At 55.1% G+C, this 57,303-nt stretch carries 53 protein-coding genes and 1 tRNA gene (2 of these 54 only partly in view); 25 read left to right on the forward strand and 29 right to left on the reverse strand.

The features are described 5' to 3' along the window. A protein-coding gene (msrP, locus tag ACR3EQ_RS20910; RefSeq protein WP_170610982.1) for a protein-methionine-sulfoxide reductase catalytic subunit MsrP crosses the window boundary here: on the reverse strand, positions 1–421 show its start. Its footprint begins 482 nt before the window's first position; only the first 421 of its 903 coding nucleotides appear in the window; its start codon is at positions 419–421; the stop codon falls past the left edge of the window. Positions 422–713: 292 nt separating this feature from the next. Here msrP and ACR3EQ_RS20915 point away from each other — a divergent pair, with 292 nt between their 5' ends. Continuing rightward, positions 714–1,529, forward strand: a complete 816-nt coding sequence (locus ACR3EQ_RS20915) for a cyclase family protein (RefSeq protein ID WP_170610985.1) — start codon at positions 714–716, stop codon at positions 1,527–1,529. A gap of 190 nt (positions 1,530–1,719) precedes the next feature. After that, complete coding sequence (locus tag ACR3EQ_RS20920) at positions 1,720–2,313, forward strand: NAD(P)H-dependent oxidoreductase (RefSeq protein WP_170619370.1); 594 nt, start codon at positions 1,720–1,722, stop codon at positions 2,311–2,313. A gap of 132 nt (positions 2,314–2,445) precedes the next feature. Here the strand turns inward: ACR3EQ_RS20920 and ACR3EQ_RS20925 are convergent, their stop codons facing one another. The 3 genes from ACR3EQ_RS20925 to ACR3EQ_RS20935 all read right to left on the reverse strand — a co-directional run bounded on the left by ACR3EQ_RS20925 (position 2,446) and on the right by ACR3EQ_RS20935 (position 7,655). Continuing rightward, entirely contained in the window at positions 2,446–4,464 is a 2,019-nt protein-coding gene (locus tag ACR3EQ_RS20925; protein ID WP_480491979.1) for an acyltransferase family protein, read from the reverse strand. Between the two features lie 123 nt (positions 4,465–4,587). Beyond that, on the reverse strand, positions 4,588–7,206 hold the full coding sequence (gene clpB, locus ACR3EQ_RS20930) for an ATP-dependent chaperone ClpB (RefSeq protein ID WP_170610993.1): 2,619 nt from the start codon (positions 7,204–7,206) through the stop codon (positions 4,588–4,590). A 128-nt stretch (positions 7,207–7,334) separates the two neighbouring features. Then, positions 7,335–7,655, reverse strand: a complete 321-nt coding sequence (locus tag ACR3EQ_RS20935; RefSeq protein ID WP_480491981.1) for a hypothetical protein — start codon at positions 7,653–7,655, stop codon at positions 7,335–7,337. 149 nt (positions 7,656–7,804) lie between these two features. Between ACR3EQ_RS20935 and pyrF the strand changes: the two genes are divergently transcribed. Together pyrF and ACR3EQ_RS20945 are read left to right on the forward strand one after the other, a co-directional pair. After that, complete coding sequence (gene pyrF / locus ACR3EQ_RS20940) at positions 7,805–8,509, forward strand: orotidine-5'-phosphate decarboxylase (RefSeq protein ID WP_170610999.1); 705 nt, start codon at positions 7,805–7,807, stop codon at positions 8,507–8,509. A gap of 597 nt (positions 8,510–9,106) precedes the next feature. After that, complete coding sequence (locus tag ACR3EQ_RS20945) at positions 9,107–10,360, forward strand: DNA polymerase IV (protein ID WP_170611002.1); 1,254 nt, start codon at positions 9,107–9,109, stop codon at positions 10,358–10,360. A gap of 2 nt (positions 10,361–10,362) precedes the next feature. Here ACR3EQ_RS20945 and ACR3EQ_RS20950 read toward each other — a convergent pair whose 3' ends face one another. Then, positions 10,363–11,223, reverse strand: a complete 861-nt coding sequence (locus ACR3EQ_RS20950; protein ID WP_170611005.1) for an N-formylglutamate amidohydrolase — start codon at positions 11,221–11,223, stop codon at positions 10,363–10,365. A 147-nt stretch (positions 11,224–11,370) separates the two neighbouring features. On the opposite strand from ACR3EQ_RS20950, the gene ACR3EQ_RS20955 reads away from it, so the two are divergent. The 7 genes from ACR3EQ_RS20955 to ACR3EQ_RS20985 all read left to right on the forward strand — a co-directional run bounded on the left by ACR3EQ_RS20955 (position 11,371) and on the right by ACR3EQ_RS20985 (position 16,677). Beyond that, positions 11,371–11,445 (forward strand) — tRNA-Val (locus ACR3EQ_RS20955). A gap of 93 nt (positions 11,446–11,538) precedes the next feature. Next, positions 11,539–11,664 carry a type B 50S ribosomal protein L36 gene (gene ykgO, locus ACR3EQ_RS20960; protein WP_005648635.1) on the forward strand — a complete coding sequence of 42 codons (126 nt, stop codon included), beginning with the start codon at positions 11,539–11,541 and terminating at the stop codon, positions 11,662–11,664. Between the two features lie 113 nt (positions 11,665–11,777). Then, positions 11,778–12,938, forward strand: coding sequence for a sialidase family protein (locus ACR3EQ_RS20965; RefSeq protein ID WP_170611007.1), 1,161 nt, complete (start codon positions 11,778–11,780; stop codon positions 12,936–12,938). Between the two features lie 193 nt (positions 12,939–13,131). Further along, positions 13,132–14,148, forward strand: coding sequence for a Fe(3+) ABC transporter substrate-binding protein (locus ACR3EQ_RS20970; protein WP_170611010.1), 1,017 nt, complete (start codon positions 13,132–13,134; stop codon positions 14,146–14,148). Positions 14,149–14,263: 115 nt separating this feature from the next. Then, positions 14,264–14,818 carry an XRE family transcriptional regulator gene (locus ACR3EQ_RS20975; RefSeq protein ID WP_170611012.1) on the forward strand — a complete coding sequence of 185 codons (555 nt, stop codon included), beginning with the start codon at positions 14,264–14,266 and terminating at the stop codon, positions 14,816–14,818. Beyond that, the gene (locus tag ACR3EQ_RS20980; protein WP_480491984.1) at positions 14,815–15,333 is read left to right on the forward strand and encodes an N-acetyltransferase family protein; all 519 of its coding nucleotides are present in this window, start codon (positions 14,815–14,817) and stop codon (positions 15,331–15,333) included. The genes ACR3EQ_RS20975 and ACR3EQ_RS20980 overlap by 4 nt, the downstream gene beginning before the upstream one ends. Positions 15,334–15,489: 156 nt before the next feature. Further along, entirely contained in the window at positions 15,490–16,677 is a 1,188-nt protein-coding gene (locus ACR3EQ_RS20985; protein ID WP_170817422.1) for an integrase arm-type DNA-binding domain-containing protein, read from the forward strand. 197 nt (positions 16,678–16,874) lie between these two features. Here the strand turns inward: ACR3EQ_RS20985 and ACR3EQ_RS20990 are convergent, their stop codons facing one another. The 8 genes from ACR3EQ_RS20990 to ACR3EQ_RS21025 all read right to left on the reverse strand — a co-directional run bounded on the left by ACR3EQ_RS20990 (position 16,875) and on the right by ACR3EQ_RS21025 (position 24,284). Continuing rightward, positions 16,875–18,392 carry an aldehyde dehydrogenase family protein gene (locus tag ACR3EQ_RS20990; RefSeq protein ID WP_170619811.1) on the reverse strand — a complete coding sequence of 506 codons (1,518 nt, stop codon included), beginning with the start codon at positions 18,390–18,392 and terminating at the stop codon, positions 16,875–16,877. Positions 18,393–18,426: 34 nt separating this feature from the next. Next, complete coding sequence (locus tag ACR3EQ_RS20995; protein WP_170525386.1) at positions 18,427–18,771, reverse strand: cupin domain-containing protein; 345 nt, start codon at positions 18,769–18,771, stop codon at positions 18,427–18,429. Beyond that, positions 18,768–19,133, reverse strand: coding sequence for a cupin domain-containing protein (locus tag ACR3EQ_RS21000; protein WP_170617418.1), 366 nt, complete (start codon positions 19,131–19,133; stop codon positions 18,768–18,770). The genes ACR3EQ_RS20995 and ACR3EQ_RS21000 overlap by 4 nt, the downstream gene beginning before the upstream one ends. Next, positions 19,130–20,416 (reverse strand): nucleotide disphospho-sugar-binding domain-containing protein, encoded by a 1,287-nt coding sequence (locus ACR3EQ_RS21005; RefSeq protein WP_480491987.1) that lies wholly within the window; start codon positions 20,414–20,416, stop codon positions 19,130–19,132. Before ACR3EQ_RS21005 ends, ACR3EQ_RS21000 begins: the two co-directional genes overlap by 4 nt. Positions 20,417–20,440: 24 nt before the next feature. Then, a complete protein-coding gene (locus tag ACR3EQ_RS21010; protein ID WP_480442334.1) occupies positions 20,441–21,454 on the reverse strand; it encodes an ABC transporter ATP-binding protein in 1,014 nt (337 codons plus the stop codon). A gap of 44 nt (positions 21,455–21,498) precedes the next feature. Further along, a complete protein-coding gene (locus ACR3EQ_RS21015) occupies positions 21,499–22,281 on the reverse strand; it encodes an ABC transporter permease (protein ID WP_170617412.1) in 783 nt (260 codons plus the stop codon). Further along, positions 22,281–23,135 carry an ABC transporter permease gene (locus ACR3EQ_RS21020; protein WP_170617410.1) on the reverse strand — a complete coding sequence of 285 codons (855 nt, stop codon included), beginning with the start codon at positions 23,133–23,135 and terminating at the stop codon, positions 22,281–22,283. Before ACR3EQ_RS21020 ends, ACR3EQ_RS21015 begins: the two co-directional genes overlap by 1 nt. Before the next feature lie 78 nt (positions 23,136–23,213). Then, complete coding sequence (locus ACR3EQ_RS21025) at positions 23,214–24,284, reverse strand: polyamine ABC transporter substrate-binding protein (protein ID WP_170617407.1); 1,071 nt, start codon at positions 24,282–24,284, stop codon at positions 23,214–23,216. Between ACR3EQ_RS21025 and ACR3EQ_RS21030 the strand changes: the two genes are divergently transcribed. Next, positions 24,268–25,386 carry an FCD domain-containing protein gene (locus ACR3EQ_RS21030; RefSeq protein ID WP_170617405.1) on the forward strand — a complete coding sequence of 373 codons (1,119 nt, stop codon included), beginning with the start codon at positions 24,268–24,270 and terminating at the stop codon, positions 25,384–25,386. The two genes, ACR3EQ_RS21025 and ACR3EQ_RS21030, sit on opposite strands and share 17 nt — an antisense overlap. A 4-nt stretch (positions 25,387–25,390) precedes the next feature. Next, on the forward strand, positions 25,391–26,683 hold the full coding sequence (locus ACR3EQ_RS21035; RefSeq protein ID WP_480442337.1) for a nucleotide disphospho-sugar-binding domain-containing protein: 1,293 nt from the start codon (positions 25,391–25,393) through the stop codon (positions 26,681–26,683). Between the two features lie 180 nt (positions 26,684–26,863). Here the strand turns inward: ACR3EQ_RS21035 and ACR3EQ_RS21040 are convergent, their stop codons facing one another. After that, a complete protein-coding gene (locus ACR3EQ_RS21040) occupies positions 26,864–28,282 on the reverse strand; it encodes a tannase/feruloyl esterase family alpha/beta hydrolase (RefSeq protein ID WP_480491989.1) in 1,419 nt (472 codons plus the stop codon). A 530-nt stretch (positions 28,283–28,812) separates the two neighbouring features. Between ACR3EQ_RS21040 and ACR3EQ_RS21045 the strand changes: the two genes are divergently transcribed. The 3 genes from ACR3EQ_RS21045 (at position 28,813) to ACR3EQ_RS21055 (ending at position 33,350) form a co-directional block, all read left to right on the forward strand. Then, on the forward strand, positions 28,813–30,282 hold the full coding sequence (locus ACR3EQ_RS21045; RefSeq protein WP_480491991.1) for a tetratricopeptide repeat protein: 1,470 nt from the start codon (positions 28,813–28,815) through the stop codon (positions 30,280–30,282). Positions 30,283–30,565: 283 nt separating this feature from the next. After that, on the forward strand, positions 30,566–31,576 hold the full coding sequence (locus ACR3EQ_RS21050; RefSeq protein WP_480491993.1) for an ABC transporter substrate-binding protein: 1,011 nt from the start codon (positions 30,566–30,568) through the stop codon (positions 31,574–31,576). A gap of 178 nt (positions 31,577–31,754) precedes the next feature. Further along, positions 31,755–33,350: a cache domain-containing protein gene (locus ACR3EQ_RS21055; RefSeq protein WP_480492406.1), complete on the forward strand. Its 1,596-nt coding sequence runs from the start codon at positions 31,755–31,757 to the stop codon at positions 33,348–33,350. Between the two features lie 452 nt (positions 33,351–33,802). Here the strand turns inward: ACR3EQ_RS21055 and ACR3EQ_RS21060 are convergent, their stop codons facing one another. The 4 genes from ACR3EQ_RS21060 to ACR3EQ_RS21075 all read right to left on the reverse strand — a co-directional run bounded on the left by ACR3EQ_RS21060 (position 33,803) and on the right by ACR3EQ_RS21075 (position 37,939). Next, positions 33,803–34,780, reverse strand: a complete 978-nt coding sequence (locus ACR3EQ_RS21060; protein WP_170611056.1) for a 2-dehydropantoate 2-reductase — start codon at positions 34,778–34,780, stop codon at positions 33,803–33,805. Positions 34,781–34,784: 4 nt separating this feature from the next. Continuing rightward, a complete protein-coding gene (locus tag ACR3EQ_RS21065) occupies positions 34,785–36,320 on the reverse strand; it encodes an acyl--CoA ligase (protein WP_480491995.1) in 1,536 nt (511 codons plus the stop codon). Positions 36,321–36,380: 60 nt separating this feature from the next. Then, on the reverse strand, positions 36,381–37,064 hold the full coding sequence (locus ACR3EQ_RS21070) for a fumarylacetoacetate hydrolase family protein (protein WP_170611062.1): 684 nt from the start codon (positions 37,062–37,064) through the stop codon (positions 36,381–36,383). 194 nt (positions 37,065–37,258) lie between these two features. After that, a complete protein-coding gene (locus tag ACR3EQ_RS21075; protein ID WP_170611065.1) occupies positions 37,259–37,939 on the reverse strand; it encodes a FadR/GntR family transcriptional regulator in 681 nt (226 codons plus the stop codon). 141 nt (positions 37,940–38,080) lie between these two features. Between ACR3EQ_RS21075 and ACR3EQ_RS21080 the strand changes: the two genes are divergently transcribed. Genes ACR3EQ_RS21080 through ACR3EQ_RS21100 form a run of 5 tightly spaced genes read left to right on the forward strand, consistent with a single transcriptional unit; the run spans position 38,081 to position 42,823 of the window. Further along, positions 38,081–38,995 carry a fumarylacetoacetate hydrolase family protein gene (locus tag ACR3EQ_RS21080; protein WP_480491997.1) on the forward strand — a complete coding sequence of 305 codons (915 nt, stop codon included), beginning with the start codon at positions 38,081–38,083 and terminating at the stop codon, positions 38,993–38,995. Between the two features lie 58 nt (positions 38,996–39,053). Beyond that, the gene (locus ACR3EQ_RS21085) at positions 39,054–40,082 is read left to right on the forward strand and encodes an ABC transporter substrate-binding protein (protein WP_170383461.1); all 1,029 of its coding nucleotides are present in this window, start codon (positions 39,054–39,056) and stop codon (positions 40,080–40,082) included. Then, positions 40,079–40,888 (forward strand): ABC transporter ATP-binding protein, encoded by an 810-nt coding sequence (locus ACR3EQ_RS21090; protein WP_170336353.1) that lies wholly within the window; start codon positions 40,079–40,081, stop codon positions 40,886–40,888. Before ACR3EQ_RS21085 ends, ACR3EQ_RS21090 begins: the two co-directional genes overlap by 4 nt. Next, on the forward strand, positions 40,885–41,757 hold the full coding sequence (locus tag ACR3EQ_RS21095) for an ABC transporter permease (protein WP_170611069.1): 873 nt from the start codon (positions 40,885–40,887) through the stop codon (positions 41,755–41,757). The genes ACR3EQ_RS21090 and ACR3EQ_RS21095 overlap by 4 nt, the downstream gene beginning before the upstream one ends. Beyond that, on the forward strand, positions 41,747–42,823 hold the full coding sequence (locus ACR3EQ_RS21100; RefSeq protein ID WP_170611072.1) for an Ldh family oxidoreductase: 1,077 nt from the start codon (positions 41,747–41,749) through the stop codon (positions 42,821–42,823). Before ACR3EQ_RS21095 ends, ACR3EQ_RS21100 begins: the two co-directional genes overlap by 11 nt. A gap of 42 nt (positions 42,824–42,865) precedes the next feature. On the opposite strand, the gene ACR3EQ_RS21105 is transcribed toward ACR3EQ_RS21100, so the two are convergent. Both ACR3EQ_RS21105 and ACR3EQ_RS21110 read right to left on the reverse strand, forming a co-directional pair. After that, positions 42,866–43,540, reverse strand: a complete 675-nt coding sequence (locus ACR3EQ_RS21105) for a GntR family transcriptional regulator (protein WP_170611075.1) — start codon at positions 43,538–43,540, stop codon at positions 42,866–42,868. Between the two features lie 9 nt (positions 43,541–43,549). Next, positions 43,550–46,426, reverse strand: a complete 2,877-nt coding sequence (locus ACR3EQ_RS21110) for an FAD-binding and (Fe-S)-binding domain-containing protein (RefSeq protein WP_170815934.1) — start codon at positions 46,424–46,426, stop codon at positions 43,550–43,552. A 134-nt stretch (positions 46,427–46,560) separates the two neighbouring features. On the opposite strand from ACR3EQ_RS21110, the gene ACR3EQ_RS21115 reads away from it, so the two are divergent. Continuing rightward, positions 46,561–47,724, forward strand: coding sequence for a pyridoxal-phosphate-dependent aminotransferase family protein (locus ACR3EQ_RS21115; RefSeq protein ID WP_170494810.1), 1,164 nt, complete (start codon positions 46,561–46,563; stop codon positions 47,722–47,724). Here ACR3EQ_RS21115 and ACR3EQ_RS21120 read toward each other — a convergent pair. From ACR3EQ_RS21120 to ACR3EQ_RS21160, 9 genes are all read right to left on the reverse strand, one after another. Beyond that, positions 47,711–48,796, reverse strand: coding sequence for a cytochrome c peroxidase (locus tag ACR3EQ_RS21120; RefSeq protein WP_170816909.1), 1,086 nt, complete (start codon positions 48,794–48,796; stop codon positions 47,711–47,713). The genes ACR3EQ_RS21115 and ACR3EQ_RS21120 overlap by 14 nt on opposite strands. A gap of 41 nt (positions 48,797–48,837) precedes the next feature. Beyond that, on the reverse strand, positions 48,838–49,215 hold the full coding sequence (locus tag ACR3EQ_RS21125; RefSeq protein WP_170611089.1) for a hypothetical protein: 378 nt from the start codon (positions 49,213–49,215) through the stop codon (positions 48,838–48,840). Beyond that, positions 49,212–50,018 (reverse strand): amidohydrolase family protein, encoded by an 807-nt coding sequence (locus tag ACR3EQ_RS21130; protein ID WP_170611091.1) that lies wholly within the window; start codon positions 50,016–50,018, stop codon positions 49,212–49,214. The genes ACR3EQ_RS21125 and ACR3EQ_RS21130 overlap by 4 nt, the downstream gene beginning before the upstream one ends. Before the next feature lie 21 nt (positions 50,019–50,039). Further along, on the reverse strand, positions 50,040–50,906 hold the full coding sequence (locus ACR3EQ_RS21135; protein ID WP_170611094.1) for a dioxygenase family protein: 867 nt from the start codon (positions 50,904–50,906) through the stop codon (positions 50,040–50,042). A 10-nt stretch (positions 50,907–50,916) separates the two neighbouring features. Next, positions 50,917–52,221: a TRAP transporter large permease gene (locus ACR3EQ_RS21140; protein WP_010437378.1), complete on the reverse strand. Its 1,305-nt coding sequence runs from the start codon at positions 52,219–52,221 to the stop codon at positions 50,917–50,919. After that, the gene (locus ACR3EQ_RS21145; RefSeq protein ID WP_170611098.1) at positions 52,218–52,769 is read right to left on the reverse strand and encodes a TRAP transporter small permease subunit; all 552 of its coding nucleotides are present in this window, start codon (positions 52,767–52,769) and stop codon (positions 52,218–52,220) included. The genes ACR3EQ_RS21140 and ACR3EQ_RS21145 overlap by 4 nt, the downstream gene beginning before the upstream one ends. 30 nt (positions 52,770–52,799) lie before the next feature. Continuing rightward, entirely contained in the window at positions 52,800–53,873 is a 1,074-nt protein-coding gene (locus ACR3EQ_RS21150; RefSeq protein WP_170611101.1) for a C4-dicarboxylate TRAP transporter substrate-binding protein, read from the reverse strand. A gap of 147 nt (positions 53,874–54,020) precedes the next feature. Further along, positions 54,021–54,686 (reverse strand): malonic semialdehyde reductase, encoded by a 666-nt coding sequence (locus ACR3EQ_RS21155; protein WP_170611104.1) that lies wholly within the window; start codon positions 54,684–54,686, stop codon positions 54,021–54,023. Further along, positions 54,683–55,567 carry a fumarylacetoacetate hydrolase family protein gene (locus tag ACR3EQ_RS21160; protein ID WP_480492000.1) on the reverse strand — a complete coding sequence of 295 codons (885 nt, stop codon included), beginning with the start codon at positions 55,565–55,567 and terminating at the stop codon, positions 54,683–54,685. Before ACR3EQ_RS21160 ends, ACR3EQ_RS21155 begins: the two co-directional genes overlap by 4 nt. A gap of 84 nt (positions 55,568–55,651) precedes the next feature. Here ACR3EQ_RS21160 and ACR3EQ_RS21165 point away from each other — a divergent pair, with 84 nt between their 5' ends. The 3 genes from ACR3EQ_RS21165 to ACR3EQ_RS21175 form a co-directional block, all read left to right on the forward strand. After that, positions 55,652–56,014 carry a YciI family protein gene (locus ACR3EQ_RS21165; RefSeq protein WP_170611109.1) on the forward strand — a complete coding sequence of 121 codons (363 nt, stop codon included), beginning with the start codon at positions 55,652–55,654 and terminating at the stop codon, positions 56,012–56,014. 66 nt (positions 56,015–56,080) lie between these two features. Beyond that, positions 56,081–56,746 carry a GntR family transcriptional regulator gene (locus ACR3EQ_RS21170; RefSeq protein ID WP_170611112.1) on the forward strand — a complete coding sequence of 222 codons (666 nt, stop codon included), beginning with the start codon at positions 56,081–56,083 and terminating at the stop codon, positions 56,744–56,746. Position 56,747: 1 nt separating this feature from the next. Then, a protein-coding gene (locus ACR3EQ_RS21175) for a malonyl-CoA decarboxylase (RefSeq protein ID WP_170611115.1) crosses the window boundary here: on the forward strand, positions 56,748–57,303 show its start. 743 nt of this gene lie beyond the right edge of the window; the window shows 556 of its 1,299 coding nt (coding positions 1–556); its start codon is at positions 56,748–56,750; its stop codon lies off the right edge, out of view.

Consider the following 57,303-nt stretch of genomic DNA (forward strand, 5'->3'; position numbering starts at 1 on the left):
CTGCCATGGCCAGCAGATCAGCCAGCTCGAACCCGTTCCAGGGGATAACCATTGACCACGCCTCGACGCAACGGAAACGGTAGATACGCTCCTCTACCGTCATTTCTGACATGATCTCCTTGAAGTCGTATTCGCCGGGGCGATCAACCAGACCATCTATCTTCACGCTCCATGGTTCGGTTTTCAGCGAAGCGGCATACTTTGCCGGGTCATCCTTGCCCGTGCCGAACTCATAGTAGTTGTTGTATGAGGTGATCTCTTCCCACGTGTTGGGCTCAAGCGTGTTCTGTGCAGCTGCAGGCTTTGTCATCGCTGTCAATCCGACACCGGCCAGACCGGCCATGACCTGCCGCCGGTTCAGAAACGCCGACTTCGGGGTGACGTCTGCATGTGTCAGTGTGTTTCTCCAGCGATACGCCATTTGGGTCTCCATAATCCGTATTTCCCGGGCTCGGGATCGCCCGCTCATACCACATTGTCACCGCTATATACGCTCCAATCTGATGACATTCTCGCAAGCTGACGCAGCTGTTACCCGTGTTACAGGGTGGATGGGCGGCCAAGATCCACAACGCTTTCATCTGGGCGCAATTTGATCGGCCCGTTGAAAAGCCTTCTCTTTACAAAGCAAATGCCGAGCGCGCAGTCTGTATCATGCTGTCAGATGCGAAATTGTCGCCTATGGAAATGACAGCCTGAAAGGGAGAGGACTAATGTGTGACATCTGCGTAGTTAACGCGGTCAAGGACCGCATGCTGTCAAGACGGGGATTCTTCAAGGCCGCGGCAGCCTCTGGCGCGGCAATTGCCGCAACGGGCGCGACCGCGCCTGCCGCTCTGGCCCTTGGGCATGGCAAGGTCGAAGATATGACCCATACACTAAGTGCTGATTTCCCAACCTGGGGAGGTGACCCCGGTTTTGCCGGTGATCAGGTTTTCAATTTTGGGGAACACGGGTTTAACCTTTTCAATCTTACAATCAACGAGCATACCGGCACGCATATCGACGCCCCACTGCATTTTTCCGCGGATGGCCTGTCTGTTGATGAAATACCGGTGACGGATCTTGTTGCCCCGCTCTGCGTGGTCGACATCGCAGCACGGGCCGCCGAAGATGCCGACACGCTGCTTACCCCGGACGATCTGAAAGCGTGGATTGCAGCCAACGGCGACATTCCTGACGGAGCCTGCGTGGCAATGCATTCAGGTTGGGCGGGCAAGACAGCCACCGATGAGTTCCGCAATTTTGACGGCGAGGCCCAGCATTACCCAGGCTTTCACGTTGAAGCCGCGCAGATGCTGATGGAGGAGACCGGCGCACGCTCGATTGCGGTAGACACTTTGTCGTTGGACCACGGGATGTCGGCGGACTTTGCAACTCATTACGCCTGGCTTCCTTCCGGACGTTTCGGAATTGAATGCCTTGCCGGGCTTGATCTGGTACCTGCTTCGGGTGCGACCCTCGTCATAGGCGCGCCAAAACATGCAGGCGGGACAGGAGGACCCGCACGAATTTTTGCACTGATCTGACGACACCGGGACGATCAATAAAGGGCTCGCCGCGATGGTGAGCCCTTGCTGCTTGGGCAATTGCTTCAGCGAGACCTAAGCAGCCAATCGATTGAAGCCGCCTGAACCAAACATGTTTTGTCTTGACCTAAACCTACCTTGAGCAATCAGGGTGCATTCGAAGACCGGATAGCTATAGAAGGATTCGCATGTGCATGTCCTGACAATTCTTGATCATCCAGATCCCAACTCATTCACCGTCGCTGCGGCGCGGAGTTTTATGGAAGGTGCGACAGCGGCCGGTCACACCACCGAGCTTGGCGACCTGCATGCAGAAGGTTTTGATCCGCGCTGGTCCATGGCCGATGTAGAAGGAAATCTGGCCTCCGACGCGCTGTCAGACGTTGTTGCCGAGCAGTCGCGAATTGCGCGCGCCGACACAATCTGTCTGGCTTTTCCCCTGTTTTGGTGGGGAATGCCGTCCATGATGAAAGGCTGGGTTGATCGCGTATGGACCTGGGGGTGGGCGTATGACCAATTGAATGATCCAGAGAAATCGCTCCAGAGGCCTCGCACCGGAGTACTGTTGGTACCGGCAGGGGCCCGATCCGACGAAATGGAAAGCGCCGGGTATCTTCAGGCGCTGGAAACAAGCTGGATGCAGGGTACCTTTGGGTATTTTGGGTTTTCACCACGCAAGCTTGTTATTCTTCACGGGTCGACCGGGTCGGAATCCCGGCGAAAGGCTCTGCTGGAAAAGTGCTACACTATCGGCCAGACCTTGCCCGCGCCTGAGAACCACTAGGATAAATATCAGCTCGTGGTATGGCTTGTTTGAACTCAATTGCGACAGCCGGAGCAATTTGATCGCCGCCCAAACCCGATCAGAATTTCAGACAAGATTGTTTGAATAGCCTGATAAACACTTACTTAAACGTCAGTGCATATTCTCTTTCAAATGCTCCACCATCAAGCTGGCAGAACTGGTTGCGGCTTCCAGAGACGAATGGGAATGCTCATCGCGGTAGAGTACGATCCCATCCTCACCAAAGTAGTTACAAACCGGCCCTGGGCAATAAAAGTCGAACAGGTCCACAAAGATCGCAGTTTCGTTTTCCTCAAGCGTTGACAGTTCGGTGCGGACCCCGCCAACCCGTTTGAGAGTTTGCTCGCGCGTCAGGTAGTGGCATGGACCGCCATTGGGCGCAAACCACTGGGCAACTGCCACCTCGGGTGTGCACCGAGCCTCGCGGACAAGAGGCAAAGGACCAACAATTGCGAGCGAGATATCTTGTTCATTCAATTCACGGGCAAACCGCTGAATACCTTCCAAGTAACGCTGCAGAACCACGTCATCCTTCCCGCCTGAGCCGTACGAAAGCCCGCCAAGATCGCTAAGCATCAGAACCACATCCCCGGCACGAAGTTCACGCACCAATTCAGGCACTGCGTCTTCCCAATAGTGTTGATTGGCTTCTTTCCATGGTCCATTGTAACCAAGCTCAGGCACTGGCTGTGCGCCCCAACTGGAGGTTAACAGAACCGCCCAGTCTTCGGTTTCCGAAATCTCTCGAAATGCACCGCCAAAGGCGACTGAGAACGAGTTTCCGACTACCAGTATGCGCTTTTCAGCCGTTTCCCAAGAACCGAAGACGCAGCCTTCAATTGGAATGGACCTCCCGACCTCGGTTGCGTCTCTGATAATACAAGGCCTTCCCTGCCAGACAGAACCATCATTTGCCTTCAACGGCGCCTCGAGGGTCGCCGGACCTCGTTGAGCAAGCGCCGGAGACACGCCGGAGTACAGGTTCCGGCTCACATCTTCTGACAAGACCCAAATGGCAATCAACGTTGTGACCAGCGCGGAGGACCCAACCAGGTAACCCGGCATTCTGGCTGCGGTCCACTTGGAATGGCGCAGAGGATTCTCGACAAACCGGTAGGACAGCGTAGCGGCCCCAAACATCACGAGAACAAAAAACGGTGCAGTGATCGCGGTAAGCCCGATCGTCCATTTGGCCAGAACGGCAACTGGCCAATGCCACAGGTACAGCGAGTATGAGATCTTACCGACCCAGCGAAGCGGCGTATTCGAAAGCGCCTTCGAGAAGGTTCCGGTCCGGACGGGGAACAGCAACAAGGTCGCCGACAAGACAACGGCAATGACCGTTGCAAAGTTGCGATTCAGGTCGACCTGTAAGGCAAACAAGATCAGCAACAGCCCCAGACAAACCGGAACGATCAGAGAGTTAAAACGCTGCGGTCGCCAATGTCTGATCAGCACGGCAATGGCCACACCCAGTCCCAGTTCCCAGGCCCGGAAGTAGATCATGTAAAAGGTGCCCACCGGATCCGTCTTTGCATACATCATGTACGCACCAAGCGACGCCAAGCAAAACACCGCCAATACCGTGATTGATATCAGGTTCACCCTGCGCGGCAAAGCTGCTGACAGCGACAACCACGCAGCAAGTGGAAAGAGTATGTAGAATTGTTCTTCAACACCAAGGGACCAGGTGTGTGTGAACAGGTTGAGATCCAGCAACCTGCCGAAATAGTCAAATTTCTGATTATAAAAGAAAAAATTTGAAAGCCCGACAGACGCCCAAAATGCGGTTTCTGTGTTGTCCTCCATGTCCTGAATAAAGAACGAACCCACTAGTGAGGACAGCAGAAGACACACAAACAAAGCCGGCGCCAGCCGCTTGAAGCGGCGCGCAAAGAAATGAGAAGCATTGGGCCAGAACTTCGTCCAATCCCAATCGATGACGGATCGGGCGATGACAAATCCGGAAATCACGAAAAAGACATCGACACCCAGGAATCCGTAAGGAAGAAGATCGAGGCCGAGATGATCAATCAATACAGCCAGAACAGCAACGCCGCGAAGACCTTCAATATCTCCGCGAAACTTGGATGGCTCCCCGCCGGGGCCATGGATTTCTGTCTGTTGCATGCTGGTTATCCGAGATTGCCCTGCGTGATTGCCGTGAGTGAGCGATATGCGGTTTACCAGACTTTTAGTCAAAAAGACAAATAACCGCCAATATGGCGGTTATTTATCAGTTCAAATGTCAGATCAGTGCACCACGGCATCATCCGGGCGGGGCCGTTCCGACGTTCCCAGCCGGTCACCGATGATCAGGCCATCGGCCCCTGCCGTCACCGGAACAGTCTCGCCATCCTTGATCTCACCAGCCAGCAGGGCTTCGGCGAGCGGGTTCTGCAGTGCACGTTGGATCACGCGCTTGAGCGGGCGCGCACCGAAGACCGGATCGTAGCCTTCGTTCGCCAGCCATTCCTTCGCACCATCGTCCAAAGCCAGCTCGATCTTGCGGGCAGCCAGACGTTTTTGCAGGCGCGCCATCTGGATATCGACGATGCCATCCATATCGGCCCGCTTGAGGCGGTCGAAGATGATGGTCTCATCCAGACGGTTCAGGAACTCGGGTCGGAAATGCGCCCGGACTGCATCCATCACGTCACGCCGCGCCTGCGCGCTGTCCGCGCCCTCGGGCAACTGGCTCAGGGCCTGCGACCCAAGGTTCGACGTCAGGATAATCAGCGTCTGCTTGAAGTCTACCGTGCGGCCCTGACCATCGGTCAGGACGCCATCGTCCAGAACCTGCAACAACACGTTGAAGACATCCGGGTGCGCTTTTTCGACTTCATCGAACAGCACGACCTGATAAGGCCTGCGCCGCACGGCTTCGGTCAGCACACCACCTTCGTCATAACCGACATAGCCCGGAGGGGCACCGATCAGACGGGCGACCGCGTGTTTCTCCATGAACTCGGACATGTCGATGCGCACCATCGCGTTGTCATCGTCGAACAGGAAGTTCGCCACGGCCTTGGTCAGTTCGGTCTTACCCACACCGGTCGGGCCGAGGAACAGGAACGAGCCCAGTGGGCGGCCTTCGTCATTCAGACCGGCACGGGCCCGGCGAACGGCGTTGGCCACGGCAGTGACCGCCGCATCCTGACCGATCACGCGGGAATGCAGATCATCTTCCATCCGCAGCAGCTTCTCACGCTCGCCCTCCAGCATTTTCGAGGTCGGGATACCGGTCCAGCGCTCGACCACCGAAGCGATCTGTTCTGGGCGCACCGTTTCCTCGGCCATCATCTCGCTGCTTTCGGCGTTCTCGGCCTCGGTCAACTTCTTTTCAAGCTCGGGGATGACGCCGTAAGACAGCTCACCCGCTTTGGCGAGGTTGCCTTCGCGCTTGGCGATCTCCAAGTCAGCCCGCGCTTTGTCGAGTTGTTCTTTCAGATCCCGCGCGCCTGCCAGCTTGTCGCGTTCTGCCTGCCACTGGGCGGTCATCTCAGCGGATTTCTCCTGCAGGTCGGCCAGGTCCTTTTGCAAGGTTTCCAGACGATCCTTGGAGGCCGCATCATCCTCAAGCTTCAGCGCCTCTTCCTCGATCTGCATCTGCAGAATCTGGCGATCCAGCTGATCGAGCTCCTCGGGCTTGGAATCCACCTCCATCCGCAGACGCGACGCCGCCTCATCGACAAGGTCGATGGCCTTATCGGGCAGGAAGCGGTCGGTGATATAGCGATGCGACAAAGTCGCCGCCGAGACCAGCGCCGAGTCCGAGATGCGCACGCCATGGTGCAGCTCGTATTTCTCCTTGATGCCGCGCAGAATGCTGATCGTGTCCTCGACCGACGGCTCCTGCACCATCACAGGCTGAAACCGGCGCGCAAGGGCCGCGTCTTTTTCGACGTACTTGCGGTATTCGTCCAGCGTGGTCGCACCGATACAATGCAACTCACCCCGGGCAAGCGCGGGCTTGATCAGGTTGGCGGCATCCATCGCGCCTTCGGATTTACCCGCACCGACCAGCGTGTGCATCTCATCGATGAACAGGATGATCTCACCAGCGGCCTCGGTCACCTCGGTCAGAACCGCCTTGAGACGTTCCTCGAACTCACCGCGATACTTCGCACCGGCAATCAGCGCGCCCATGTCGAGCGCCAGCAGTTTCTTGTCCTTCAGCGATTCCGGCACATCACCATTGATAATGCGCAGGGCCATGCCCTCGGCAATCGCGGTTTTACCGACACCGGGCTCCCCGATCAGAACCGGGTTGTTCTTGGTGCGACGCGACAGAACCTGCATCGAGCGGCGTATTTCCTCATCCCGCCCGATGATCGGGTCGATCTTGCCCTCAGCGGCCGCCTCGGTCAGGTCGCGCGCGTATTTCTTGAGCGCGTCATAGCCCTCTTCAGCCGACGCGGTGTCAGCGGTGCGCCCCTTGCGGATATCGTTGATTGCCTCATTCAGCTTTTGGGCGGATACGGCACCGGCTTCCAACGCCTCTTTGGCCTTGGATTTCACCATGCACAGCGCCATCAGAACACGCTCAACCGGCACAAAGCTGTCGCCTGCTTTGGTGGCGAGCTTCTCGGCCTCGGCCAACACCTTGGCAGTCTGGCCGTCCATGTAAATCTGGTTCGCGTCGCCGCTGACTTTTGGAATCTTGCCCATTGCGGTGTCCAGCGCCTCGACCACACGGCCTGGCGCGCCACCCGCGCGCGTGATCAGATTGCTTGCCAGCCCCTGATCATCATCCATCAATGCTTTGAGTATATGTGTGGGCTCCAACCTCTGATGCCCTTCGCGCAGCGCAATGGTCTGCGCGGCCTGCACGAATCCCCGTGCCCGCTCGGTGAACTTATTCAAGTCCATATTATTCTCCTTTTCTCAAGCGCCCTGAATGTGATGCGCCCGCTTGGCGGCACGCTTCGGTCTGGGCCTCACATTCAATTTGGGAAATGTCTTCACGGCTTCAAGGGGCCAGGTTTCAATATTCGGCCTTATCCCCGCGGTATTGAGTAAACCGTGTAGCCGCCGGTCTCAGCCATTTGCCTGGCTTCGTACATGTCCAAAAGCGATTGCGCCGCATCGCTGCCCGTCGGGCACGACACCAGATCGGCGGTATGATCCAAAAATTCGACGGTAAATGCGGTCTCGCCTGTGAGCTGGCACCAGTCATCCTCTGATCGATATCCACGCACCAGCAGCAGATCATCACTGGTCGGGGCCGGGGCAGCGCCTGTGTCAGGTGTATTGACGCGCGGCGCCTCATCACACGCGAAAAGCGCCAGGGCCGCCCCAAGCAAAATCAGTTTCTTCATATCGCGGTTCCCTATTCATTATCACGAATTGGCAGGATCATAGCACAGAGTTGAATCCGCTAAGTGATTTGCATCACCCGGTTATCATGCATGGACAGAGCGTACCGAACCCGTTAGGACGCAGACGTTTGCCAAATAGGAGCCTGCCCATGTCCGATGACCGCCTGATCGTTGCCCTTGATGTTCCAAATGCCCTGCAAGGGCTGGCCATGGCCGAGCGGCTGGGCGACAGCGTTTCGTTCTACAAGATCGGGTTGGGAATGCTGACCGGAGGCGGATTGGCCCTGGCCAATGAGCTGAAGCAGGACCACGGCAAACGCATCTTTCTGGACATGAAGCTGTTCGACATCGGCAACACGGTGGAAAACGCAGTCCGCGGGTTGGCGCAATTTGATCTGGATTTCCTGACCGTGCATGGCGATCCGCACGTGGTTCGTGCGGCCAAAGAAGGGGCGGCAGGCAAAGACCTCAGGATTTTGGCGGTAACGATCCTGACTTCGCTGAACCGGGATGACCTGGATGCCAGCTTGCTGAAAGACGGAACAGTGCAGGAACTGGTCGTTGAACGTGCCGCGCGCGCGCTGGAAGCCGGGGCCGACGGGGTCATTGCAAGTCCGCAGGAAGCAGCCCTGATCCGCGCCCTGCCCCAGGCCGAAGGTCGGCTGATAGTCACACCTGGTGTCCGCCCTGCAGGGGCCGCTTTGGGCGACCAGAAACGCGTGGCCACACCTGCCAGCGCCATCGGCGACGGGGCCGATCATATCGTGGTTGGCCGTCCGATTTATCAAGCTGACGACCCAAAAGCAGCAGCCGAGGCCGTTTTGGCAGAGCTAAATTCTTTGACCAGAACCTAATCTGGCATGGATGATTGACGTAGCCGATACAGCCAAATCGGCTCGCAACGCCTTGACCTTAGGTCAATTTTGTTGACAGCCGCGCCAAATCGTCCCTGTGCCTGAAAACACACATGAAAAACACAAGTTCACAACGCAGGCTCTCAGCTCTGTCGTAATTGTAAGTTTTGCGCGATTCTGTAGGGGTATACTCCCCAACGGGCCATTTCTTCCTGAGGTCCGTTACCTCCCCCCGCGCAAGTGCGGGGGGTCTTCTTTGGCAAAATCCAGGTCTCCCATCACTGCGCGACGCCCGACAAGAGGTCCCGCAATCAGTGGCGTTTACCGGATGCGCAACCACTTCAAAAATCTCTCCTATGGCGCAATCCGCAAGGACATCATGGCCTTCGCGCCGACGCGGCGAAGATCTCAGGAACCCGTTTGAGGAATACTCCGTAAGTCGTTTTGCTGAATCACCACCGATTCTGGTTCAGAAAACAGCACCGCCTTTTGCCGTGTCGAAATCCATGTGCCGCTTTTGCTTTGTTCTGAACCACGTTAGAATTTAGCGGATTGCTCGGGCGAACCAAGCCCGCGCCGGGCCGGGAAGTGACTGAAATGCCTGCTCTCTGTCAGGATTGCCTTACACAAATGGAAGCCGGAAGCAGGTGCCCGTCCTGCGGCAGCCCGCGCGTCAAATCGCATCCGGAGCTTTTTGAGCTGAACATCGCGCACATGGACTGCGATGCCTTCTATGCCTCGGTCGAAAAAAGGGACAATCCAGAACTCGCAGATAAGCCGGTTATCATTGGCGGCGGCAAACGCGGGGTCGTGTCCACCGCCTGCTATGTGGCACGCATTCGGGGCGTGCGATCGGCCATGCCGATGTTCAAGGCATTGCAGCTGTGCCCCGACGCGGTGGTCATCAAACCGCGCATGTCGGTTTATGCGGACGTGTCACGTCAGATCCGGTCGATGATGGATGAACTGACCCCGATTGTGGAGCCATTGTCGCTGGATGAAGCCTTTATGGACCTGTCTGGAACCTATCGCCTGCACGGCGCCCCACCAGCGGTGATGCTGGCGCGGTTGGTCAAGCGCATGAAAGATGAGCTGGGCCTGACCGGGTCAATCGGACTAAGTCACAACAAGTTTCTGGCCAAGGTTGCATCCGACCTTGATAAACCACGCGGATTTTCAGTGATCGGCAAGGCCGAGACTGCAGAATTCCTGCACAACAAGCCCGTGCGGCTGATCTGGGGCATTGGCCCTGCGGCCCAGGACTCTCTGGATCGGGCTGGTATTCGCAGTTTTGCCGATTTGTTGCGTTGGGATCAGGAGGCTTTGACCGCACGGTTCGGGTCGATGGGTTATCGGCTGTGGCACCTGGCGCGCGGGCAGGACAAGCGCCGCGTTTCCGGCAATGAGCCGATGAAATCAATCAGCAATGAAACGACTTTCTTCGAGGATACGGCCAGTATCGACATTCTGGACGGGCATTTGTGGCGTATGTCCGAGAAAGTGGCCGACAGGGCCAAGGCCAAGGGGTTGGCGGGACGGGTCGTTACACTGAAACTCAAGAAGGCCAATCACAAGATCATCACACGGCGCGTTTCCCTGCGCGACGCGACTCAGATCGCCGACCGCATCTATCGAACGGCGCGTGGGCTTTTTGATCAGGTCGGAGATCAGGGACCATATCGCCTGCTTGGTTGCGGATTGTCGGATCTGTGCCCCGAGCACCAGGCCGATATTTCGGGCGACCTGCTGGACCCCGGTGCGGCAAAGCGGTCACAGGCAGAGCGGGCCACAGATGAAATCCGACGACGTTTTGGATCTGAGGCGATCGTGAAAGGGCGCGCGTTGCGCTAGGGCTATTCGGCAGCCAGACGGGCCGGTTCGGCGCCGATGCAGGCAATCTCTGAGATCACATCGCGCAGTATGGCGCGGAATTCATCGAAATTTTCGCTGGGCTCAATGGTGTCTTCGTTCATATAAAGCGACCGGTCGATTTCAATCTGAACCGCATGTTGATGACGCACGGGGCGACCATAGGTCTGGGTCACGTAAGCACCGGCAAACGGGGCATTGCGCGCTACATTCAACCCGGCAGATTCAAAGGCAGCTTCGATTCGATCGACGACCTCACCAGTCGCTGATGCCCCAAACCGGTCGCCCAGAACAATTTCCGGCCGTTTGGACTGTGCATTGCTGGCCATGGCGACGGCTTCATGTGGCATCGAATGGCAATCGATCAAAATAGCCTGCCCAAATGCCTCGTGCGATTCTGACAAAAGGGACTTCAGGCGTGCGTGATACGGGCGCCAGCATGTGTCGATCCGCAGGCGCGCTTCGTCCATCGTCAGTTTCCCGCGATAGATGGCCCGACCGTTGGCAACGACGCGCGGAATCACACCCAACCCGGACGCAACACGCGGGTTGTGACCATGTCTGCGCGCGCCTTCGATCAGGGCCGGATCCAGTTCATCGGCACTGCGATTCAGATCTAGGTATGCGCGCGGCATTGCAGCCGATATCAGCGGCGCACCAAATTCGGATGCCGGGGCAAACAGCTGATCGACAAAAGCATCCTCCGAGGATCGAATCACGCTTGGGCTTAACACTGTCTTCTTGAGCAGGGACTCAGGGTAGACGCGCCCGCTGTGTGGAGAGGAAAACACCACGCATGACGTACGCTTGACGGGCAATTCCAGTATATAGGCTGCGTTCGACATGGTGACTCCTTGTTCGCACTCAACATAGACCGGAAAATAGTTCTTCCAAACCCCTTGAACCCCTTTGCGACTCCTTTTATAGACCCCGCTACCGGCGCGGGGTTCCGCGCCCCATTTCGTTATGGGGCACATCTCGCAAAGGTAAGTGGGCGGTTAGCTCAGCGGTAGAGCACTTCGTTGACATCGAAGGGGTCACAAGTTCGATCCTTGTACCGCCCACCATCGTTTTCACTGCTTCGGGTCTGACCCGGGGCACCCGCTAACCCAGGCGCTGGCCACGTCTCTGATGAAGGCGCCGCAGATTGGAGACAGACCATGAAGGTCAAGAACTCGCTCCGCTCGCTCAAGAACCGGCACCGTGACTGCCGTGTTGTGCGTCGCAAAGGCCGCGTCTACGTGATCAACAAGACGCAGCGCAAGTTCAAAGCTCGCCAGGGCTAAGAACTGCATTGAACCGCTAAAAGAAACCGCGCCGTTGAGCGCGGTTTTTTTGTTGTCTGCATTAGTCCCCACAACATGGTACGCTTGCCTCATTTGATCGGAGCGCGAATTCCATGAGAGGACAAGGCGTCGACATATTGGTCGGAACGACCAAAGGAACATTCATCATCACCAGCGACCACGACAGGTCGAATTGGAAAGTTTCAGGCCCGCATTGCGATGGCTGGCCGATAAACCATGTGATCGGCGACGCAGAAACGGGCTTGCTTTGGGCGGGTGGCGGCAGCGATTGGCACGGTGCGGGCATCTGGCGGTCTGAAGACGGTGGAGAAACTTGGGAAGTGACAAGGCTTACCACCGGTCAGAGGGACGAATGGGCCAGCAATGACCCTGCTGTCGCCAAGATGGTCGGCTGGACCGGTGAACCTATGCCTTTCACCGACGCATTTTCACAAATCTGGTCGCTGAGCTACGGGCACGGCACGTTGTATGCAGGCGCCAAACCAGCGCGTTTGCTGACCAGCCATGACAACGGGCGGACGTGGGAGAGTGTCGAAGGCCTTACCAACCATCCTTCAGCGCCGGACTGGAATCCAGGGGGCGCCGGTTTGGTATTGCACACAATCCTGACAGACCCGGGTGAAAGCCAAAAACTCTGGGTCGGCATCTCAGCGGCGGGGGTCTTTGCGTCAGAAGACGGGGGCAAGAATTGGGAACGGCGCAACCGCCTGTCCAACGCGGAAAGCTGTGATCACCACAATCATCCCGCGGCCCCAAGAGATGGTGAGACAGGCCATTGCGTGCACAACATGGTGAGGGCCCCGAAGACCACGGACTTGTTGTACCAACAGAATCACCACGGGGTCTGGCGCTCGGCCGACGGGGGGCGCAGTTGGGAGGATATTACCGAGGGCCTTCCATCGACTTTCGGGTTTCCAATTCACGTTCATCCGCGAGATCCCGGCACGATCTGGACTTTACCCCTGAACGGCGACAGCATCGGCCGCTATCCACCCGACGCAGCAGCAGCGGTTTGGAAATCCACTGACGGCGGCGCGACATGGCAAGATCAACGGCACGGGCTGCCGCAGGAAAGCTGCTATTTTACGGTACTGCGTCAGGCTATGGCCGGAGACAGCCGAGATCCCGCAGGGGTATATTTTGGAACAAACAGTGGGTCTGTTTTTGCGACCGGTGATGAAGGGGACACCTGGAACGAAGTGGCCCGACATTTGCCGACCATTCTCTCAGTTGAGGTTCTGGACCACGAATAGATCATTCGTGGCGACGAGGTACTGATCTATTCACGGCCAGCGGCTCGAATGGTCATGAAGAGTGCGAAGATACAAGCTGCGCCATTTTGACCGAGTAAATTTGTCAGATTTCCTTGCATCCTCCTGAGAATCGTATAATTGACCAATTCAGTCGGATAACGATCCGCTACAACTTCAATCGTTGGGAAATATGATGCTGAAATCCTCTACATGCGTTGCTGCCGCTCTGACGGCCCTGATTGCAACCTCCGCCACCGCTGACGGCGAGCTGAACCTTTATTCTTCGCGCCACTACGACACGGATGAGCGTCTTTACACCGATTTTGAAGATGCCACCGGGATCACCATCAATCGCATCGAAGGCAAGGCAGACGAACTGATCGCTCGGATGGAAGCCGAAGGCGCAAATTCTCCGGCCGATATCCTGCTGACAGTTGACACATCACGCCTTGCGCGCGCCAAGAACGCAGGCATTCTGCAGACCGTGGACAGCGAAGTTCTGGAAGACCGCATTCCGGCAAATCTTCAGGACGAAGACAATCAATGGTATGGATTTTCGCAGCGCGCCCGCATCATCTTCTTTGACAAGGAAGGCGTCGCCAACCCGCCGGCTACTTACCTGGACCTGGCCAAACCCGAATTCAAAGGTCAAGTCTGCATTCGTTCGTCCAGCAATACCTACAACCAAACCCTGCTGGCCTCTATCATTACCAACCACGGCGCGGAAGAAGCCAAAAAATGGGCCGAAGGTGTCGTTGCCAACATGGCGCGTGACCCACAGGGTGGTGACACGGACCAACTCCGCGGCATCGTTTCGGGTGAATGCGAAATCGCGGTGTCCAATTCCTACTATTTCGCACGTGCCTTACGAAAGGACGTGAAGGGCCTGAGCGACCAGATTGACATGATCGGCGTGCAATTCCCCGCTCAGGACGCCGAAGGCGCGCATATGAACCTTTCTGGCGCGGGCGTTGCGGCACACGCCCCGAACAAGGAAAACGCAATCAAGTTTCTTGAATATCTTGCCAGCGAACAGGCTCAGGAATACTTCTCGTCCGGCAATGACGAATTCCCGGCCGTTGAAGGTGTTGCTCTGGCTGAGCCGGTCGCTGCTCTGGGTGAGTTCAAGGCTGATAGTGTCAACCTGTCCGAAGTTGCCAAGAACATTCCGGATGCGCAGAAGATCTTCAATGAGGTCGGCTGGAAATAAGCTGGCTCCATTCGAGCGGGAACGAGGCGCGGTCAGACGCGCCTCTTTTTCTGTTGATTAAGGCTAAAAATCTGCCAATATTCCCAAATAAGGGAAAACTTCTCGATTCTGAAAAATGCTGGATAATATCTCGAACCGACTTGCAAGCCAGCTGAGTGAACTGCGCAAAAGACAGGGCTGGTCCCTGGACCAGCTGGCCAGCCGCAGCGGACTTAGCCGGGCGACCCTGTCCCGCCTGGAAAAAGGCGATGTCAGCCCGACGGCGGAAAGCCTTGGGCGTTTGTGCGCGGCCTACCGGTTGCCCATGTCCCGGCTTTTAATGATGGTCGAAGACAGTTTCGACCCCAAAATTCCGTTCGAACGACAGGCCGAATGGCGCGATCCGGAAACCGGTTTCACACGGCGCTCGGTTTCACCGCCCGCACCCGGGCTTAGCGGTGAAGTTCTTGAATGTCACTTGCCGCGGAACACCGTGATTTCCTATGACGCACCCCCCAATCCGGGGCAAGAACACCATTTAGTCGTATTGGACGGCGGCCTTTCCCTGACGCTGGATGAAACAACACATGAACTGGCCGGAGGAGATTGTCTGCGGTATCACCTGTCTGGCCCGACCCGGTTTGAAACAGGCGCACTGAAAGGCGCGCGTTATATTCTGGTGTTGTTGTGATACAGCGGCTTGACGAAAACAGCTTTGAAGCCGCCCTGCCCTATCTCAGCGAGATTCTCCACGCCTGCGTTCATGCAGGGGCCAGTATTGGCTTCATTCTCCCTTTTTCCCACGAGGATGCGCGGGCGTATTGGCTGGACAGGATACTGCCGGACTTACAGGCCGGTCTTTTGGATCTGTTTGTGTTTCTGGACCGGGGCCGCGTTTTGGGTACGGTCCAGCTTGTCCCTGCAGCGATGCCAAACCAACCGCATCGCGCGGATGTAGCCAAGTTGCTGGTTCACCCTGATGCAAGAAGGCGCGGTCTTGGGCGAAAACTGATGGCAGCGCTTGAGGGGCGTGCGATCGAACGCGGCAGATCCGTATTGGTTCTGGATACGCGCAGCACAGACCCTTCCAGAATCTTGTACCAAAGCATTGGGTTCCGGAGCGCCGGGGAAATCCCAAATTACTGCCGCAACCCCTTTGAAGACCGCCTGGAACCCACAACGTTCATGTTCAAATTGCTGGAGTAAGAACGGCGCATGAGAGTTGTCGAACCCACAGTTCAATGTTTTGCTTATCATCAGTGAGTTTAGAAGATCTTGTGGTGCGAGTGGAGGGCAACATGTTTATGTTGCCACATGTTGCAAATGAGCCCACCCAAGATGGGGGCCTAGTTGGGGGCCTGAATGGCAAAACTATCTGCAGTAAAAATAAAAAGCGCTCCCGTCGGTGCAAAGCTACAAGACGGTGACGGGCTGTTGTTCATCAAAGGCAAGAACGGCGGGAAGTGGAAATTCCGGTTCTCGTTCGGCGGCAGACGGCGAGAAATGGGGCTAGGTTCTTTTCCAGAGGTGTCTTTGGCTGACGCTCGAAAGCTAAGGATGCATTGGGCCGGTGTTCTCGCTATTGGCTCAGATCCGATTGCGGAGCGAGAGCGCCAGCGCCTTGAAGCTGAGAATAGCCAGAACGATCCGACATTCGAAGAAATGGCCGAAGTGGTATTCGAGGGACGCAAGGAGCGGCTGCGCGGCGACGGTGATAGAGGGCGCTGGTTCTCCCCATTGCGCCTGCATGTGATCCCTAAGATCGGAAAGCGCAGGATTAGCACACTGCACCAGCGAGATATTCATGACGCTCTTAAACCGATCTGGCGCACCAAGCACGAAACGGCAGACAAGGCGATGTACCCGACGCGCATGGTTCTGAGGCAAGCAAAGCTTATGGGCTACGATGCAGAGCCGTTCATATGTGACGCGGCCCGGCACATGCTTGGCTATGTCGAACGGGCTCAAAAGCCCCTGCCCGCGACACCATGGCAAGAGATCCCGGATCTTTATGCTCGGCTGGACAAGGAACACCCGTCTTACCTGGCTTTGCGCTTTACGATCCTGACGGCGGCGCGCTGGATGCCGGTCCACGGTGCCCAGTTTGAAGAAATTGACGGTGATGTGTGGACAGTCCCGAAAGAGCGAATGAAGGGCCAGCGGGGCAAAGTTCAGGATTTCCGCATCCCACTATCGACCGAGGCCATGAATGTGGTTGAGATATGCCGCGAACTGCGCCGCAATGACTTCCTGTTCCCGAGTCCGAGGACAAACAAAGGCATCAGCAACGTGGCCATGACAAAGGTTCTGAATCGCATTAATGAAGCGGGTCGAATCCACGGCTTCCGGTCGTCATTCAGGATGTGGATTCAGGATAATGAAACGGCCAGCTTCGAGGTCGCGGAAACGGCACTAGCCCACGCTATCGGCAACAAGGTCGAGCGGGCCTATGCGCGTTCAGATCTGCTCGAAAAGCGCCGCATCCTAATGCAGAAATGGGCCGATTTCGTCATCCAGGCGGAAAGCAAGATTGTGCAGCTTCGCGGCTAGATCGGCGGCGGCTCCGTCCGTTTTCGACGCAACTTTTTGTGCACTCTGGGGGCAAGACCTAAATTCAAGTACATTTTCAACGGCAGCTTCACACCAATTGCGGACGCTCGAAAAAATTTGGGCTTTGACCGAATTGCGGACAATCCTGCCGTTAGCTCATCTTCAGTTGTAGAGTCGATCAGGTCGCACCGACCATCCTAGCCGCTGTGCTTTCTCCCGCCCTGTACGTCATCTGAATAGAACCAGTCGTCGGGATATGGATACCACCAGTCCGCCTCCTTCGCCTTCGGATCAATCACGACCATCTTGGGCCGTCTGAAAGCCTCGAGGCCTTGAAGGCCCAGCGTGCGCCCAAGCCCAGAATTCTTGACGCCGCCAAAAGGCAAGGCATCGTTGTCCACGAGCGGGTTGTTGACCCAGACCATCCCCACCTGTAGCTTATTCACCCCTTGAAATGCCTCATCCAAGTCGCCGGTAAACAGGCATCCGCCAAGACCGAATTGTGACGCGTTTGCCAGTTCAAGCGCTTGGTCAAAGTCGCTCACCCGAATGACCGAGGCGACTGGCCCAAAAACCTCTTCCTGAGTTAACGCCATGTCCGTCGTCACGCCGGTCAGGATCGTTGGTTCGAAAAACCAACCCGGCCCGGCGTGATCCGGGGTACCGCCTCCTACCTCAACCACCGCGCCTTTCTCAGTTGCATCACGCACCAGCCGCTCGACCTTGTCGCGTGCCTCCTTGGAGGCCAAAGGTCCGATTTCCGCCACCCCCATTCCGTCGCCGATGCGCAGTTTCCGGGTTCGGGTCACGAATTCATCGACAAAATCGTCGTACACGTCATCCACTACAAAAATCCGTTCCGACGATGTGCAAACCTGGCCCGACTGCAAAAATGCAGCGGTAACCGCCCCCGCAGCAGCGACCGCGATGTCGGCGTGTTTACTAACGATCAGTGGATCGCTTCCCCCAGCCTCGATCACTGCGGGTTTTAGGTTCTCTGCTGCGGCCACTGCGACTGCACGACCTGTCGGCACGGACCCTGTAAAAGCGACCACATGGGTTTTGGGGCTGGCAATCAGCTGTTTGCCCACGTCTGCACCACCCGGCAGGCAAGCAATCAGGTCTTGGGGCAACGCCCGAAAAAACTCCATGAACGCCATCGTGCACAAAGTTCCTGCGGGTGAGGCTTTCAACACTACACCGTTACCTGCCGCAAGTGATGCGGCCATCGACCAGCAGCCAAGAATGAGGGGGAAATTGTACGGAACCACATGCACGGACACGCCGTAGGGCTCGTATGTCTGATACTGAAATGATCCAGTTTGCATCGTGCCGGCGATCTTGCCCGCGTCATCGCGCGCCATCTCGGCATAGTAGCGGAAAACCGGCGGGATGTTCGCAATCTCGCCAATCGATTCAGGGTAAGGTTTGCCCGTTTCCAATGTCATCAAGCGGGCGATCTCAGTCATGTCGCCGCTTTCGATGTCGTTGGCGATCTGGTGCAATACCCGCGCGCGAGATTTGCAGTCCATCGCAGACCACTTCTTTTGCGCCGCATTGACCCGGTCCAGAACCTGGTTCACGATCTGCGGCGACGGCTCACCAAAAACACCGACTGGCTGCAAGGTAGACGGGTTGACCAGAGTGGTCCCACCACCCTCCAATGGCACATGCTTGGGGTTGAGGTAGTAGGTGGATTTGAACGGGTCGCGCATTGGGCAGCCCCCTTGTTTGACGGGCATTGCGCCGTTAGCGGATCATGTACACTTTCTTGACCGTCTCGTGGACAGTACAAACGCCTTTCCAGTCCTGCGGGAAAAAGGCCGCCGTATCGGGAGTAATCTCAATTACCTCTCCGCTTTCATGGACATAGGTACAGCGGCCTTCCAGAAAGTGGCAGAACTCGTCCTTAGTGACGTGACATTCCCACATACCGGGAGTGCAGACCCAAAGGCCGCATTCGGACTGGCCATCAGGCCCCTTGTGGATCAGCTTTCCCGAGGTGCGGGATTGCCCTTCAATCATCGTCGGGATTACCCCCCAATCGACAAGATCAGTCTGCTGGAGCGGGTTTTGCATACGTGGCGTGGTCATGACTCAGGTTCGCGATCCGTTAGGTAGTAGGTGTTGCGCAATGTTTCCTCGACCGTGCACTCCCCTACCCAACCGGCGGGGAATAGTACGGCCGTTCCGGGCGTAACTTCGATGCTTTCGCCTGCATCCGACCGATAGACCGCGCGGCCCTGCACAAAATAGCAGAACTCGTCACGCGGGATTGTTAGGCGCCAGCGGCCTGGAGTACAGACCCATGCGCCGATCTCCGGCCGGTTGTCAGGACCCTTGTGAACCAGCATACCCGATGAATGAGACTGGCCTTCGATCATATCCGGCTGTGGCCCCCAGTCCGTGAGGTCGGTGCGGGTCGAGATTTCGGAAAGATGCGGGGCACTGCTCATTCAGCGGCTTTCAGGATGTCGTCGAGAATGCCGGCTGCCTTGGTCGGGCCATGCCGTGACTGCATGTGAACAGAGGTTGCCGCCATCTTCGCCTGCATTCTTGGATCGTTGATACATTTTTCGAGGGCAATAGCCAATTCATCATCGGTCCAATCGTATCGGTGAAACCCGAACCCGTGGCCGGTTTCCTGAACACGGGTGGCGTTATCGTGGCCGTCCCAGACATAGGGCATAATGATTGCTGCTTTGCCGAAATATAGGCACTCGGTGAACGAGTTGTTACCGCCATGATGTATCACCGCGTCAACCTGCGGAATTACCGAAGGCTGAGGATACCAGCTCTGTATGTGCACGTTGTCGGGAATGTCTGTGTATTCATCCATGTAATCCCCGACATTTACGAGCGCCCGGTAAGGCAACCTGGAAATGGTCGAAATGATCCTCTTTAGCAGGTCGGTATCGCCTGCGCCAAGCGACCCGAAAGATACATAGAGAAGTGGTTTGTCATTTTTGGACTTAAACGTTGGCACCTCAAACGGTTCTTCTTCGCGTACGCAACCTTCAAGATACTGGAACCGGTTTGGGTCCAGCGGGTTCTGTCGTTCGTACTTTGCAGGCTCGGGATAAAGCAGAAGGTTCATTGTGGGAGACGCTTCGAAAAACTCTCCAATCGGATAGGCCTCTCCGTTGCATCTGGCCAGGAACGCATTGTAGTCGTCGTGGATCGGCTTGATCACCTCGTGGAATTTAGCCTCATAGGCCGCCATGCCCTCGCGGTCATCCACCCGGCAGCCTGATAAATGCGGCGGCACAATCGGGTCAGGGATTTCGTTTTCGGAACATGAGATGATCCGCACCCACGGTACGCCGAACTGCTTAATGGCTGGGAACATAATGACATTATCCACGCAGATCATATCTGGTTTGATTTTTGCCAGTACCTCGGGCAGATCTTTTTGCGCCCATTTTGCGCTGTCGACGATCGCCTCCCAGCAATCCTTGACGTAGTTATCGATCTGGTCAATCGGGCTTTTGCGAAAATTTGGGATGTGACCGTTGATGAAATCTTCCCAGAACTTCGCCATCGCCTCTGGTTCCATCGGCTCGGACAGGGCTACTGGATGTGCCTCGAACCCATAACCTTCGTATACCTCAACAAAGCCGGGATCGCTTAGAAATACTGCCTTGTGGCCCAATTTTTCGCAGGCCTGCGCGATACCAACCGAATTCAGCGCAGGGCCAAAGGCAGCTTCGGGGAAGAAGGCGATGGTTTTCTGTGACATTGTAGTTCTCCGGTTAGATTTGGCTTAGCAGTTGGGAAGGATGCGGGAATGTTTTGCATCCCATACGCAGTGGACATCTTGACCCGGCTGAATATTTTCACGGTCGGCTTGGCTGGCGGGAACGCGGGCGGAAAGGGTGCTCCTCCCGCCGCGAACGCGCACATGCACACCCAGGTCTGACCCGTGATAGGCGACTTCTTCGACAGTGCCGGGAAGGCAGTTGCGCCCATCTTGAGGGGCGGTCTGCATCAGGCTGACCCGTTCCGGGCGCACAGCAATCGTGGCAGCACCGCGCAGCTCGGAAACGCCCCTCAGCACCCCCGCCCCGTCGACATCGACACCGCCGTCGACGGCGTTACCATCCAGAAAGTTCATCACGCCGATAAAATCTGCAACAAAGCGCGATCCGGGGTGTTCGTAGAGCTCGTGAGGAGTACCGACCTGCGCCAGCTTGCCATCATTCAAGACCGCGATCCGGTCGGCCATGACTAGAGCCTCTTCCTGGTCATGAGTCACAATCAGAAATGTAATCCCCACCTCGTGCTGCAACCGTTTGAGCTCCAACTGCATCTCTTCTCGCAGCTTCTTGTCCAGAGCCGAAAGGGGCTCATCTAACAGCAGGACCTTTGGCCTTTTGACCAGCGCGCGCGCCAAAGCGACCCGCTGTCGCTGCCCACCGGAAAGCTGATCCGGCTTGCGTCCAGCAAAGCCTGAAAGCTTTGCGCTTTCCAGAACCTCGGCCACCCGCATGGCGATTTCTTCCTTGGGCAATCTCTCCATCTCTAACCCATAGGCGATGTTTTTTTCGACGCTCATGTGCGGAAACAAGGCATATGACTGGAACATCAGGTTCAGGGGCCGCCTGCTGGGGCGTATGTTTGTCACGTCCTGCCCGGCAACTATAACCTGTCCTTCCTGTGGTGTTTCGAACCCCGCCAGCGTCCGCAACAATGTGGTCTTGCCGCAGCCCGATGGGCCCAGAAGTGCAAAGAACTCGTTATCGCGAATATTCAGTGAAACGTTGTCGATCGCAGTCATCAAACCGTATCGCTTGGTTATATTCCTGAGTTGAATCCCTTGGCTCATCGGCTGAAAACCTCTTTGTCGGCACGCTGCGCGAAGAAGACCAGCGTGAACGAAACGAACATGACGATGGTAGCCATCGCGTTGATTTCCGGCGTAACGCCAAATCGGATCATTGCGTAAATCTGCATCGGCAACGTGGTCGAGGATTGCCCAGCACCTGCGGTGAAGAAGGCAATAATGAATTCGTCCACAGACAGGGTAAAAGACAACAGCGCCCCGGCGATAACCCCCGGCGCGATGGCGGGCAGCAGAATGCGACGAAAGGTGGTGAATTCGCTGGCCCCAAGGTCGGCACTGGCCTCAAGTATCGAATGGTCGAAATTGCGCATCCGCGTTCGCACCACGGCGACAACAAAGGCTATGTTAAATACGACATGGCTGAGGATGATCGAATGAAGCCCCAGCGTCATGTTGAGTAGGGTGAAAAAGGACAAGAGCGCGATGGCCAGAACTATGTCGGGGATGATCATCGGTGCGAACAGAACCGCGTCTAGAACTGAAGAATTACGCCGTGTCTCGACACCGACCGCCAAAAGCGTGCCGATTATTGTCGCCAGAACGGTCGAGGTTAAGGCCACGATTAGCGTGTTGCGCGCTGCCGACAGTATTGGATCCGCGGTAAACAACTTGCCGTACCATTCCAACGAAAACCCGGTCCATATAGTTGGAAGTCCGGCCCGGTTAAAGCTTAGCGCCATGAGCACAAGGATCGGCACATAGAGAAAGGTGTAAAACAAAACCAGGTGCAGCTTTAGGCCCATGTTAGATCGGCCCCGCATCAGTCCTGCCCTCTCTGTCCCGCTGCGCGATTGGCCAATACCGCCTGTGCGAACAATAGCCCCATCATAATCGCAATCAGGAACATCGACAGCGTTGCTCCGAACGGCCAGTCGCGGGCGCTCAGAAACTGGTCATAGATCAGGTTTCCAACCATCTGAAATCGCCCGCCACCAAGCAAATCGGGCGTTATGAAATTGCCGATCGACAGCACAAAAACAAAGACACCACCTGCCGCGATGCCGGGAACGGTCTGTGGCAGTATCACCCGGTAGAAAGTAGCCCAAGCGGGCGCTCCAAGATCTTCCGAGGCTTCTATGGTTTCGACATTTATGCGGTTCAGCGATGAATAGATCGCCAAAACCACAAAGGGGGTGTAGTTGTAGACAAGCCCTACGATCACAGCGAAATTATTATAAAGCAGAGACAGCGGTTCATCGATCAAGCCTGCCCCCTGGAGAGTATTATTGATTAAGCCCTCGCGGTTCAGCATCACGATCCAAGCGTAAGTGCGGATTAAGTAGTTGGACCAGAACGGCAGGATCACCAAAATCAGCAAACCGGTCTGCCAACGGTGCGGCGCCAGCGTGATGGCATAGGCAGCCGGATAGGCGATAAGGATCGCGATTATGGTGGCCAGAAATGCAATCTTGGCCGAGCGTAAGAAGATCCCGAGGTAAAGAGGATCGGCGGCTCGCACAAAATTTTCAATCGTAAAGACGTGGTCGATGCCGCCATAGATACCGCGTTCAAAGAACGCATAGGTAAAAATAAGACCACACGGCACCACCATAAGAAGCGCAAGCCAGCCAAGGCCCGGCCCCAGCAAGATCACCGATTTAAGTCGATTGGGCATATACTTGGCAATCTGTGGAGTGATGTCGTATCGGCCCGACCCTTTGTTCGGGTCGGGTTTTGCTCAGGATTTGATCACTTACTGTGCGGCCATGATTTCGGTCACGGTCCGTGCAAAGGGTTTCTGGCCATTGCCGAGATCGCGCAACTGCTCGTACTTGGTAAGGTCTGCAGGCGACATCCCCATGTTCGGGAAGGTTTCGATCAAGGACGGGTCCAGCGCCTCCATCGCAGCCTTGTTCGGCGTTTTGTAAAGGATATTGCTGGCAACCCAGACACCGACGTCCGCGCCCAAGACATAGTTCAAAAAGGCATGCGCCGCGTCTTTGTTTTCAGATGCCTCCGTGATGACTAGCGCATCTACCCACAGATCCGATCCTTCTGATGGTATCGTGTACTTGATGTCCGCGTTTTCACCGATGCCGTAGTTACACCAGCCATCCCAGGCGTGAACCATCGTTGCCTCGCCCGATACCAACTTCAGATAAAAAGTTGCGTCGTCGTAGGCCAGCAAATCCTGCTTCGCCGCAACCAGCAGGTCCTTTGTAGCCGCCAACGTCTCATCCGACGTATCGTTCAGCGACTTTCCGAGAGCTAGCGCAGCAGCCCCCATCAGCCAGCGATCCGTCGAGAGCATTGTCACTTTGCCTTTAAGGTCGTCAGAGGGTTTGAGCAGATCGTTCCACGAAGTTGGCTCTGCCATCAGGTCTGACCGGTAGCATAAGCCCGTCGTGCCCCAAGCGTATGGCATTGAATAGTTGTTGCCCGGATCATGGGCTAGTTCTTTAGCTTCGTCATACAGGTTGGAGGCATTCGGAACCTTGTCGTGGTCGATTGCAGCCACCAGCCCCAGGTTGTTTAACGCCTCGGCAAAAGGCGACGAGACGAAAAGAACGTCGTAGCCCTTGCCTCCACCGGCTACGACCTTGCCCATGATTTCTTCGTTGGTGCCATGCACCGAGAGCTCGGCCTCGATACCGGTTTCCTTGGTGAAATTCTCCAGCAGGTCCGGCGGCATGTAGCCGTCCCAGTTCGAGATCACGATTTTTTCTGCTTGGGCCGCTCCGGCAAAAACGCTGAGTGCGCAGGCCGCCCCGGCGGTGAGCCAAGCAAATGGCAAACGGAACGAATTGGTGAACTTGTTGGTCATGTCTTCCTCCCTTGACATCCGCGCTCGCTTCTGGGGCGAGATATTTGATGCAATCACGGTATTTTTTGATGAAATAAAACTCAACAATTTTTTGAATCACTTTTGTATGGCCCGGCCAAGCCATTTAAGATACCGTTTTTATTGTATATTAATTAGGTATGACGAAAGCCGTCTTCTTATGCCACCAAGCAAACACTTGAAACTTGCTCAAAAAATACTGGATGTTGCGATGGATCTCGATTTGCATCAGGGCGACAGACTGGTGGAAAAAACCCTTGCTGATTCGTGCAGTGTCTCTCGCACTCCGGTTAGATCCGCATTGAGACTGCTGGAAAAGGAGGGGATGGCACGCAAAGCGGCAGAAGGCGGGTTTGTCCTAGAATGCGAACCCGAAAAGGGGCATTCGATACTCAACCAACATGCGATCGGAGCAGGTGTGGATCTCGCTGGTGCCATCCTACGAGATCGCGGTGCCCGACGCCTGGACGGTGCCATAAATGTCACAGACCTGATCCGCAGATATTCGGTTTCCCGCAGCGCTGCACAGCGTGGGCTCGAAGCCCTCCTGGCCCAAGGTGTGATTCAGAAAGCCGAAGGTCAGTCCTGGGTTTTCACGCGCATGCCGGGAGACCGCTCCGGACGAATAGAGAGCTACGAATTTCGTCTGATACTGGAACCGCAGGCCATTCTGTCCGACGGTTTCAAGTTGGACACCAAGCGCGCCGATCTGGTCCGCAGCCAGACCGAAGCGCTTCTGGCGCAGTCGGAAAACTCTTTCAATAGCCAGGATTTCCAAGACGCGGATCTTGCCTTTCACAAGCTCATCGCTCGATCGTCCGGAAACCAGTATCTAGCTTCTGCTCTCATGGCCCATCATGGGTTGCGCCACCTGCCAGGCGGATCATTCGGTATGATCGACTTTCGGATGCGGCAGGCGCTCGATGAACACGTGCGTATACTTGATTTCATCGAACAGGGTCATTTCGATCTTGCGGCGGATCAGATGAGGGTGCATTTGCGGCTTTCAATGCACCAAAGGCCCAGCGTAGCTAATCGTGGTGCTCCGGCGCTAGTCCAAGCAACCCGCGGGTCAATCCGGTGAGTGAATGATGAACCGCAAGGAAGCACCCGTAATCGCGTTTTTCCCCGAAGCTAGTTTTGGGGCTGCACTGAATTGTGTGGGGATCGCTCAGGAACTTCGCGCTATGGGTGCACACCCCGTTTTCCTGACCCACGGCGGCTTTGGTGGCGTATTCGCAGACTACGGTTTTGACGAATTCGCTGTCCCTGTTCAGTCAGAGTTGACAGAAGAAGAAACCCAGACCTACTGGCAGGAATTCCTAAGCCATCATCTGCCGCATTTTAACATGCACCCAACTGACCAACTGGCCACCTATGTAGAGCCGGTTTGGAACGCAATCGTCGAGACAGCGGAAGCGGTCGAACAGGGGTTGGAATCGGCGCTAGAGCGTATCAACCCGGATGTCGTCGTCCTCGACAATGTGATCATGTTCCCTGCCATCGTACGCTCCAAGTGCCCATGGGTCAGGGTCATTTCTTGCGCGGAAACCGAGTTGCCAGACAAGTGCCTACCGCCGTACCTGTCCGGCCTGCCGGCATCTGACGTTGCCGGGTGCGCGACATTCCGCGGCCAGTACCTGGAGACCCTTGGCCCACTTCATGCTCGCTACAACAAATTTCGCCAGGATCGCGGGCTTAAGCTATTGCCTGAAGGTGAGTTCCTGGAAACATCACCACATCAAAACCTTCTTTTGGCGCCGTCTATCATTCGCCATGATCGTGAGCAGGCGCCGGACCCGAGACAATTCACCTTTCTCGAAGGCTGCGTGCGCCAGGAAGGTCCCTATCGTGTACCTCAGATGCCCCGTAACGAAGGGCCTCTGGTGTACGTGAGTTTTGGCAGCCTCGGTGCCATGGATGTCTCATTCTTTGAAAGCCTGTTCGACGTATTCAAGACAATGGACATGCGTTTTCTGATCAATGTCGGCGCCCAGATCGATGCCTATTCCAGAGCGCCAGACAATGTTCACCTGCAGGAATGGTTCCCGCAGCCTTCCGTGGTTGAACAATGCGATCTATTTATTCACCACGGCGGCAACAACAGCTTTTGCGAAGCACTGTATTTCGGGGTTCCGTCGCTGATCCTCCCCTATTGCTGGGACGGACATGACAACGCCCAGCGGGCAGTTGATACCTGTGTCGGTCTCAGGCTAAACCGATGGGATTGGACACCGGATCAGTTGGAGAATGCGATTAACCAACTACTGGGGAACACAGAGATGAAGGCCCGACTGACCGAGAACTCAGAGATCATGCAGTTCAGAAAGTCGGTTCAGTTAGCTGCTCAGAAAATCTTGGATTGTGTAGAACATAACTGAATCTAGTTTAGTCCCGTTGGTCATCCGCTTCGTCAAGACGGATGGAAGGGTACATCGCAACGGCCTCTAAATCACTGAACCTAAAGTATCGGTTTGGACTCGGAGCGGTTGTTCGTTGCGCAGCGCATCAATGACCGAGTTGCGGGACTTTGCGGCCATTCAATATTTTTGCGAACAGCGTCAATTGCCGGAACGGCACGAAAAGCTCGATGGGTCCCGAGGGTCACCACTGCCGTCATACATTGCGACTTCCGGATAGGCGCAAATGGGTCTGGCCCCGGCTGGCTGAGCCTGACCGTCTAGCCAATACGCGATGATCTCGTCAGGTGCTTCACCCGTTTCCGCCCACTTGTCGATCTCGGTAAGGAAATTCACCCACGACGGGCCGGGGCCTCCAAAGCAATGTTCCACTCCGGGCATCATGAACAGGCGAACATCCTCGGCGGCGCTCGGATCATGCGCGATTACGTCGTCGTAGTAGCCAACCATCGCCAGCCCGGATTGCGCGTTGTCGGACCAGCCGGAATACAACAGCATCTTGCCCCCGCGCCCACGAAACTCAGAAAGATCAGGGTTAGTTGCATTCAAGGTTTCCGCTGCTGCTGATGAATCCTTCGCGTAGGTTCTGAAATCGAAATTCTCGTATGTCCAAGTCGGGTCGTGATAGACGAAGCTCTGCATGATCCCGTTGCCAAAGCTGAAGAAGGCGTTCGGCGAGACCGGAGCCTCGAATCCGCCGGATCCGACGCCTTCCTGAAAATCTCCTTCACCTTCCTGATATTTTAGGCCGCCGGTCAGCCAGCGACTCCAGCCGCCTTCGGCAGTCTCACCTCCAAACGGAAACCCGTAATAAAGTTGATTGCCGTCGGTGTCCCTTGGCCCTTCGTAAACGACCTTGAATGCTGCAACTTCCTCGGCGCTCAAGCAGTCTTCGGATTTTTCAGCATCGCATTGGAGGCTGGACAGGTCGAACTTGCACTGGCGCGGGTCATTGAGAATACCGTCTTCGAGTCCATCCAACCCATCGCAAGCGGCCAGATAGGATGTCTCAACCAATTCCTGGGCCTTCGGACCCAGAACCGCTTGTTCCAAGTCCTTGGGATCAGGGTACATCACCTGATTGATGCTGGTCGCCTGCACCGCAATTCCCGTCCAATCAATGGCGTAGGCGCCAGCGGCAACCGCGTCGAAATCCTCGGGATAGCGTAGAGCGGACATGATTGCCTGACCCCCGCCCCGCGAGCAACCTGTGAAGTAGCTGCGGGCAATCGATGTCTCGTAGTGTGAGTTGATAAGGGCTTTGGCTGTGACCGCCGTTCGGTGTACCGCCAGATGCCCGAAGTTGACCAAGGCTTCCAAATCATTGAGGGCCCAGCTGGCGTCTGCTGGGTGGCCCTGATGCCCTGTATCGGTACCAACCGTCGCATAGCCAGATTGAAGTGCTCCGTACAGAAGCGCTGTATTCATCACGGACCCGACAAAACCACCCCCGCCACCCATGACGAATTTGCTGTTCCAATTGTCTGGAAGCAGTAGCTCGAAATGTATCTTGTTACCGATCACACCCTCGACCCTGCAATGCGGCACGGGGTCTGCCAACGGCTCCACCGAAACAAGGCGAAGTTCTGGAAGCGGATCAAAACGCTTTTTCTCGCACTCAGCCTCACTTGCGAGGACTGGAGCTCCCGTCGACACAATCCAGGCGAGAATGAGCGCGCAGGTCCGTTGTATAAAACTGGGACTCGAGAACGGCTGCCAGAGAGATACCAGCATCACATACCTTTTGGAAAATGGTGATTTCTCCGGCACCCTAACACGCGACAGGAACCTAACAACAGACGTAAAGGGTAAGATCAAGGTCCGTTTCGGGCTCGGTGCAGACGTTCGCCTGAATATCGCGAGCGACCGCTACGCGGACTAAGCTGCCCTTAGCTGCGCTGCGGCACGTTTGCTTTGCTTGAACGACTGCTCAGCGGATAACGCGGACACGCCGCGTAAGAAAATATTCGATCGAACAGAGCGCATCGCCGCTAAGATGACAGTTCGGACATATCGTACAATTTTGTGTATGATGCCGCCGAGCCATACGCTCAAACAATTTCGGACAAAATTTAATGTGGAGACGATAGATGCAGCATTTGCATACCAAAGCCCGCAATACTTTTGCCGCCTGTATTAGCTCGTTCTTTGTTTTCGTGCCCGCAGTCTCAGCGGAGGCTAATTTCCAGACGACATGCAACCCAAATGCGGACCAGGCTTTCAACGAAGGTCTGAATCTAATTCACAACATGATGTACATTCAAGCCGAAGAAGCGTTCAACAAAGCAGCGTCTGCGGATCCAACTTGTGCCATTGCACAGTGGGGCATCGCGATGTCGAACTTTCACCCTCTTTGGCCGGGCACTCCCAGTGAAGCCGAAACAGAGAGAGGGTCTGCTGCAGCGGAAAGACTCGCGTCAATGTCCTCCGAAAGCACCGTTGAACAAGCATTGATCGACGCCGCCGTTGCTTTCTACGCCTCAAGCCAGGAAGGCTACCGCGCTCAGCTTAAATCATGGGCGGAGAAACAGGTGGCAGCTGCGGACCAACATGCAGACGACTTGGACGCCGCGGCGTTTGCGGCGCTGGCACGCCTTGCAACGGCGCCGCGAGGGGCCGACGGAATCAAAGTAAAGTCGCAGGTGGGAGATACGCTCGACGCGCTTCATCAAAAGGCACCAAAACATCCTGGCGTCATTCACTACGCGATCCACGCCTATGACAATCCGCCACTAAAGGAGCGAGGCAGGCCGTACGCCGAGATTTACGATAAAACGGCTCCAAGCGCTCCACATGCGCTGCATATGCCCGCTCATATCTTTACACGAACAGGAGAATGGGAAAAATCAATTGATCTGAACAGCCGGTCCGCTGAAGCGGCTCTTGAGCAATCAAAAGACGTGGTACAAAGCCACTATGCGCATGCGATCGACTACATGGTTTACGGCCACCTACAACTTGGGAATACAGACGAAGCTGCAGGGCTGGTCGACGAAATGCTCGCGATTCAAAATCATCAGGCCAGTTTCGGAAGCGCTTATGCTTTAGCGGCTGCACCCGTTCGGCTGCCTCTTGAGCAGGGACAATGGGACGTCGCGGCGGCACTGTCGCCTGAGATGCATCCGGTCATTCCATGGGAGAAATTTCCACAAACTGTAGCCATGCGGTGGTTCGCGATCGGTATCGGCGCGGCCCGTAGCGGTGATGTCGATACAGCGCAGAGCGCGCTTGCCGAGCTCAAGTCTTTGCACGCTGTGATGAAGGAGCGTGGGCAGGGCTATTGGGCGCAGTTGACCGAAGCACAGATCATGTCGGTGGAAGCCTGGATTGAACTGGCGGGTGGGGGCTCTGAGACCGCAGTTGCTAAGCAGGCAGCCGCGGCTGATCTCGAGGATAAGATTGGCAAAAGCCCAGTCACACCCGGCCACGTCCTTCCGGCACGAGAACTTCTCGGGGACATGCTGATGGAGCTTGGAAAACCCAATGAAGCTGCGGTCGCTTATCAGGCGACGCTGGATCTTTCTCCAAACAGAGCAAGAACCCTCGCGGCACTTCAATAAGTGGCAACAACACACTTGGTCGGTGCTTTGTAGTTTTTGCAGTAGCATCGACCGATTTGGGCAAAAGCAGCCGCATAACGATCATGGCCCGAACGACTGCCATGCGGGCTTACCAGACGGTCAACTATCGCGTCGCTTCGAGGATAATTGAAACCACGTCACTTTCAAAAGACGGTAGTCTCGGTTAGCCTAAGCTACGAAACTAGTTTAGTTTGCTGGGTTGACCGGCCTCGCAAGAGCACACTGTGTTTTGAACGTCGGCAACCGGCGGGAGTAGACTCACATGAGCTTCATTTCTATGCGGTCAATCTGCCAAAAACTTGTTCAATGGATGGGCGCGCTGATCGTGGCTTTGCCTAGCGGCGCAGTCGGTCAGTCTGACACAGCAACAATTCCTCGGATCGGTTTGCTAACCTGGTCGGCGTGTGAAGAGGCGTGGCTGTTGAACAGTTCCGGTCCCTTCTTGCGAGGGCTGGACGAGCTTGGACACAAGCCAGGCGAGTCAGTCTTGATTGAGTGTCGGAGTGCAGGCAAAAGTTATGACGGATTATCAGCGGCGGCGGCCGACCTCGCGCAACTCCCATTAGATATAATTGTCGGAGACTCGGAACCGGTGGCCCACGCCGTGCGCGCCGAAACGTCGACGATCCCGATGGTGATGATTATTAGTGGCGATCCGTTGGACAGCGGTCTGGCAAAGAGCCTTGCAAAACCGGGTGGTAACGTAACGGGCGTCACCTACTACGCCACGGAACTCACTGCCAAGCGGCTGGAATTCCTGGCAGAGTTGATTCCAGAACTGAAAAATGTCGGCGTCCTCGCCAATCCGAACGTGGCTTACATGCCTTTTGAAGAGGATGCCAAACGGGCCGCTTCGCGGCTGGGTATCACTGCGACGGTATACCAGGTTCGTGAACCTGAAGATATAATAGAGGCGTTCTCGCAGATGAAGGCCGACGGCGCTCAGGCGGTCTTCGTGCTGCCTGACTTGATGCTCTCTAATCAAGTTACAACGATTGCCGAACTCTCTCTGGATCATGGATTGCCGTCGATGGGATGGGGTGGATGGTTCACGCCAGCAGGCTTTTTGATGGCCTATTCGTCGGATTATTACGCGATGCATCATCGGCTGGCCTTCTACGTTGACCAAATCTTGCGTGGTGCAAATCCGGGTGACTTGCCAATTGAGCAACCAACTACTTTCAGCCTGTCGATCAACATGAAGACGGCAGAGACCCTTGGTTTAGAAGTGCCGCAAGGGTTGTTACTTCTGGCGGACGAGGTGATCGAATGAAGCACAACTGCAGGGCTTTTGCTTCGATTGATGCAGCGTAGCCGTGGAATGTAAGCGCGGAAAACCACGTCGGTCTCTGTTCCGGAAATACTTCTTTGTTTTGTTCGTTGCTGTCAGCGTTCCGCTTCTAGCAACTGGAGTGAGCGACGCATGGTTCGGCTATCGCGACCAACGCGCCATGCTTAACTCACTTTTGCGGACGGAGGCGAATTCTGCGGCCGCCCGGATTGAGGCATTTCTCGAAACTATCGAAAACCAACTCAGTTGGACCGTTCGGCTAAACTGGTCAGCAGAAACTCTCGATCAACACAGATTCGATGCTTTGGGAGTTCTACGCCTGGTTCCAGCTGTCGTGAGCATCACGCTCGTAGATGGCAACGGGGTGGAACAACTATTCGTCTCCCGGATCGAACTGAACAGAATCGCGAGTGGGATTGATCGGTCCCGTGATCCAGCGGTATCTGGAGCGCGATCCGCACAGTTATGGTACGGTCCGGTCATCTATTACCAAGAGTCAGAGCCGCACATGACAATCGGTCTGGCCGGCAATCGTAAGTCCGCCGGCGTCGTGATCGCCGAGATCAATCTAAAACTCATCTGGGATTTAATATCGGCCATTCAAGTGGGAAACAGCGGCCAAGCCTTTATTTTGGATGAAACCTATAAGCTTGTCGCACACCCTGACATCAGTCGTGTTCTGCGCGGCACTGATGATGTGACCTTGCTCGCCATGCGCGATTTGCTACGGAAAATTGATGAGGCGGAAGGAAATGCCGTCGTCGCAAAAGACACGTTCGACGGAACTGTCTTAATTACTATGTCGGCCGTCTCGGGAGCAGGATGGGTGGTTTTCGTCGAGCAACCACTGTCTGAAGCATTTGCACCGATCTATTCTGCCTTGTGGCGTACAGCAGGGCTGCTGCTTGCAGCGGCCGCGTTCTCCGCTTTGATTGCCTATTGGCTCGCTCGGCGCATGGCCGGTCCCATTGGCAAACTAGAAAAAGGCACTGACCACATCGGCGCCGGCGATTTTGGCTACCGCATTGAAATCGCCACGGGCGATGAACTCGAACTGCTCGCGGACCGGTTCAATCTTATGGCCAGTGAACTCGCTGTATCTCAAGAACGATCAGACCGGATCGCTAGGCTGAAGCGCTTCCTCGCGCCGCAAGTCGCCGAGTTAGTTGAAAAGTCAGGAGATGAAAGCGTGCTTGCAGGACAGCGCGCGGAAGTTGTCGTCGTCTTTTGCGACCTTCGCGGCTTTACCGCTTTCTCAGCCGGATCAGAACCTGACGAGATAATGCAGGTGTTATCTGACTACCATGAGACACTCGGCTCCATAATCACACGCTATGAGGCCACGTTGACGAACTTTTCGGGAGACGGGCTGATGATACTTTTAAATGCGCCGGTACGATGTGCAGAGCCAGCAATACGTGCAGTGGACATGGCAATCGACATGCAGACGGAAGTTCAAAGGCTCGTCTCCCAGTGGCGCTCCTGTGGTTATGAACTCGGGTTCGGAGTTGGACTTGCGATCGGCCAGGCAACGGTCGGTCGAATTGGCTATGAGGGACGCGTCGAATACACTGCTATTGGTAACGTCGTGAATTTGGCTTCGAGACTGTGTTCATCTGCTGACAATGATCAAATCCTCCTCGATCCCGTTTTGGCAGAGGCTGCGCGTGAAAAGTTTTCGTTGGTCTCACTCGGTAGCCGGAGATTCAAAGGCTACGAGAAACAACTCGTCGTATTTAGCGTTTCTCACAGTTAGTTTAGCATCCCGTCGGACTAGGAACTGGATTGCCAGACACTGCAATTCGATACTTGCCGCTTGTAGCTCTAGCGGAAGCAATTGGAACCAATTCAATCTGTCCAAATGATTTGTTGGTGGCGGGTTTACACGCATAAAACTGGATCTTCACCGGAAGCTGAAAAACGGCAGGTTTGGGCTCACACCAGTCATTCGACGAGCTCAGACAAACGACCGCAGTGCGGACAAAGCGGATGTACAGCATCACCGAAAGGTTGATGATCTCGAGATTGGTTTTAAGAATTTGAAAGAGGCAGGTCTAGGCATATGCAAAAGCAAGCAAAACTCCTGCCCCGCCCAAGCAAAGTTCTTCTGACAAGACGCTTGAAAGATCTGCGTTTTGTAGCGCCGGATCGCTATTCAGCTCCCCGCCCGCCCAGAACTGATCTCTTCAGATGATCGCCAGCAGAATCTTAGTAAAGACCCGCGACCTTTGCCCTCAGTTTTATCAGTGATGCAACAGTGTCGATTGTGGGTGTTGCGATCCCGGTCAGTTGCCCCAATTCCTGTACTGAAGTGACCAAGGCATCAATTTCCATAGGTCGGTTCAGCTCCAAATCCTGCCACATCGAGGTCTTGTGTGCTCCGACAGCCGCTCCTCCGTCAATGCGCTTTTCGACATCAATCGGGAACCTAACCCCCAGTTTTTCACCGATTTCCTGAGCCTCTAGCATCATTCCACGTGCCACGGAGCGTGAACCTTCATCAGTACACAAGGCATCAAGTGTTGAGTGGGTAAGTGCGGAAATCGGGTTGAACGACAAGTTGCCCCATAGCTTCAGCCAAATTTCATCCCGTATTCTTGGTCTTACGGGCGCGCGCAACCCGGCGGTGGACAATGCAGCCGAAAGGTTGGAGGCACGGTCTGATTTAGTGCCATCGGGCTCACCCAAAGAAAAACGATTGCCTTCGACATGCTTGATCGATCCCGGAGCAATGACTTCCGCGGCCGGATAAACAACACACCCAAGCACACGATCCGGTCCGAAACCGTTCCATTGCGCGTCTCCCGAGTCTACAGATGACAATCTCGTCCCCTCGAAGGGACCGCCCAGCTTGTGGAAATACCACCAGGGTACCCCGTTCACTCCGCTCACTATTGTCGTTTCATCCCCAATCAGTGGCTGGATCGAGTCCACAACTGCTGGAACGGAATGCGCTTTCAGTGTGATAAAGACATAGTCTTGGGCGCCGAGATCGGCGGCATTGTCCGAGGCGCGTATTGGCACGTTGATTGGGTCCTGCCCATCCTCTTGGAGAGTCAGCCCTTTTTCTTGCATTGCAGCCAGATGTGGGCCACGTGCAACGACACTGACGTCGACGTCAGTCTGCGCGAGCTTCGCGGCAACGTAACCTCCGATAGCTCCGGCACCAAAGATGCAAACTTTCATGTGTCTAAGCCCTTGCCAGTCCCAATTTAGCGGCCAGCCCAATCCTTTGTATCTTACCAGTCGCACCTTTTGGTATCTCTTCGAGAATAACCACTGAAGTCGGCACCTTGAATTTTGCGAGCCGTGCGCCAACAAAATCCCGGACGTCCTGACCTGCAATCGTCGCTCCTTCTGAGAGCACCACCGCCGCCGCTATATCTTCGCCCAGTTTCTCGTGGGGAACGGCAAAACAAACCGCCTGAGCAACGTCCGGATGGCTTAGAAGCACGGCGTCAACTTCAAGTGGACTGATTTTTTCTCCACCGCGATTGATAAGCTCCTTAAGGCGTCCAGTCAGTCGCAGATAATCCTCTTCGTCGAACGACCCTTGATCACCGGTGCGAAACCAGAGTTTTCCATCCGCTTCAAAGAAATTATCTGCATTTGCCTGCGGGTTGCTCTCATACCCAGGGGTCACGTTCGGACCGCTGATAACGATTTCTCCGACATCCCGCGAAGCGATCAATACATTTTCCGTTTCGTTTGCAATTCTGACTTCAGGGCCCGCTGCTACTCCGACGTATCCGGGCTTTTGCTTTTGTGGAGGAAGCGGGTTGCAACACATTTGATGCGTGGCCTCAGTCATACCGTAGGCCTCGATGACAGGCGCATTGAATGTCGCCACCAACTCTTCCATGACCGGCGCGGGCAACGACGCGGAAGACGACCGCAAGAAACGCAAGCGCGATTGCTCAATGACTGATTGGTTTCGGGCGGCTCGGGCGAGAATAGCTTGGTGCATTGTCGGAACCGCCGAGTACCATGTCGGATCAACCTCAGCGACCTGTGAAAAAAAGCTAAGAGCGTTGAACCCAGGGGCGCAGCTAATTTGCGATCCGGCGCCTAAAGAAGCCGCGACTGCTGCGATCAACCCATGGATATGGAACAGCGGCATGATGCTTAGACAACGATCATCGATTGTCAGCTTCAAAGACGAAGCCACGTTCCGTGCCGACGAGTAGATATTGGCCTGCGTCAAAGGAACGATCTTGGGGCGCGACGTTGTTCCTGATGTATGGAGTATCAGGGCGACGTCATCTTCACCCGGCGCTGATGTATCAGCCACTCCAATTGGGTCACAGGCCAAAACGGAAAACTGTCCAGCTGGACGAGAACTATCGCTAGAAATCCGCAAGACGGCCACACCCAGTTCAGTCGCCGCTTGCACGGCTGGGCCACTTTCGTTTTCGCTTACTACAAGAGCCTTGGCTTTCAAGTCTTTGAGATAGAATACATATTCTTCGATGGTATAAGAAGGGTTTAAAGGCGCCGTCGTCGCCACTTGGGCGACGGATATGAATGCCGTCGCCATCTCTGGTCCGTTAGGCAACACAATTGCCACCCTGTCGCCGCGCCCTATTCCGATCTGATGCAGATCCTCTTTGACCTTCGCGCAATGCTCGCGCAAACCAAGGTAGCTCAACCAAGGCTGGCCAGGGGCGCCAATGGCATTTGCCGTGTCTGCATGGTGTGCAATCAATTCAGCGACTAAATCGGGCATCTGTTATCCGTTTACACAAGCATCGGTTTCTTTCGCAGTGTTAGGTCGTCGCAGCAGGTTCTAAGTCACGCGTACGTTCAGGCTGCCCAACTTGTCGACGGCCAAGACCATAACATCCCCTCGGTTGACAGGACCAACACCAGAAGGTGTCCCTGAAAGGATAACGTCCCCGGCCGCAAGCTCGAAGTAGTCGCTCAGATACGAGATCATCTCGGGGACTTTCCAAATCATCTGGTTCAAGTCGCCTTCTTGCCGAACTTCACCATTCACCGTCAGAGTAATCGGACCTCCGTCGAGATGCCCGACCTCTGATGCCTTGTGAATTGGTCCGCATGGCGCCGAGCGCTCAAACGCTTTCCCAATTTCCCACGGGCGACCCATCTTTTTCATCTGCCCTTGCAGGTCGCGACGGGTCATATCAAGCGAAAGGCCGTACCCAAAGACATGATCCAATGCATCGTCCACCGAGATATTCGTGCCGCCGGACTTGAGCGCAACAAGCATTTCTGCTTCGTGGTGCACGTCGGAACTGTGCGGAGGGTACGGGAATTCCCCTGAAGGGTCCAAATTGTTTGGGTTCTTTTGAAAGAAAAATGGAGGTTCCCGGTTCGGGTCATGGCCCATTTCAATTGCATGCGCCGCGTAGTTTCGCCCAATGCAGTAGACACGCCGGAGCGGGAACGTGCCGCCCCCCGATACGGGTATGACATGCACCTGCGGCGCGGGAATTACATGATCGGACATCGCTTTCCTCCTGAACGCTTGACTGCCAAAGATCGGATTTCCGAACGGTCAGATACCTTCCAATCGATGCCACGCCACATTCAAACGGACGCGGCGGCTTACCAAGTCATCGCCAAAATTCAGGCTGTTTTGCAAGACCAACGGCTACAATCTGCCCCGACCATTTCCCGAATTGGTTGGGCGCCAGCGCTACTTCAGCTGTCGGACTGGATGCTCGTAGGCAGCACCCGCGAATAAACCGATTTCAGGTGATCCACCATGGCACTGGCCGCAAGCTCACAGTCGCCTTTTGCTATGGCAGACACGATCACATCATGTTCGCTAAAGCTGGAATAGTCTTCTGCGGGCTTTAAAGTTTCGCGTGGCTGCCCCCAAACAATCGATCTTCGAACCGAATTCAAAGTCTCAAAGAAGTATAAAAAGAGCTGGTTACGAGTGGAGCGGGCTATAGCGTAATGCAAATTATTGTCCCAAGCTTCGTACGTGCGCCAATCCTCTGCGGTACGACATTTGTCCGCGCATAGCCTCATTTGCTCACGATCGGAACGTGTGGAATGGAGCGCTGCGAGGCGGCTAAGCTGCGGCTCGATCGTAAATCTAACGGATACAACCTGTTCAGGTTTAATTTGGTTGCCCAAATAAGTTACATCGGTGAGGTTGAGAACCGGCCTGGATCCAACAAATGTTCCCCGCCCCACATGACGCCAGATTAGCCCCTGGGCCTCAAGCTCTGCCAACGCTCTTCGCAACTGATTGCGAGTGGTCCCAAGTTTTGAACACAGCTCACGTTCAGGTGGGAGCCTGTCGTTATGCCTATATCCGGCATTGTTAATCAGGTCGCGTACGCGGTGCGCGAGTTCGGTTGGTGCACTCATATCTCCACCCAATTTGGCGATTGGTTGATTGATTGAAACGCCAAGTCGGAAAAAACTCAAGGGCAAGAGGAAAGCAAGAAACGAGTCGCCGGACAGGATCCGTGACCACGTCTTGACACAAGCACGAGGGAGGAGTGCCGAGTGCGGTTAGCAACTGTTTCCGTAGAGGGCCACGCCGTTTGCGTGGCAATACTAAACGATGGCGGCAAGTTGGACGTTTTGCGCGCAGCGCAAGTGCTTGGCGAAGCGCTGGACGCAGGTTCAATGCAGCATCTGATCGCAGGCGGAAAAGAAACACTTGGCGTTTTGAAAACCCTCGTTTCATCGGCCGAAACGGGTAATCTAAACGACGCACTGGTCCCGGATGACGTGCCGTTTCTGGCACCAATTCCTTCCCCGCGTAAGAACGTTTTCTGTGTCGGGCGCAATTATGCTGAACACATCGCCGAGGGCGAACGTGCCCAAAACCAAAAAATTGGCGTAACAGAGCATCCGGTCTTCTTCACAAAACCGCCGACATCGATTGTGGCGCCAGAGGCAGACATTCTGATATTCCCCTCAGTCTCACAAGCCATTGACTATGAAGTTGAACTGGCAGTTGTGATTGGAAAACCGGGGCGAAACATAGCCAAGGCTGACGCATACGAGCATGTATACGGCTATACGATTCTCAATGACATCACCGCACGCGACATTCAACGCCGACATGGTGGGCAGTATTTCAAAGGCAAAGGTTTAGATGGGTCTTGCCCATTGGGCCCCTTCATAGTGACCGCTGATACAATCAGCGATCCGCACGCTCTATCAATCGGATTAACAGTCAACGGCGAACAGCGCCAAAACGGATCGACGTCGGACATGATTTTCGACATTCCAACGCTGATCGCATCCCTTTCAGAAGGTATGACCCTGGAACCTGGCGACGTAATCGCGACCGGCACACCGTCTGGTGTCGGATACGCCATGGACCCACCACAGTTCCTGAAAGACGGGGACACTGTGGTTTGTGAAATTTCAGAAATCGGCACGCTCAGGAATACCGTGCGCGTCGTTTAAGTGGCTCCTGCATAGCTGAATCTGCGGGTTGCCAACCATGCAAGGGAGGAAGACTAAAATGATGAACAGAAGGACTTTCACAGCGTCCTTGCTTTCGGCGGTTCCGGTAGCAGGAGCACTAGGAACACAGGGCTTTGCGCAGGACTTGCGTAAAATTACCTTCGTGCAGCCAAGCCCTTCGGCAATCAATTCATTTCCGGTTTTTGTCGCCATCGGCGAAGGTTATTTCGCTGATGAAGGGTTGGATGTGACCGTCGAGGCGATCAACGGCTCAGGAGCCGTGCTTCAAGCATTGTCCGCCGGGCAGGCTCACTTCGGTCGCCCCGGTCCTGGCCCCTTAATTGCCGCACGGTCGCGGGATGTAGATGCCGTACACATCTACAACGTTGCGGCACGCAGCAACTTTGGCATAGCCGTGCCAGAAGACTCTGACATCCAAAGTGTTGAAGAGCTTCGAGGTAAAGTTATCGGAACAGGCACGGCCGATGGCGCAGAAGTCGGCTTTGCACGTAACGTGATGACCGGAGCAGGCATGAAAGAGGGTGAAGACTTTACCTTCCTTACCGTCGGCGACGGTGGCCCGGCGACCGCGGCTTTCCTAAACGGCGAAATCGACGCTTACTCTGCTTCGACGGCTGACACGGCAATTCTGAACCAGCGCGGAATGGCGGTGCGTGACATCACGCCTGCGGAGTTCGGGCGTTTCTTCGGTAACGGCATCGCCACAATGGCTGACACAATCGCCAACGACCGTGAATTGGTCGAAGCTTGGAGCCGCGCGTTCGCACGTGGTCATGCATTTGCACTGGATGATGCCAACCGTGAAGCTGTTTTGAAGCATTTGGCGGATGGCAACCCGCAGGAAGGCGAGGACAAGGAGTTCCAGTCAGCACTTTTCGATGCCGTACGCTCGAAAACTATCGCGGCGGATCCGAGCAATGGCCTGGGATGGTACCCCGCCGAAGTTTGGCAGGAATGGCAAGACGCACTTGTTGCAGGGGGCGAAATCCCAGGGCCGTTGGATGACCTGAGCGCTGCTTGGACCAACGAGTTTGCTGCCATCGGCAACGCGGCTGTCAGCAAATGAACGCTGTAGTCACACATGAGTTTTCCGGCGCGCCTTTGGGCACGCCGGTCTATGAGTTGACCCATGTAAGCAAGACCTATGCACGCAATCTTGTTGTCGCTCTCGAGGACATCAATCTGACGCTTCGGAAAGGAAGCTTCACATCTGTCATCGGGTCCAGCGGGTGCGGCAAGTCAACTCTACTAAAGATCATGGCGGGTCTGATCCCGCCCACCAAAGGGCGTGTAATCCTTCAGGGGCAACCAGTCACTGGGACCCGCCGGGACATCGGTATGATGTTTCAGCAAGCGACGCTTTTCCCCTGGAAAACAGCGGTGGAAAACATCGTCTTGCCAATTGAGATCCGCGATGGAAAAGCGGCGGCCAAGCAAGCTATGGCCAAGGCGCATGAACTTTTGGACATCGTAGGTTTGCAAGGGTTCGAAAACGTATATCCGAACGAATTGTCAGGCGGTATGGCACAACGCGCTTCGATCTGCCGAATGCTGATCACGGAACCAGCCGTACTATTGATGGACGAACCGTTCAGCGCGCTCGACGAGTTGTCACGCGACATGATGAACATGGAATTGCAGCGGATTTGCAGGGAACAGGATGCGACTGCTTTTCTTGTGACGCACTCAATTCAGGAAGCTGTTATTTTGTCTGACGAAATCGTCGTCTTGAAACCGCGCCCAGGCAGGATTGCTGAAATCGTCGAGGTCGACCTGCCACGCCCACGAACACTCGACATGATGACGACACCCAAATTCGGCGCTATCGTAGACTACATTCGCAGCCTCCTTGATAAGGGAGAAGAAATGTGAGCGAAGTTCAGAATTACTCACCTTCCGTAAAAGACGCTGCCCACTCAGAAGACACTGTATGGGAGCAGAAGGTTCACTTTATCGACTCGGTTCCTCGCTGGCTGGCGATGACCTTTGTCTTCGTGGTTTTTGTCGGAACTTGGCAAATTGTAACCAGCCTTAGGCTGGTCTCTCCGATCATTCTACCGACGCCGATGGAGACCCTCAAAGATATGATCTTCGTGGGGCAAAACCTTTTGACCGGCGGCTACATGCTTGGGGCACTGTGGATTACCATCAAAGAGGTCATCTATGGTTTTACGCTGGCAATCGCGATCGGATTTTCGCTGGGTGTTTTGGTTGGCGAAACAGCCTTTGGCGAGAAGGCAGTAATGCCCTATTTGGTTTCTATCGATACGATGCCGAAAGTCGCGTTCGCTCCTCTTTTTGTGGCTTGGTTGGGTTTCGGCATTGAATCCAAGGTGGCACTTGCGGCCTTTATCGCGACGTTTCCAATCGTGGTTGGGACTGCGGCCGGACTTCACGCCGCCGACGAAAACGCGCGCATGTTGTTCAAGACGATGGGCGCCAGCCGGATGCAGACATTGATCAAGATGAAGCTGCCAACCGGTCTGCCGCAGATATTCACCGGCCTCAAAATCGGAGCAGTTGGTGTTATGGCAGGCGCGATCACAGGAGAGTTCCTGGGGGGCGGTAAGGGATTTGGTGAGTTGATCCGTGTTGCGGCATCGCAGCTCAATACTCCGCGCGTGTTCTCCTTGATCCTGTACCTAAGTCTCGTTGGTCTCGCTGTATTTGCGACGGTGGTTTGGACACAGCGAAAACTGGTGTTCTGGCACAAAGAGCAGGTTGGCAGAGATGACTTCTGAGCCTGTGAAGATAAATTGCCAAGCCTTGCGTGAATTTGTGGCAAGCGCGCTCGTAACGAAAGGTGTGCCAGAAGCCGATGCGGTCAAGGTGGCCTCGCTGATGGTTGAGGCCGACATATTCGGCTACGGCACTCACGGAGTTTTTCGCCTGCGCCAGTACCTTGCCCGATTAGCAGGTGGCGGTTGCAATGCCACGCCCAACGTCACTATTGAACATGAAACCGTCGCAACCGCGTTGATTGACGGCGATGACGGCCTTGGGCATTTGGCTATGTCGGCAGCGCGAGATCTTGCGATAGAAAAGGCGAAAGAGGCAGGTATCGGATGGGTCGGTGTTCGGCGCGGCAATCATGCTGGACCTTTGGCACTTTATGTGCGCCCACAAGCCGAAGCTGGAATGCTTGGCATGGCCGCAGCGGTGGGCAGTGCTAACCACGTTCCGCCCTATGGCGGAAGCGACTTGCTTCTTGGCACCAATCCTATCGCTTTCTCTGCACCTGCCGATGGCCCCGACCCGTTTGTGTTTGATATGGCGACGACAGTTGCCGCGATGGGTAAGATCAAGACCCTGTTGCAGCAAGGCGAACCTATGCCCGAAGGTTGGATGGTTGGGCGTGATGGCAATCCGTTAACGGACCCTGCCCGCAAATCAGAAGGGTTTCTTTTGCCGATCGGAGGTCCGAAGGGTTTCGGCCTTTCCGTGGCCATAGGGTTGATGGCCGGAGTCTTGAACGGCGCTGCCTTCGGCTCTGACGTAGTCAACTTCACATCAGACACAACCTCACCCACAAACACAGGGCAATTCGTAATGGCGCTTGATCCGGCGGCCTTTGGAATGGAAAAAGACTTTGCTTCGAATGCAGCCCGCGTCTTCTCTGAAATGCGCGCATCCGCCCCCCTGCCCGGTCATGACCCGGTACGCCTGCCCGGAGACGGAAAAACGGCTGCAGCTGAGGCCCGTCGCAAAGACGGTGTAAGCCTCAACCCCGCTCTTTGCCGAGACCTCAACAATCTCGCCCTGTACTGTGGACTGACTCCCCCGTTTCCTGATGTTAACACTGACTAGCGGCATATCTGAGGGAAGCCGGACTGCACTTTTGACCAGGGTTTAGCGAGGCGTCACTTCTGGCTTCAGCGCTTTTACAAGCGCCGAAAGTTTGTTCATCATGTGAATTTTCATTGCCTTACCAAGCCCATCTGCATCTCGGGCCTTGAGCAACTCCGTCATGGTTTCATGTTCGTCAATTGCCTGTGCCCAACGCTCGTCCGACAAGTTGGCCAAAAAACGTGCACGGCGGGCCCGCGCGGCCAAAAGCTTGTGGTGGTTTTCCAGTATGTCGTTTCGCGCGCCCTTTATAAGTGCCTGATGGATGTCTTGATTGGCTTTAAAGTACGCCTGTCGATCACGCGCTTCGTACGCGCTCAGCATATCCTTGTGGCTACTTTCAATCCGTTGAATTTCCGCAACGTCCATTTGCTGACACGCTAGTTCCCCCGCCAGTTGCTCAAGCGCTGCGAGCACTGGAAACGTGTTTTCCAATTCTTCCCTCGTAACACTCGCGACACGGGCACCCCGGTTGGCTTGAAGCACCACAAAGCCTTCGGATGCAAGAACCTTTAGGGCCTCTCGCAATGGTGTCCGGGAAACACCCAATGAGTCGCAAAGCTGTTTCTCGGGCACTTTCTCACCCGGCTTCAAAACGTCTTCGACGACAAGATTGCGCAAGCGTTCGACCAACTCTTCATGTAGGGTCGGGCGATTAATGCTATCCGTCAGGTTCATATCCACATCCTAATATTCAAGGACCATATCCAGCAGGCGCGCGACGTGCATCGCTTGGCGCTGCGTACCTTCGGCGATTTGGTGGCGGCATGATGTTCCATCCGCCACAACAATTGCATCCGCAGGCGCCGCCTCCAATGCTGGAAACAGGTCGAGTTCCGCCATCTTGATCGAGACATCAATAGTGCCGGGCGCGTATCCAAACGCCCCGGCCATACCACAACAACTGCTTTCGATCATGTGAACCTGTGATGCGGGAATACGCTTAAGTAAGTTGAGCATCGGTGTAACGACATCGTGTGCTTTCTGGTGGCAATGACCATGCACATAAATGGGGCGATCTACCGATTTGAGAGGCAGATCCGGCTGTTTGGCCAGAAACTCCTCAAAGGTATGAGAGGCTTTGGATAGCAACTCCGCATCCCGCCCCGGACAAAGAGCCAAAAATTCGTCCCGGAATGTGAGGATAGAAGAAGGTTCGAGACCGACTACCGGTATGCCCTGTGCAGCTGCTTCTCGCGTCGCGTCAATCACACGCTGTGCCTCGTGACGCGCCTCTTCCACGCAACCCTCGGCCAAAAGAGTGCGCCCGCAATCCAGCGGCCTTCCTGTTTGGTCATCTCTTGCTATGGCAACCCGAAGCCCTAGCGCACGCAGAACCCGGACAGCGGCGCGCAGATTGTCTGGCTCGAAATATCGGTTGAACACATCGGCAAACAGAAGCACCTGCGGATCTGTGTCTTGGGCCTCGACATCCCGGAACGGGTCGGAGGACCACACTGGCAGGTCACGTCGCGCCGAAATTCCAGTTGGTTTCTCCAACAGCGTACGCAAGGGCCCAATTTTGTTCCGAGCATTCAATAACCACGCGAATTTTGCAGCTTTTGGCGCATATCTCGGCAGATAAGCTATTAATTTATCAGCCAATGTCAGCCCGTCTTTTTTGCGCTTTGCTGAAAGTACTTCGATCTTCATGCGGGCCATATCGACGCCAGTCGGGCATTCATGCGCACAAGCCTTGCAAGACACGCAGTATTCCATCGTGTCCTGCATTGCGTCTGAAGTTAAACCACCCGGCAACTGCCCGCTGATGGCAAAACGCAACGTGTTTGCCCGCCCACGTGTGGCATCACGCTCGTTTCTCGTCGCACGGAAGGAAGGACACATTACTCCGCCCTTGAGCTTGCGACACGCACCGTTGTTGTTGCACATCTCGACGGCACCCTGAAATCCTCCTCCGGCACCCGGCCAAGCGGACCAGTCCAGCGCCGTTTCGAATTCAGGAACTGAGTAGTCCGGGCTGTAGCGGAATAGGCGGCGATCATCCATGGCAGGCGCGTGCACGATTTTGCCGGGGTTCATTAGCCCGGCAGGGTCAAACCGGGCCTTAACCTGTTCAAACGCGGAAAAGATGCGAGGGCCGAACATCTTTTCATGAAACTCTGATCGCACGATCCCATCACCGTGTTCGCCTGAATGAGACCCTTTGTATCTCTTGACTAGATCAAAGGTCTCTTCGGCAATCGCCCTCATTGTCCGGACGTCTTTGTCCTGCCGCATGTTCAGGACAGGACGAACATGGAGACACCCGACTGAGGCATGCGCGTACCATGTCCCTTTTGTGCCGTGCCGGGTAAAAATTTCGGTCAGGCCAGCGGTATAATCGGCGAGATCAGGCAACGGGACGGCGCAATCTTCCACAAAAGAGATCGGCTTGCCGGCCTCTTTCATCGACATCATAACGTTCAACCCGGATTTTCGGTATTCGGCGATCGAGTTTTGCAGTTTGGTATCAGTAACTGATACAACCCCTCCCCAACGGTTTTCAGTCCCACTGAAATCAAACCCGAGATCTCCCATCAGTTGCGATAGCTCGACCAGCTTTGCAGCATTGGCGTCAGCGCTACCCTCAGCAAATTCCACTAACAACAACGCTTCAGGGCTGCCTTCTACAAACGCCTCAATCGTACTGCGGAACAATGGGATATCTCTCCCCAACGCAATCATGGTGTCGTCGATCAATTCTACCGCCTGCGGCTTGAGCGTCACGAGGTGCTGTGTTGCCTCCATCGCAGCACGGAACGTCGGGAAATGACACACGCCGACAACTTTCTCGCCCGGCAAGTGAGCAAGGTTCAGTTCCAATTCAGCGAAATAGGCCAGAGTGCCTTCTGACCCCACTAGCAAATGAGACATGTTGACGTCGTTGCCGACAAGCGCATCGATGTTATACCCGCCCACACGACGCTGGAGATTGGGAAACCGGGCGTCAATTTCCGCAGCCTCGCGACGCCCCAGAGCACGCATGTCCCCAACAAGATCGGCATAATCGCCAGATGCCGTCGTATCGGCGCTGAACCGTGCTTCCATACCATCGCTGAGGATTGCACTTATTGCACGGACGTTATCGCGCATGATCCCGTAGCGCAGGGATTTTCCACCAGAAGAGTTGTTGGCGGCCATTCCTCCAAGCGTGCAACGCGACGCGGTCGAGGGGTCTACGGGAAACCATAAGCCATATTGCTTTAGTGACTGGTTCAACTGATCCAGAACAACGCCGGGCTGAACACGCGCGACACGGTTCTCAACGTCCACGTCAAGAACACGATTCAAGTGCTTGGTGTTGTCTAAGACAACGCTTTGATTGACCGTTTGCCCACATTGCGATGTGCCGCCGCCGCGCGGAAGAACGGAGCATCCTTCGTCGCGCGCTACAGACATCACGGCCTGCACGTCCTCTTTGTTTCGGGGAATGACCACGGCGTCCGGCATCATCTGATAGATCGAAGCGTCAGTCGAGTATCGTGCACGTGATGCCGGGTCAGCCATCACCTCGCCTTGGACGTCAGACATCAGTCGGCGATGCAACGATCCATTCTCAAGCATCGGGTTCGCCTTCCCTTCCCAATTAGCCAATTAGAAGCTTCACTTCACCGTTGACTGAATAATGAATTCATAATTAACTTTTGCCAATAGGTAATTGCGCCACTGTTTCGGCGCCAGCGGAAGGATCAGTTCAGATGCGCCAGGCGGGCAGACATTTTTTGCAAATCCCAGGGCCAAGTGCCGTGCCGGAACGCATCCTGAAGGCCATAAGCATGCAGACCATCGATCACCGGGGGCCAGATTTTGCAGAAGTAGGCCACAAAGCCCTCGCTGGGATGAAAACAATTTTCAAGACAGAACAAAACGTCTTTATCTACCCTTCATCCGGTACAGGCGCGTGGGAAGCTGCGCTTGTGAACACAGTGTCGCCGGGCGGAAATGTTCTCATGTACGAAACAGGACATTTCGCATTCATGTGGTGCAACTTGGCTGAAAAAATTGGGTTACAGCCAGAGTTGATTGAAGGGGATTGGCGTGGCGGTGCGGACCCCAATCAGATAGAAGACCGCTTGCGCGCGGACAGTCAGCACGAGATCAAGGCGGTATGCGTCGTCCACAATGAAACCTCTACCGGGTCAGTCTCGCCTATTGAGGAAGTGCGCAGGGCAATAGACACGGCGAAACACCCTGCCCTTCTTTTGGTTGATTCAATCTCTGGCCTTGCATCGATCGATCTTAGGTTCGACGAATGGGGCGTAGATGTCTGTGTCTCCGGTTCGCAAAAAGGGATGATGCTACCGCCGGGTCTCAGCTTCAACGCTGTGAGCGATCGTGCTCTGGAACATTCAAAATCCGTGACCATGCCACGCAGCTATTGGAATTGGCAGGATATGGTCGAGCCGAACCAGAAAGGGTTCTTCCCTTATACCCCTGGCACCAATCTTATCTATGGATTGAATGAGGCCATCGATATGTTGCACGAGGAGGGGCTGGAGAACGTATTCGCTCGTCATGCCCGCCACGGAGCCGCGACTCGAGCTGCCGTGCAAGCATGGGGGCTTGAGGTATTGTGTGCCCGCCAAGGTCAGGAGTCAGGCGTACTGACCGCTGTCAAAGTGCCTGAGGGACATTCTGCTGATGCCTTTCGTGCGACGGCGCTGGAGCACTATGATATCTCACTCGGAAATGGTCTATCCAAAGTAGCCGACAAGGTATTCCGAATAGGTCACTTGGGCGATTTCAACGACCTGATGTTGATGGGCACACTCTCAGGCGTAGAAATGGGACTCGCCAAAAGCGGCGTGCCGCACACTACAGGCGGTACTCAGGCTGCATTGGAGTATCTCAAGGCCGCGTAACGCCGGACAGAGTCTCCAAAAACTCAACCAGGTCTGCAATCTCCTGCTCGGATAAATTCAGTTCAGAGAGTATGGCTTCGCCATCGGCGTGAAGCCTTTCTATATCAATTTCGTTATAGTGTCGGACCACGGCGTCCAGATCATCCAGGCTGCCGTCATGCATGTAGGGGGCGGTTTCGGCCACACCTCGAAGGCTGGGCGTACGAAAGGTTCCAAAATCGGAATGGCTCCTTCGTACATTTCGGACCGCCCACGCGCCTTGCTTTTCCGGATCGTCAGTCCAGTCTCCGTCCAATGTGTAAGGGCTGGAGAGCAAGAAGTTCAGCCCTCCGAACCGGCCATCGTCAACTTCGGTTTCACTCAGAAAATATGGCACGCCCGCGTCGTGGAATTCGTTGTTGGAAAATCTCGGGCCATTATGGCAGAACGCGCAATTCCCGCGCCCCAAGAAGAGCTGAAGCCCTCGCTGGGCAGCTTCGGGGTAGTTCGCAGCCTCTGCCAGATCGCTGCGCTCCAACGCGTCGCGAAAATCGTCAAATTGTGTCCGCTCGGTTACCAGCGTTTCCAGATAAGCCGATAGGGCTTTGGCAATGTTTACCAAGACCTGCTCTGTGTCTTGGCTTTGAACATCGCCAAAAATGACCTCAAAATCTTCAATGTACGTACTCTCGGAAATGGCTCTCATTAGGCTTTCTTTGCTGTGCGCCATCTCTTGTTCTTCAATGATCGGATGCAAGCTGGCAGCCCACAGATTATCGCTCTTTCCGCCCCACCCGTACCATCGCAGACCTGCCAGATTTCGCAGAGATGGCGTATTCCGATCCAAAATCACGCGACCGAATGTTCGTGCCTCGGAGTTGGTGAGTGCCTGCTCGGGGTCGTGACAACTTGCACAGGCAAATGCACCATCAATCGACAACACCGGATGGTCGAAAAGCGCTGCGCCCAGCGCAATCGCTCGGGGATCGTTTGAAACCTTGTTGCTTGGATCAGGTTGGAATGATGGTGGCCACGGCCCAAAGGACAGCGTTTGTTGGATTTCGTCTTCTGACAATAGGACTTCTGCACGCACCGAACTCGTCAGTAAGACTAGCGCAGCTGTCACCCACAACTTCATTTCAGCGCAATGTCAAAGGTGTAGGATACCGATTGCCCGTTGTATTCGACGTCCACTTGAAGCTCCCACATTCCCGGCATGTGAAACAGCATATCATCAATACGGAACACACCGTCGCCTTTTGCAGTGACGACTGGAAGGTAGTTCATCCCGTGTTGGTGAGCAGGCATGATTGCATCGACGCGCATATCACTCACGGCAATTTCGCTGCACACAGTGAGGAGTATTGAAAACGGTTGAGCCAACGGAATTTCGTTGACAGTCACATGCACAGCAGGCGCGTTCTGAATTTCCGAACCCATCCGTTGCCCGGTCGCCTCACAAGCGACGGCAGCGCCGGAAGATACCAGAAACCAGACGAGCCAGCGGATCATTTTGTTGCCAGCAATCGTTCTGCGTTGGCATAGGCAATGTTGTCCGCTATCTGGTCTGGAAGCAAATCCAGCCATTCGCGTGAAAAATCTGCATGCGGGCCGACGTAATACCAGCGCTCCGGCGCAAATGTATCGGTACCGACCATAAACCGATCAGGATGCGCTTCGAACGCAGCTTGCCAATCCGGATCGACACGGCCCCGCGAGACCATGTCGGAACGGAACGCCAGATCGGCCCAAAGCCGGGGATACGCATTCAAAGCGTCGACAACCTTTCCTGGATCGTCAAAGCCAGAATGTGCCCACAGTACCCGAGCTTCAGGCCAGGTTTCGAAGATCAGGTCAACTGCCTCTCGATCGCCGTGGTGGTGTAGAATGAGGTTCCGCTCTTTCGCCAGTGCAATCATGCGCTGGATAACCGGCGTCTTAATGTCGTCTCCGTAAGCGTGAAACTCGCCGATGGCTTCGTAGTCGTTCTTGGCCAGATTTGCTTCCAAATAGTCGATTACGGTTTCATCGTACATCCAGGTGTTGATTTCACCGCGACGCCGGTAAGGGCGCAGTGCCGGAACAACGATATCTGGTGCTGCGGCCAACAACAGCTGAGTACCATTGTCATCCGAGCTGGAAACCAGGGCTTTCCGCACGCCTGCATCCCGCAGGATTTTGGCCACTTGTTCGGGCGGAACCAGTTTCACGGCATCATGGCTATAGTGAATATGTGCATCGAAAATCGGTCGCTCATCGGCGATGGCCACTCCACTGACTAGCGCTGCACATACAATAAATATGTATTTTAGCACTTCAAGCATCCTCCATAGCGTTCAGTCCCGAGCAAGCGTGACGTCGAAATTCACGTGCAGGTAAGGTTCAGTGATCCTACCAGAAAGTGCCATGTCATCGGGAAATTCCGAAGCTGGTCGTTCAACATACGTCATCACCAGATCGTCTCGAACACCAAAGACCGTATCCTGATCCAGATAGGGATCGTCGTCCGGAAAAATCTCGGTCACGAGTGAGCGATAGCCGGGGGCTTTGACGATAAAGTGCAGGTGTGAGGGCCTCCACGGATGGCGACCGCAAGCACGCAGAATATCGCCAACTGGCCCGTCAGACGGCACAGTGTATTCAACTGGCTTTACTGTGGTGAACGCGTATCTGCCATCGTCACCAACTGTCATCAACCCGTGGAAAGAGTAGGTGTCCTGTTCTTCATCCTGACTGGCGTAGAGGCCGTTGGGTGCCGTTTGCCAGATGTCGAGTTCTGCTCCTGCAATTGGATTGCCCGCTGTGTCTCGAATGATGCCTTCAGCAAGCAGAACCGGCCCGCCGTAGTGTCGTTTCATATCCCCACCCATGGGCAGCGGAGGTGCGCCGGATACATGAAACGGGCCCAACACCGACGAACTTGTTGCGTCTGGACTTGAATGCAGCATGTCCACCAAAGAAGACAGGCCCAGGACGTCCGACGCCAGCACAAACTCGTGCCGGTCCTCGGTTTCCACAGCGGCACAGCCCTCGAGAAACGCAATCCCAGCTCGCCATTCGTCATGCGTCAGGTTGGTTTCGCGCGCGAAGTCATGAAGGTGTTTGACAAGTGACCCCATGATTTCGCGCATCCGCGGATCGGTGTCCTTGGACAGGTATCCCATGAACACGTCGGTGATATTATCTTTGGTGACAGAGCGCATCTGTGCCTCCTTAAATCAGGGCAAGGCTGAGGATCGGGAACTCGATCAGAATAAACAGAACGATCAGCATCACGAACGCAAAGGGAAGTGCGCCCATGAACACATCCTTGAGCGATATTCGGTCATCGTTGATCGTCGATTTGATGACGAAGCAAGATATGCCCAAAGGCGGGGTCAAAAGCCCGATTTCGGCGCCGACCACAGTGATAATGCCAAACCAGATCAACGACATGTCCAGGGCTTCGGCCATAGGCAGGAACAGCGGGACGACGATCAGAATGATGGACGCTGTATCGAGCAAAGTTCCCAGAAAAAGCATCAAGAGAACGTAGAGCAGCATGATCGACCAAAAGGACGCGGAATTTCCCGCGAGCAAATCCTGCAACTGATTGGGCAGCCCGGCCAGCCCCAGCATGCGACTATAGATCGAAGCCGCCGTAATCAGGAACAAGATCGCCGCTGTAATGTGACCGGTTTCCAGCAACGCGTCCCAGAACGCTCTTGGTGTCATGGACTTGCGTACGACTGCGATCACGAGCGCAACCAGAGCCCCGGCGGCACCCGCCTCGACAGCGGTTAGCCATCCTGTGTAAATGCCACCGAGCACTACCGTGATAATGAACAATGTGGGCAGGGTCTTGGATGCGATCTCGCGCCCGGACATCCATTCGGTGTCTTCGACGACCCGGCCGCCCACAAATGCAGGTGTAAAACGGCCCATCAACCAGATCGCGCCCACATAAGCTATTGCCAGCATGATACCGGGTATTACTCCCGCCAGAAACATGTCCCCTACGGACTGTTCGGCGACAAAGGAATAGATGATCAGCATCGCCGAGGGTGGAATAATCATCCCCAAAACCGACGACCCGGCCACAACCCCAACCGCAAAACGTGGATTATATGCCTGCGCCATCATCTGCGGGACCGAGACCTTGGTGAACACTGATGCGGACGCAATGGACGACCCGGTAACGGCCGCAAACACAGCATTTGCTCCGACGGTCGCCATTCCGATACCGCCTTTGACCTTGCGAAATCGCATGGTCATGACCTCGTAAATATCCCTCCCTAGTCCCGCTTTTGAAACGATGAGGCCCATAAAGGTAAACAGCGGGATTGTCGCGAAACTGTATTCCATCGCGCTGTCGCCCACCGCAACCTTCAGCAGGTTGAGCGCAAGCGTGAAGTTGTCCCGCATCAGCCAGATCGACACGAAGGAGACCACGCCCAAAGCAATCGGAATGTAGACGCCCGCGTAAATCAGAAAGACTATGGCAACGACCGAGATCAGGCCAATCTCAATCGGCGTCATTCTGCGGCCTCGTCATGCTCTGGGGTGCGAATAAGTTGCGGGCGGTCCTGCGCCGTGACGACCTTGAGCAGGAAGATCACGCAGGCAAGCGCAGTACCGCACGCGATGACCAGTTTGACCGGCCACCAAGGCAATGTGAAAAGACCGGGCACTCCGAAGTAGTCCTGTGTTTCCCACATGTGAAGAAATTCTGGGAAGGTTACATAGGCGATCAAGGCCATGAAGATTGCCGAAATGGCGTTGATGATGCGCCTCAGGTTGGCTGTCAGACCGGGGCGACGATGGTGTAGCAGGTTCAGAAACCCATCTGAGCGCGTCAATCGATCCACTCTGACAACGTCGGCCAGCTGCAGGAACACGATCATCACGACCGAGAATTGCACCATCTCGTAGGTTCCGCGCATTGGGGCCGAAAACAGGCCCCGCGCAATGACGTCAACATTCAGAATGACCACCAACGCTAGGACGACAAGCGTACCCAATGCGTTGGCGGCGATAGCAAGCGAATTGGCGACCCGCGACAGGACGGCAACTGCGGTCTTCAGCATGTCTGGCCCCTTTCTCGGGTCGCCGAACGATTATTCGGCCGTCCAGTCCCGCACACCAGTGAAACCAGCATCCTGAAGCTTGCCGAGATAAGCGGCCAGCATATCTGTGCCCTGCTCGCCGTTCTCATTCAGCGTTGCAGCCCATTCCTGCGCAACATTGGGCATCGCATTTGCCCACGCAGCGCGGTCTTCGTCCGAGATTTCAATGATCGATCCGCCAGCTTCTACAAATGCATCTCGCGACGCAGCGGCTCGATCCATTGCAATACCTGCCACGTGGTCACGGTAGTCGATAGCCACGGCCTGTAGTACTTCTTTGACCTCATCGGGCAGACTCGCCCAGTAGTCGGCATTGACGGTGACTGTTTTTGTATTCACCGCACCAAGGTCTGCCTTCAACATGTAAGGGGCCACTTCGACGATTTTGAACGTCTTGGAAGCTTCCGGCCAAATCATTACGCAATCGACAAGGCCGGTTTGAACCATGTTGTAGAAATCAGTGAGGCCTCCGCGTACGCCCGCCGCGTCCTTGATACCCTCGAGATAGCGCAAGTTCAGGCCGGCACCCGCGATCTTGCGTCCTTCAAGATCTGCAACTTTCTCGACCGGCTCTGAGCAGAACATCTGATATGTGTCGAGCACAACACCCGTCGCCAGATAAACCTGATTTTGCGCAGCAAACTCATTCTGCATAGCCGGGTATTCTCGCGCGATTTCGTCAACTGCCTTGGCCACTGCACGAGCATCCGACGCGACGAATGGTGTCGAGCCCGAGATCCCCTGGCTGGGCAGCTTGGACGAATGGAAGATGGTTGTGACGATGCCAATGTCGCCCAAACCCAACTGTACACCTTCCAGAACACCTTTGGGTTTTACAATAGAACCGCCATAGTTCTCCTGCCAGTTCATCTTGTAATTGCCGGACTCTGCCAACCGCTTATCCACTTCAGGAATAAAGAAGTTTGTGAATTCTTTCACCCACAAGGCCCGGTCTGGGTAACCATCAATTACGACAGCTGAAATGGTCTCTTCCGCTGCGACTGACAGTGCCATAGTGCTTGCCACGGCAACACCCAGTAGACTGCACTTGGTCCAGTTTTTCATTATCTCTCCTCCCAGAAAGTTTGATCTTGTTGCCCTTTATTTGTTCGCCTTGAACCCCGGCAGTCAGTCCTTTCCACACCAACGGATTTGCGCAGCATTGCGACGGCAAAGTACGTGGCCGATTGGCCGCCCACTTGCGTCATTTCCTCATGCATAAGAACAAACCCTGTCGAACGGAAATCGCGGCAGTTTGTGAAACAAACCCGTTTCATCGGCGTAACCTAGATTGCACAGAAAGTTCGATTTGAGGGTGGTTCCTGCAAAGAACTCCTCGTCGACAATCTTGTTCGAAAAGCCTGACATGGCACCAACGTCCAACCCAACGGCCCGTGCCGCGATCATGAAGTAGGCGCCCTGAAGCGTACCATTGCGAAACGCCGTATCGGCCACGTAATCGGGATTATTTTCGAACAACGGCCGGCGATCTTCGTGTGGGAAAAGGAAGGGCAGTTCCTTCCAGAACTCCATGTCGTGGGCAATTATGGCCGTGACTGGCGCGCCCATCATCTTTGGCACGTTCTTTGGCTTCAAAGACTTGGCAAGCCGCTTTTTGCCCTCGGCACTTTTCACGAAAATGAACCGCGCAGGCAGTGTATTCATACTGGTCGCGCCGCTGATCGTGATGTCGTAAATCTCTTCAAGCAACGCGTCGGAAACCGGCTTGTTTGTCCACGCATAGTGCGACCGGGACTCGCGCAGAATCAAGGCGATTGCGTCATCCGACAGACGAGGAATTCGCGCGCGCAGTTCGCGATGATCTTGCTGCGCCTTGGCGCGAAGTGCCTCCAGCTCTGCCCCGGTCGGTGCGCTCATTCTGCTGCCACCTTTGACCTGTTGTCTTTTTCGTCCACGATCGGGCTGGAACAGACGCCGATACCTTCGATCTCGACTTCAACGGTTTCGCCCGGCTTCAGCCAGCGAGGTTCGGGTTTTTTGGCGTGGCCCACGCCCGGCGGTGTTCCCAATGCAACCAGATCTCCCGGTTCCAGGGTCATGAATTCCGAAATTGTCGCGATCACCTGGCGGACACCCCAGATCATGTTGGCGGTATTCGAACTTTGAAGAACCTCATCGCCAACGCGGCTTTCGATCTTGAGGCCCGAAGCGCCTTCAGGCAACTCATCCTGAGTCACGGTGAAGGGGCCAATTGCGCCCGTTTCGTCAAAGTTCTTACCCGGTGTCCACTGAACCGTTTTGCGCTGATAGTCCCGCACCGAACCATCGTTGAAAACGGTATAACCAAACACATGATCCAGCGCCTTTTCTTCCGAGATATGGCGACCGCGTTTCCCAACGATCAGCATCAATTCCGCTTCATAATCGAAATGCTCGGAAGCCGCCGGTCGCACCATGGGTTTGCCAGCCGCCATGATTGAGTTCTTTCCGCGCATGAATAGCGTGGGGTACTCGGGAATGTCGTATCCACCTTCTTTGATATGGTCGGTATAGTTCAATCCCATGCAAACAATGGTGCCGGGGGCGGCCACCGGCAATGCCGGCGTGATAGTCGAGACTGGCACAGGCACCGCTGCTGAGATTTTATCGGCCAGTGAGTCGCTCAAACCAGGATCGGCAATCAACCCCATCAGATCTGTGCCGACACCAGAGTCCAAAGCCGTTAAATTTACTGCTTTTTCGCCGTTCACGGCAAACACCGCGGTACCTTCCAAAGTCTCTCCCACTAGGTATTTCATTTTCGTCATCCATATCAGTTTGCTTGATTTTTGCCGATTATTTTGCCATATGTCAATTAATATCGATTTTATTGGAGGGCGCAGATGGTTGCCTGGGCAGACTACAAATCAGAAGCACAGAGCCGCGGCGCACTTGCTTTGGAGCTTTACGTTGCACACAGCACGCCTGCCAAAGCGCCCGAAGACGTGAAGGCGTCACTTCCTGATCACCTGGCATATCAGGCGCAGCTTGAACGTTCGGGTCAGCTGGCTTTTGCCGGACCAATGTCGGATGAAACCGGTGAGCATATGCAGGGAATGGGCCTGATCATCTACCGCGCCGACAGCCTTGAGGCCGCTCGAAATCTAGCCGAGGACGACCCGATGCATAAAAGCGGTGCGCGCAGTTTTGTTCTTCGGCGCTGGATGATCAACGAAGGCTCACTGAACCTGACAGTCGGTCTATAGACCGGAACAAGCGCCCTCAGTTAAAAGCACTTCAAAGATTGCGCATTCAAAGAGGAAAAGTCGGATATGGACGTCATGCTTGATACCGAGGGCAAAGAGAAATCAGCCACTCATGGTGCGTATCGACGGCTGCGCGATATGATCCTCACAGGCGAGTTGCCGCCCGGACAGAAGCTCAAGATCGAACAACTCCGTGGCCTTCTGGATACGGGCGCAAGCCCGGTTCGGGAGGCGCTTAGCCTCCTGACGTCTGACATGCTGGTCGAACGGATTGATCAGCGCGGATTTCGGGCGGCGCCAGTCAGCAAATCCAACTTCGAGGAAATACTGTCGCTCCGATGCAACCTCGAGGAAACAGCGCTGCGCGCTTCCATCGCTAATGCAGATGGAGCTTGGGAGGACAGGCTTGTTTTGCGGCATCACCATATGAAAAAGGCCAGTCAAAAAAGTGCACCAGACTTCGAAGACGCCCACAAAGTGTTTCATATGGCCTTGTTGGAAAATGCAAAACTGCCGTTGCTGCTACGGTATTGCTCGCAGCTTTATGACCTCAACATTCGCTATCGTTATCTGGCGGCGGGAGGGCCCAGTTACAAAAAGCGCGATATCGCTGCCGAACACCAGCAAATCCTGGATGCCGCACTCAACCACGATGCAGACAGCGCGACCCGGCACTTGCTCAACCACTACCGCCGAACGGGTGAGTACCTGAGCAGTCAGATGGAGTCCTGAAATGCAGCGGAACTGGTTTCTGGGCGATCTGCTGAATCAGCTGTTCGATCGTCCCGGCAAAAAGCGCGGCAACGATGACTATCGATCCATTGCAGAGCTTTGTGAGGCCTTGTTGTCCGCCGAAGGCGAAGTATCGGGCTTCACCCTCGCCTCCACAATTCTTGATCGCTACCAGACCCTGGAAGACCCCGAGAAATTGGAGTTTTTCGCCTATTTGAATGACCAACTTGAGCTGGACGCGGATCAGCTTACCGAAGTGGCAAGCCTCTATGCCAACGACAGAAGTGTCAATTTATATCAAAAGCTTAGCGAAGTCGTGGAACCCAAACGGCAAGAGTTGTTGCGCCGATTGAACCAACCATCTGGCGCGACACAAGAACTCGTAGCAATGCGCGTTGACCTATTGCGCTTTCTTAAATCCAACCCCGAGCTCAAACGAACAGATATTGATTTCGTTCATTTGCTGAGAAGTTGGTTCAATCGGGGCTTTCTTGTCCTCAAACAAATCAGTTGGGATACCCCTGCCCGCGTTTTGGACAAGATCGTTGCCTACGAAG

Source organism: Ruegeria sp. AN11, from assembly GCF_056536005.1.

Bases quoted from the DNA above. Each gene is read 5' to 3' on its own strand.
- ACR3EQ_RS21025 (WP_170617407.1), bottom strand. From the start codon at position 24,284: ATGACCAACAAGTTCACCAATTCGTTCCGTTTGCCATTTGCTTGGCTC.
- ACR3EQ_RS21125 (WP_170611089.1), bottom strand. From the start codon at position 49,215: ATGATCCGCTGGCTCGTCTGGTTTCTGGTATCTTCCGGCGCTGCCGTC.
- ACR3EQ_RS20915 (WP_170610985.1), top strand. From the start codon at position 714: ATGTGTGACATCTGCGTAGTTAACGCGGTCAAGGACCGCATGCTGTCA.
- ACR3EQ_RS21160 (WP_480492000.1), bottom strand. From the start codon at position 55,567: ATGAAATACCTAGTGGGAGAGACTTTGGAAGGTACCGCGGTGTTTGCC.
- ACR3EQ_RS21020 (WP_170617410.1), bottom strand. From the start codon at position 23,135: ATGCCCAATCGACTTAAATCGGTGATCTTGCTGGGGCCGGGCCTTGGC.
- ACR3EQ_RS21135 (WP_170611094.1), bottom strand. From the start codon at position 50,906: ATGCGCTCTGTCACCAAAGATAATATCACCGACGTGTTCATGGGATAC.
- ACR3EQ_RS20990 (WP_170619811.1), bottom strand. From the start codon at position 18,392: ATGCGCGACCCGTTCAAATCCACCTACTACCTCAACCCCAAGCATGTG.
- ACR3EQ_RS21085 (WP_170383461.1), top strand. From the start codon at position 39,054: ATGATGAACAGAAGGACTTTCACAGCGTCCTTGCTTTCGGCGGTTCCG.
- ACR3EQ_RS20950 (WP_170611005.1), bottom strand. From the start codon at position 11,223: ATGTCGAACGCAGCCTATATACTGGAATTGCCCGTCAAGCGTACGTCA.
- ACR3EQ_RS21060 (WP_170611056.1), bottom strand. From the start codon at position 34,780: ATGAAAGTTTGCATCTTTGGTGCCGGAGCTATCGGAGGTTACGTTGCC.
- ACR3EQ_RS21015 (WP_170617412.1), bottom strand. From the start codon at position 22,281: ATGCGGGGCCGATCTAACATGGGCCTAAAGCTGCACCTGGTTTTGTTT.
- ACR3EQ_RS20970 (WP_170611010.1), top strand. From the start codon at position 13,132: ATGCTGAAATCCTCTACATGCGTTGCTGCCGCTCTGACGGCCCTGATT.
- ACR3EQ_RS20925 (WP_480491979.1), bottom strand. From the start codon at position 4,464: ATGCAACAGACAGAAATCCATGGCCCCGGCGGGGAGCCATCCAAGTTT.
- ACR3EQ_RS20975 (WP_170611012.1), top strand. From the start codon at position 14,264: ATGCTGGATAATATCTCGAACCGACTTGCAAGCCAGCTGAGTGAACTG.
- ACR3EQ_RS21165 (WP_170611109.1), top strand. From the start codon at position 55,652: ATGGTTGCCTGGGCAGACTACAAATCAGAAGCACAGAGCCGCGGCGCA.
- ACR3EQ_RS21140 (WP_010437378.1), bottom strand. From the start codon at position 52,221: ATGACGCCGATTGAGATTGGCCTGATCTCGGTCGTTGCCATAGTCTTT.
- ACR3EQ_RS21070 (WP_170611062.1), bottom strand. From the start codon at position 37,064: ATGTCCGATCATGTAATTCCCGCGCCGCAGGTGCATGTCATACCCGTA.
- ACR3EQ_RS21055 (WP_480492406.1), top strand. From the start codon at position 31,755: ATGCTTAACTCACTTTTGCGGACGGAGGCGAATTCTGCGGCCGCCCGG.
- ACR3EQ_RS21005 (WP_480491987.1), bottom strand. From the start codon at position 20,416: ATGTCACAGAAAACCATCGCCTTCTTCCCCGAAGCTGCCTTTGGCCCT.
- ACR3EQ_RS21170 (WP_170611112.1), top strand. From the start codon at position 56,081: ATGGACGTCATGCTTGATACCGAGGGCAAAGAGAAATCAGCCACTCAT.
- clpB (WP_170610993.1), bottom strand. From the start codon at position 7,206: ATGGACTTGAATAAGTTCACCGAGCGGGCACGGGGATTCGTGCAGGCC.
- ACR3EQ_RS20985 (WP_170817422.1), top strand. From the start codon at position 15,490: ATGGCAAAACTATCTGCAGTAAAAATAAAAAGCGCTCCCGTCGGTGCA.
- ykgO (WP_005648635.1), top strand. From the start codon at position 11,539: ATGAAGGTCAAGAACTCGCTCCGCTCGCTCAAGAACCGGCACCGTGAC.
- ACR3EQ_RS21075 (WP_170611065.1), bottom strand. From the start codon at position 37,939: ATGAGTGCACCAACCGAACTCGCGCACCGCGTACGCGACCTGATTAAC.
- ACR3EQ_RS21010 (WP_480442334.1), bottom strand. From the start codon at position 21,454: ATGACTGCGATCGACAACGTTTCACTGAATATTCGCGATAACGAGTTC.
- ACR3EQ_RS21150 (WP_170611101.1), bottom strand. From the start codon at position 53,873: ATGAAAAACTGGACCAAGTGCAGTCTACTGGGTGTTGCCGTGGCAAGC.
- ACR3EQ_RS20935 (WP_480491981.1), bottom strand. From the start codon at position 7,655: ATGAAGAAACTGATTTTGCTTGGGGCGGCCCTGGCGCTTTTCGCGTGT.
- ACR3EQ_RS21145 (WP_170611098.1), bottom strand. From the start codon at position 52,769: ATGCTGAAGACCGCAGTTGCCGTCCTGTCGCGGGTCGCCAATTCGCTT.
- ACR3EQ_RS21110 (WP_170815934.1), bottom strand. From the start codon at position 46,426: ATGCTTGAGAATGGATCGTTGCATCGCCGACTGATGTCTGACGTCCAA.
- ACR3EQ_RS20965 (WP_170611007.1), top strand. From the start codon at position 11,778: ATGAGAGGACAAGGCGTCGACATATTGGTCGGAACGACCAAAGGAACA.
- ACR3EQ_RS21090 (WP_170336353.1), top strand. From the start codon at position 40,079: ATGAACGCTGTAGTCACACATGAGTTTTCCGGCGCGCCTTTGGGCACG.
- ACR3EQ_RS21050 (WP_480491993.1), top strand. From the start codon at position 30,566: ATGAGCTTCATTTCTATGCGGTCAATCTGCCAAAAACTTGTTCAATGG.
- ACR3EQ_RS21035 (WP_480442337.1), top strand. From the start codon at position 25,391: ATGATGAACCGCAAGGAAGCACCCGTAATCGCGTTTTTCCCCGAAGCT.
- ACR3EQ_RS21000 (WP_170617418.1), bottom strand. From the start codon at position 19,133: ATGAGCAGTGCCCCGCATCTTTCCGAAATCTCGACCCGCACCGACCTC.
- ACR3EQ_RS20945 (WP_170611002.1), top strand. From the start codon at position 9,107: ATGCCTGCTCTCTGTCAGGATTGCCTTACACAAATGGAAGCCGGAAGC.
- ACR3EQ_RS21105 (WP_170611075.1), bottom strand. From the start codon at position 43,540: ATGAACCTGACGGATAGCATTAATCGCCCGACCCTACATGAAGAGTTG.
- ACR3EQ_RS21155 (WP_170611104.1), bottom strand. From the start codon at position 54,686: ATGAGCGCACCGACCGGGGCAGAGCTGGAGGCACTTCGCGCCAAGGCG.
- ACR3EQ_RS20995 (WP_170525386.1), bottom strand. From the start codon at position 18,771: ATGACCACGCCACGTATGCAAAACCCGCTCCAGCAGACTGATCTTGTC.
- ACR3EQ_RS21045 (WP_480491991.1), top strand. From the start codon at position 28,813: ATGCAGCATTTGCATACCAAAGCCCGCAATACTTTTGCCGCCTGTATT.
- ACR3EQ_RS21115 (WP_170494810.1), top strand. From the start codon at position 46,561: ATGCGCCAGGCGGGCAGACATTTTTTGCAAATCCCAGGGCCAAGTGCC.
- ACR3EQ_RS21065 (WP_480491995.1), bottom strand. From the start codon at position 36,320: ATGCCCGATTTAGTCGCTGAATTGATTGCACACCATGCAGACACGGCA.
- pyrF (WP_170610999.1), top strand. From the start codon at position 7,805: ATGTCCGATGACCGCCTGATCGTTGCCCTTGATGTTCCAAATGCCCTG.
- ACR3EQ_RS21100 (WP_170611072.1), top strand. From the start codon at position 41,747: ATGACTTCTGAGCCTGTGAAGATAAATTGCCAAGCCTTGCGTGAATTT.